A 57,671-nucleotide genomic window follows, 5' to 3' on the forward strand; every position below is an offset into this window, starting at 1 on the left:
TCAACCACAGGCCCGGTGAAATTGCAGTACGAGTAAAGATGCTCGTTACGCGCGGCAGGACGAAAAGACCCCGGGACCTTCACTATAGCTTGGTATTGGTGTTTGGTTCGGTTTGTGTAGGATAGGTGGGAGACGTTGATGCATCATCGCTAGGTGGTGTGGAGTCGCAAGTTGAAATACCACTCTGATCGGATTGAGCACCTCAACCTTGGCCCATGATCTGGGTTGGGGACAGTGCCTGGTGGGTAGTTTAACTGGGGCGGTTGCCTCCTAAAATGTAACGGAGGCGCCCAAAGGTTCCCTCAGCCTGGTTGGCAATCAGGTGTTGAGTGTAAGTGCACAAGGGAGCTTGACTGTGAGAGTGACAACTCAAGCAGGTACGAAAGTAGGGACTAGTGATCCGGCACCTACGTGTGGAAGTGGTGTCGCTCAACGGATAAAAGGTACCCCGGGGATAACAGGCTGATCTTCCCCAAGAGTCCATATCGACGGGATGGTTTGGCACCTCGATGTCGGCTCGTCGCATCCTGGGGCTGGAGTAGGTCCCAAGGGTTGGGCTGTTCGCCCATTAAAGCGGCACGCGAGCTGGGTTTAGAACGTCGTGAGACAGTTCGGTCTCTATCCGCCGCGCGCGTTGAAACTTGAAGAAGGCTGTCCCTAGTACGAGAGGACCGGGACGGACGTACCTCTAGTGTGCCAGTTGTTACGCCAGTAGCAGCGCTGGTTGGCTACGTACGGAAGGGATAACCGCTGAAAGCATCTAAGCGGGAAGCCTGTTTTAAGATGAGGTTTCACTCGAGGTACCCCACAGACTATGGGGTTGATAGGCCAGAGTTGGAAGCATCGCAAGATGTGCAGACGACTGGTACTAATTTACCAACAAACAACAAACATCCTGCTAAAAACAAAACAACAACAATATCATCGCGTCCACTATGCAGTATCTAACACAACACCAACACCAACAAACAACCTATTGTTCCAATAACACGTGTCGGTGGTCATAGCATTGGGGACACGCCCGGTCCCATTCCGAACCCGGAAGCTAAGCCCAATCACGCTGATGGTACTGCACCCGGGAGGGTGTGGGAGAGTAAGTCACCGCCGACCAAAAACTTCAAAGTGAACGACAAGAGCGTGCGTAGTGAGGTAAGGTATATCCCTTGTCTTCACTACACACGCTCTTTTCGCATGTCTACAATCACGTGCACCCTATTGATTGAGGAAAACCTTATGGCAGACAATCGCCCATACCGTAAAGACAGTAACTCCCATCGCACCTCCGAGTCCCGTGTTGGCCGCGGCCACGGCGGGCATGGTGGTCAGGGTAATCGCGGGGGCGATCGTTATCGTAGTAATGACGGCGAACGCCGCTACGGTCGCCGCAATGACGATGGAGAGCAGCGGCGCTATGGACACTCTGAGGGACGCGATGGGCAGCGTCGTTTCGAACGACGAGATGACCGCCGTAGCGATTCGCGGCGCGGTGAATCACGCGACGGCGAACGCCGCTATGAGCGCCGTGATGGTGAGCGCCGCTATGAACGTCGCAATGAGGAGTCGGGCTCTCGTCGTTACGCTGGCGGCGAACGCGATAGCCGAGGCGCTAAGGGCAACACCGGTGGTAAGCGCCACGCGCAGCGAGGCGGCAAGGGCCGTGACTTCAATCAGAACGGGCCGCAGCGCGCGGGGTATCGCGAGGAGCGCATCCAACGCCGCCAAAACGAACCAGATCTTCCTAGCGATCTTGACATCAAGGATCTTGATCCGCTGGTACTGCAGGATCTGAAAGTCTTGTCCAACGATAATGCAGAAGCGGTAGCTAGGCATTTGTTGATGGCCGCGATGTGGATGGCCGATGACCCGCAACTGGCTTTGCGCCACGCCCGCGCCGCCAAGGACCGCGCCGGACGCGTTGCTGTGGTTCGCGAAACCGCCGGCATTGCCGCCTATCACGCTGGCGAGTGGAAGGAAGCACTGTCGGAGCTGCGCGCTGCCCGCCGCATGTCGGGTGGTCCTGGCTTGCTTGCTGTGATGGCCGACTGCGAACGCGGCCTGGGACGTCCGGAGAAGGCCATTGAGATTTCTAAGGAGTTCGAACCTTCTCAGCTGGATGCGGAAACGAGGGTTGAGCTTGCCATTGTCGTCGCGGGTGCTCGTTCGGATCTCGGCCAGCTAGACACCGCTGTGACCACCTTGCTGCAAGCACATCCCAACCCGAAGAAGAAGACCCCGACCATGGCTCGATTGAGTTATGCTTACGCGGATGCGTTAGCGTCAGCCGGGCGTCTCGAGGAGGCACGCGAGTGGTTTGGGCACGCCAAGGAACAAGATGTTGAGGGATGGCTTGACGCTGAAGACCGATTGGCCGAACTCGGCTAGCTTCAACTAGCCCCCGCATCTGAGAAGAACCTGCCGTCACTTTGTATAAAAGGTGACCGCAGGTTCTTGATTTTTGGTTCGAATGGTTGGCGTCTTTGACAGTGGAATGGGGGAATAGAGGGGCGTTCCACTAAGGTGGTTGTCATGACTATCAGCAGTGAATATGACGCTTTTCTCTTTGACCTCGACGGTACCGTCTGGGAGGGCGGACGAGCTATCGAAGGCGCAGTTGATAGTGTCAATGCTTTAGATAAGTCGGTGGTTTACATCACCAATAATGCTTCCCGACACCCTTCGGTGGTAGCGGACATGCTGACCCAGATGGGGATTCCGACTAAGACTGGGCAGGTGCTTACGGCAGCGCAGGCAGCCGTGTGGCTTGCGTCGGAGGAATTGAAGCAAGGCGATGGTGTCTACGTGCTAGGCGCTGAGTCCTTCAAAGACCTTGTCGCCGACGCAGGGTTTACGGTGGTCGATTCGGCCGACGCCAATCCGAAGGCTGTCCTGCACGGACATAATCCTGAGACCGGCTGGGCGCAACTGTCTGAGGCCGCGTTAGCTATTCATCGCGGCGCCCGTTACATTGCCTCTAACCTAGATACGACCTTGCCCGCCGAGCGCGGATTGATGGTGGGAAACGGCTCCATGGTTGCGGCTGTGACCTCGGCGACCGGCGTCGTGCCGGTTTCCGCCGGCAAGCCGGAGCCAGCAATGTTCTATCAGGCGGCACAAATGGTAGGTGCTTCGCGTCCCTTGGCTGTCGGCGATCGCTTGAATACAGATATCGCCGGAGGAGTGGCTGCGGACATGGACGTATTCCACGTCCTCACCGGTGTTTCGAAGCATTGGGCGCTGGTTCATGCCATTCCTGCTGAACGCCCGACGTTTATTGCGCGGAACCTGACGGATCTTTTCCAGCCACGGGAGCAATTGCTCCCCACGGAATGTGGCGGTTTTGTGTGCGATTTAGATGGTGCCGACCTCATATTGCGCGGAGGCACTGTCGACTCAACCTCTGTGCAGGCACTGCGCACGGTATTGGAGAAGGCCTGGGCTGGGGATACCTTCACGGGAAAGGTGCACACCGTAGGTGAATTCGCGGACAAGGCCGTGGCGTCATGGCTATAGGAGCATCGCGGCCGAACCCTGGTTCTTTGCCACACACACAGCCGCGACCAGGCGCCGGTGCCCCGATTCCGCATGATCCGAGGCAGCAGACCATCACCCCACAGGAGGTGGAAGCCAAGGTCAATGAGGCGTTGGCACAAGACGTGGACACCTTGGCTGAAGAGGCGGAGGTGTTGTCCCGGGCGCATCAGATTTTGCACGAGGCGTTGCAGTAACGCGAAGATGCCACCGTGTCCTGATTGAGCCATCACAGTGATGGAAGAAGAGGTCAGTAGGACCCAGTATCAGGCCCGTGGTGTAGGTTTGCAGGGTTGACATAGTAATCGTTTTTTCGCTGGGGAGTGCTGGAAGTGGCTGGTCGTTACCGTTTGGATGCGGAGCTCGTTCGTCGCAAGATTGCCCGTTCGCGCGAACAGGCGCAAGACCTCATCAAAGGTGGTCGCGTCTATGTGGGCGGTATCTTGGCAACGAAGCCGGCTACCCAGGTAACTCCCGAGGTCTCCATTCGCGTAGAAGAAGATGCTATCGATGATTGGGCCTCGCGAGGAGCGCACAAGTTGCTCGGCGCTTTGGAGGCCTTCGAGCCGAAGGGCCTGTCCCTCGAGGGAAAGAAGGTGCTTGACGCGGGCGCTTCAACGGGAGGCTTTACGGACGTTGCCCTGCGTCGGCAAGCAAGGCGCGTCGTTGCCGTCGATGTGGGCTACGGGCAACTGATCTGGCGACTGCAAAACGATCCGCGCGTGTTGGTTCTCGATCGCACCAACATTCGCCATCTCACCCCCGAGATGACCGAAGGGCCGTGCGACCTCATGGTCGGAGACTTATCGTTTATCTCCTTGCGCCTTACGCTGCCGGCGATCGTAGAGTGTCTTGCCGAAGGGGCGGATTTGCTGCCGATGGTCAAGCCCCAGTTTGAGGTCGGGAAGGATCGTCTCGGATCGGGAGGGGTGGTTCGTAGCCCACAATTGAGGGCGGAGGTCACCGCTGATGTGGCGGAATTTGCGCAAACGTTGGGGCTTAGCCTGGTCGATGTGGTGGCCAGCCCGCTGCCTGGACCGAGCGGGAATGTGGAATATTTCCTATGGCTAAAGAAAGGCTCCGCCGATGGCGCGCACCCCGTAAAGTCTAGGGAGGAGATCGAAGCGTTGGTCTCCCTCGCGGTTGAAAAAGGACCTCAGTAGAACATGCATGCACATCCTCGCACAGTGTTACTTGTCCCTCATACGGGACGTCGCAGCAATGTCGCCTCGGCAGCTTTGGCGGCTGAGCTTTTGCATGATTCAGGCATTGACGTGCGCGTTCTCGTTCACCCCAACGATACGACGATTGAAAATCACCCCGTGCTCAGCCAGTTCAAGCGGGTCACCCATGGGCCAAAGGCGACTGTTGGGGTGGAGCTGGTTCTGGTTCTTGGCGGTGACGGCACGTTCCTGCGCGCCGCTGACCTCTCACACCAGGCTGATATCCCAGTTCTTGGCATCAACTTAGGACATGTTGGTTTCTTGGCGGAATGGGAAAAAGACTCGCTCGACGAGGCAATTGCGCGTGTGGTCGCAGGTGACTATCGAGTCGAAGAACGCATGACCATTGACGTTGAGGTACGAGATGCGGACGGCGAGGAAATTGGTCATGGATGGGCGCTGAACGAGGTCAGCATCGAAAACAACAATCGACGCGGTGTTCTCGACGCCGTGTTGGGCGTCGACGGCCGCCCGGTGAGCTCCTTTGGGTGCGATGGCGTGTTGATCTCCACTCCGACCGGCTCCACTGCCTACGCGTTTTCTGCAGGCGGGCCAGTATTATGGCCGGAGCTGGATGCAATACTCGTTGTGCCGAACAATGCCCACGCGCTGTTTACCAAGCCTTTGGTGGTCAGCCCGCACTCAGTAGTAGAGGTAGAAAGTAAGCCCAATACCTCGAGTGCGACGGCGGTAATGGATGGTTTCCGCAATATCGACATGCCGGCGGGTTCCAGCGTGAGCGTGCGCAAGGGCTTCCGCTCGGTCAAGTGGATTCGCCTCGACGACCTTCCCTTCACCGACCGTCTCGTGACCAAGTTGCGCCTGCCTGTCGAAGGTTGGCGTGGTATGAGCCATAAACGATCGAACGCTGAGTCTTCCCTAGTAGAGGGTTTTGATGCGCAAGAAGCTGCCGATTGTGAGGACGATTCCGGCAAGTATTAGCTTCGAACACGAATGAATTTTCGAGTATCGAATTTCTGTGGTATTTGCTCATTTTGATGCAGTTATCTTTGCTGGTGCAAGCCTCGGACTAGGAATTGCTTGCCGACGTCCACAGGTTTTTCGCACAGTTGTTCCAAAGTTTGCGCGAAAGTGCGCTATGATGGCCTCATGCTTGCAGACATCACGATCGAGAACCTCGGCGTCATCCCTCGAGCAACGGCGGAACTCTCGCCCGGGTTGACGGTTCTCACAGGTGAGACCGGTGCCGGAAAGACCATGGTGGTCACCGGGCTGCGCCTGTTGACCGGCGGTCGGGCGGATGCTTCACGGGTGCGCATCGGCGCGTCGGAAGCAGTCGTCGAGGGACGCTTTGTCGTCGAGGGGCTGAGTGATTCCGTTCGCACTGCGGTGTGCGACATCGCGGATTCTGCCGGAGCTATCCCCGATGAGAACGGGGAGTTTATCGCCAGCCGCGTACTTAAGGCTTCGGGGCGCTCCAGGGCGCACCTGGGTGGGCGATCGGTTCCCGCGGCAAGCTTGGCCGAATTCAGCTCAGAGCTACTTACCATCCATGGGCAAAATGACCAACTGCGTCTTCTGGGGCCGGATAAGCAGCTCGAGGCTTTGGACCGACTCGATGAAAGCATCGTGGCTTTGCGCATGGAATACAAGGCCGCCTATGCCACATGGCGCAGCCTCAAGCGTGACTTTGATGAGCGCACGAAATCTCGCATGGATCTCGCGCAAGAAGCCGATCGTCTTTCCTTTGCGATCAAGGAAATAACCACGATCAATCCGGAGGTAGGAGAGGACGAGGAGCTCCAGCAACAGATTCGTCGCCTACAAGATGTCGATGAGCTGCGCGAGCAGGCAACCGGCGCGCTCGGTGCCCTCGATGGGCCATCCGCCTTGGAGGAGTTTGGGGGCTCTGCCGGCGAAGATGTCGCTTGTGCGACTGATCTTTTGGGAGAAGCCTTGGGCCAACTTCAGTCCAGCTCTGATCCAGCGCTCAAAGAGCTGGGCGCTCGATTGGCAGATGCCACGGCAATCGTCAATGAGGTCGCCTCAGAATTGGGTATGTATCTTTCGGGCTTGCCTGCGGATCCGGAGGAACTGGAGAAGCTCCTTGTTCGGCAACAAGAACTCAAAGGGCTCACGCGCAAATATGCCCCCGATGTTGCAGGTGTTCTCACATGGCTGGCCAAGGCAGAAAAGCGCCTGTCGTCTATTGACGTGTCGCCGGAGGTGCTCGAGGAGCTGGGCCGAAAAGTAGCTGCTGCCTTCAAGGAGGTGAAGCGAACTGGAAAGGCCCTGACCGCCGCTCGAGCAAAGGCTGCCAGCCGGCTCGAGAAGGAGGTGACTGAGGAACTGCACGGATTGGCAATGCCCAAGGCACGGTTTGTGGTCTCATTGAGCAAGCGCGACCCAGGTCCGACGGGATGCGATGAGGTAGAGTTCCTCCTTGCTGCCAACCAAGCAGCTCAGGCTCGCCCGTTGGCTACCTCGGCTTCCGGCGGTGAACTCTCGCGTGTGATGCTGGCATTGGAGGTTATCCTTTCAACTGGTACTCGGGGTGCCACGCTTGTCTTTGACGAGGTGGATGCCGGAGTTGGTGGTCGGGCTGCGGTGGAGATCGGTCGCAGGCTTGCTCGCCTCGCCGGCGACAACCAAGTCATTGTGGTCACCCACCTTCCCCAGGTTGCCGCCTTTGCGGATACCCACCTTCATGTCTCGAAGGACGTAGGGGAGGAGTCCATCACTTCTGGGGTGGAAACCCTCAGTGATGAGCGCAGGGTTGAAGAACTGGCAAGAATGCTCGCCGGACTCGACGACACCGACACGGGACGCGCCCATGCCCAAGAGCTTCTAGATAAGGCGCGCGCGGAAGTCGAGCGAATGCGCGTGTCCTAGCATTGTCGCCCGATTCGCCAAAGGCTGGGTCTTTCTCTGAGCATTGGATGAAAGCGCAATGAGGAAAAACGCCCGTGCTTGCGCGCGCCTAACTCAGAAGTGGCATCACTTTGGCAAAAATAGTGCGCATGAGTCTGTTCTCCCGTAACGATGAGTTGCCTGGGCTGCAAGCCACCGCGCGCGATTGTCGGCCTGACTCCAAGGGTCTCAAGAAGCTGAGCGAGGGTGACATCGCCGTCATCGACGCTCCGGATATCTCGCGTGCCTTCGCAACCCAGCTCTTGGATGTGAAGCCAGCGGCAGTGGTGAACGTTGCCGAGTTCACCACCGGTGCAATCCCCAATTTTGGGCCTCAGATCCTCATTGAGGGCGGCGTTACTCTGGTTGAGAAGGCAGGCCCTGAGATATGGGACACCTTCAAAGACGGCAAGAAGGCTCGGCTGACCGACGAAGGGGAGCTCTTCCTCGGGGATAAGATCATCGGTGCCGGCGAGGTGGTTACACTCCAGCATGCCGAGGCCTCCTTTGAGGAGGCCCAGCAGTCGTTGATCGATCACATGGAGGCCTATTTCGGCAACACCATCCAGTTCATCCAATCTGAGTCGCCCTTGCTGATCGACGGCCTCGGAATCCCCGAGGTCTCAGTGTCGCTGAAGGATCGCAAGGTCGTGGTGGTAAGCCCGGGCGAGGGACACCGCAGTGACTTAAAAGCGTTGCGCAACTTCATCCGAGAGTATTCCCCCGCCATCATCGGCGTTGATGGCGCGGCAGATACCTTGGTGGAGCTTGGCTACACGCCGGATCTGATCGTTGGTAACCCTTCGGGGATTGGTTCTGATGCCCTTCGTTCCGGGGCGAGCGTCGTTTTGCCCGCTGAGCCCAACGGGCATGCAGCGGGTCTGGAACGCATCCAGGATCTTGGCATCGGTGCGATGACCTTCCCGGCCGCCATTGATTCCGCAACGGATTTGGCATTGCTTCTGGCCGAGTTCCACGATGCGGAGCTCATCGTCAACGTCGGCGCTCCGACGAGTTTGGATTCCATTTTTGCCGGCGGCGAGAACTCACAGCCGTCCTCTTTGGTCTCGCGAATCAAACTCGGACCGAAGCTGGTAGACGCCACGGCAATTTCAAAGCTCTACACCGTGCGTTCCAACGTGAATTTGGGTTGGCTGTGGGCATTGCTCGGCATCGTCGTCGCCCTAGCGGTCGTGGCCTTGATCGCCGGCACCAGCGGTGACGGCAGCTTCGTCGATAACATGATCGACACCTGGAACAATATTGCCCTGACGGTTCAGGGCCTGTTCAAGTAGGAGAATTTCCAGTGGCTAAGAAGAAGGGGCGCGTAGGCGCCGTGATCTCGGCTTTGTCCTTCGGGCTCGCAGGAGGCATCGCCCTGGGAACCTACGTTTTGGCTCCCAACCTCGCAGGCGGAAGCAACGAGGTGCGGGACTCACTTGAGACGCAGCTCGCGGATGCGAACCAGCAGATAGAGATCCAGGATGTGCAAGCAAAAAGCGCCGATGGTTTCATCGAAACAATGGCCGATGGGGCGGTCAGGGATTCATTGAAAGAACGCCCCGTCTTGGTTTTGCGCAGCGCGGATGCCAGCGACGATGATGTCTCTAGTGTGAAACATCTGCTGGGATCGGCCGGTGCAGTTGACTCCGGTACCATCACGTTGACGGAGAAGTTCTTTTCCCGTGACGGCGCCGATGGGCTAAAGAACATTGTTTCCACAACGTTGCCCGCGGGCGCGCAGCTGTCGACAGAGCAGCTTGATTCGGGCACGCACGCCGGAGAGGCGCTGGGAAGCGCGTTGATGCTCAACAAGGACTCGGCACAGCCGCAGGCGACACCGGAAGAGCGGGCGATCGTCCTAGGCGCACTCAAGGAGTCCGAGTTCATCAGTTATGACGAAGGAACGATCCTTCCGGCACAAGTTATCGTGCTTGTCCTGGGCGACGATGACGGCACTGGCGATTCGGTGAGTGTCGAGAATCAAGTGGCCTTTTCCAGGGCGTTGGATTCCAGGGGCTCGGGCGTCGTTGTTGCTGCACGCATTAAGTCGGCGTCTGACACCGGAGTCGTGGGGAAGCTGCGCGATAACGCACTGTCCAGGCAGGAGGTGTCCACGGTTGATTCGGTGGATCAAGCCTGGGGTGCCGTCGCAACGGTACTGGCAGCGCGCGAACAGCTTGATGCTAAGGCCGGCGCCTATGGTGCCGCGGCCAGTGCGGATGCCGCCTCGCCAAGCCCAGTGGGCTCCTAGAGTCGGCGTGACCAGTCCGCGGTATTTTTCTCGTCTGCGTCCCCTCAGACCCTGCTTCTCGTGGGTGTGGGGGGATTTTTTGGTGTTAAGTGGTGAAGCGATAAATCTGCCGAAGGCGGAGCTACTTAATCGACGTGACGAGCTTAGTCGCAGGCCAAGCGTAATTTCTATAGCTGTATTGTTTCCCGTCTTTTGTCATGTTATGCTGAAAGCCCGTAGGTCACCACAGATCGTGTGCCTGCGGATTTTGTGTTTCCGCACCCCTTTTCCCTATTCGCCAACGTCACGCTAGGTTTTGCCAGCATCGTGTGTGCGGTCTGGGAAGCGTCGGAAAGCAAATTGCGTCGGTGCCAGATAACCTGTCGGGTGACACCCTGGGCGCCAACTGGTGTCTAGGCAGATACTGCACACCCCTGTAAGGATGCCAATGTCGCAGCGCACTACTGGACATGAGACCAAGTTTATTTTCGTCACCGGAGGCGTCGTATCTTCCCTCGGTAAGGGGTTGACAGCAGCCAGCCTCGGCCAATTGCTCATCGCTCGCGGGCTGAGCGTGACCATGCAAAAGTTGGACCCGTACCTCAACGTCGATCCTGGCACCATGAATCCGTTTGAGCACGGCGAGGTGTTCGTCACCGATGATGGTGCCGAGACCGACCTTGACCTTGGCCACTACGAGCGTTTCCTCGATCGCAACCTGACCAAGAATGCGAATGTGACCACCGGAAAGGTGTATTCAAGCGTCATCGCCAAGGAGCGCCGCGGCGAGTTCCTGGGTAAGACCGTGCAGGTCATTCCGCATATCACCGATGAGATCAAGTCCCGGATCCTTGCAATGGCCGAGCCTGATGCCCAGGGAAATCGCCCTGACGTCGTGATCTCTGAGATTGGTGGCACGGTAGGTGACATCGAGTCCCAGCCGTTCCTGGAAGCCGCTCGCCAGGTTCGCCACGAGGTCGGCCGCGACAACATCTTTTTCATTCATTGCTCGCTGGTGCCCTACCTGGCAACCAGTGGTGAGCTCAAGACAAAGCCCACCCAGCATTCCGTGGCGGAACTGCGCTCCATCGGTATTGTGCCCGATGCGGTCGTCCTTCGTGCTGACCGGGAGACCCCCGCCTCCCATAAGAAGAAGATCGCGCTCATGTGCGACATCGAAGAAGAAGGTGTTGTCTCCTGCCCGGATGCACCCAGCATCTACGACATTCCTGAGGTGCTATACAAGGAGCACCTAGACACCTTCGTCATCCGCAAGCTGGGGCTTCCTTTCCGCGACGTGGATTGGACCCAGTGGGGCGATCTGCTCGACCGGGTGCGCAACCCGCGCAGTGAAGTCAACGTGGGCATCGTCGGCAAGTACATCGACCTCCAAGATGCGTACCTGTCCGTGGCCGAGGCCATCCGCCACGCCGGTTTTGCGCACCACGTCAAGGCCAACGTGAAGTGGATTACCAGCGACGACATCGGCGACAACCCTGCCGAGCAACTAGGGGAGCTGGACGCGATCGTCGTGCCGGGCGGTTTCGGCGTGCGCGGCATTGAGGGCAAAATCAACGCCATTTCCTACGCCCGCGAAAACAAGGTTCCATTCCTGGGCCTGTGCCTGGGATTGCAGTGCACGGTGCTTGAGGCAGCCCGCCACGCCGGCATTGACGATGCCAGCTCCACCGAGTTCGACCCGGATACCAAGTCGCCCGTGATCGCGACGATGGCCGAGCAGCAGGCGGCTGTGTCCGGCGAGGCCGACTTGGGTGGCACGATGCGCCTAGGGGCGTACCCGGCCAGGCTCGCCGAAGGCTCCTTGGTTGCAGAGCTCTATGGAACCACCGAGGTCTCTGAGCGCCATCGCCACCGCTACGAGGTCAACAACGCCTACCGGGATCTCATCCACGAGGGCACTGGCCTCGAGTTTTCGGGTACTTCCCCGGACGGCCAGTTGGTCGAGTTCGTGGAATACCCGCGGGAGGCGCACCCGTTCATGGTCGCCACTCAGGCACACCCCGAGTACAAGTCGCGTCCGACGCGTTCGCATCCGTTGTTCAAGGGACTTGTTGCTGCCGCTATCGACTATCGCAACGCCCGCTAGATTAGTCTGCCACCGTCCCCGACGGAGCCTGTGAGCATGTCGCAGGCGCTGCGTGGTGGCGAACTCGTGCCCGCCTCATACCTGCACGGTGTGTGGGGCGGGCTTTGGCGTATGCGTAAGTGGTACGTCCTTTACTAGGCTAGAGGGCATGGCTTTTGACTTCCGTGCTGTATCCTCCGAGCTGTTAGTCGACGCACCCATCCTTGCGGTGCGTCGCGATATCGTAACCATGCCGGGTGGTGGCACGGCGCCGCGTGAAATTGTTGAGCATTTCGGGGCCGTCGCCGTTGTTGCCTTCGATGGGGAAAACATCGCGCTCGTCCATCAATATCGTCGTAGCGTCGGGCAACGGCTGTATGAGTTGCCCGCGGGTCTGTTGGATGTCGCCAATGAAGACCCGCTCGATTGCGCTCAGCGGGAGTTGAGGGAAGAAGCTGGTGTCAAGGCGCAGCAGTGGCAGCTGCTGGTGGATCTGGTGACCAGCCCAGGATTCTGCGATGAATCGGTGCGGGTGTACCTTGCCCAGCAGCTGAGTGAAACGCCACGGCCCGAGGCGGAAGAGGAGGAAGCAGACCTCACGCTGCATTGGGTTCCCCTCCCTCAGGCCGTTGACATGGTGATGACAGGCAAGGTCTACAACTCCATCGCAATTGCAGGCATCATGACTGCCGCGCAGGCCCTCGCCAGCGCACAAGTCAGAAGCGTAGAAGAACCCTTCGAGATCCGTCCGACCGCGCTGTCGAGCCGTAGGCAGGCGGAGGGCTTGAGCGGTGACATGAAAAAGAAGCCTGGAAGAAGTCCACGCTAGGCTGCGTCGGCAAGCAGGCGATGAGCGGTGGACATGTCGGTGACCGATCGATTAAGTGTGCGACGCGCGAGGTGGGAATGGGACGCCATTTTCTTGGTCGGTCCCATGAGCTAGGCGATGCCGATCGGTCGGCTGCTAGAAAGTTGGATCGTTGCCAACCGCATGAGGTGGGAGCGCGAAGGGGTGAGTACATGAGAAGGGATCGTCACAAGGGGGAAATCCCGCGGTGAGCGAAGGCAATATCAAGGAACTGGCACAGCGCTGGCTGGTTCACCTCAGCGTCGAACGGGGGGTAAGCGCAAACACCCTTTCCAACTACACACGCGATCTCGACCGGTATGCGAAATACCTCTCAGAGCTTGGGCGCAAGGAGTTATCCAGCGTTTCCGCCACGGATGTGGAAGGGTACGTTGCCTACCTGCGCCGCGGGGATCAGGCCACGCGACGGGCACCACTGGCAGCCAGTTCCGCCGGACGTGCGCTGGTGGTGGCACGAGGCTTGCACAGGTTTGCGTTGCTCGAAGGCGAGGTTCCGCGCGATGTTGCGGCGGACGTTTCTCCGCCTGGCGCCGGGCGACACCTGCCAGATACTTTGAGCGTGGCCCAGGTCGAAGCGCTCATCCAGGCAATCCCAGTACAAGAAAACGCCACGGAGGTTGACCTTCGAGACGCCGCGCTCATTGAAGTGCTGTATGGGACCGGAGCCCGAATTTCTGAGGTGCTGTCCTTGAACGTCGATGACTATCACCGGGCCACTGATTTCTTACTATTGACGGGAAAAGGCAATAAGCAAAGGATGGTGCCGCTGGGGTCGAAGGCCAGGGAAGCCGTCGACCGCTACCTTGTGCGCGCCCGCCCTGCACTAGCGAGGGGGCTGAGCCCCGCGCTTTTTCTCAACACGCGTGGCAGGGCGTTGTCTCGACAATCCGCATGGGCTGTGCTGAAATCACGGGCGCTGGCAGCCGGGATCACAGAGGACATTTCGCCACACACGCTCAGGCACAGCTACGCCACGCATTTACTAGAAGGTGGGGCAGACGTGCGTGTGGTTCAGGAATTGCTCGGGCATTCATCGGTGACCACCACCCAGATTTATACTCATGTCACTGCCGATAGCCTGCGCGCGGCGTGGGCGAGCAGCCACCCGCGCGCCTGACAACCGGAATACGCCGGCGCGTGCGTGAAGACATCACGAAGTACCACGGCATCGCCTAGGCCGCCACCCCATACCGCCATTGCCAGAGACCGCCTCCATTTCACATATTCATCTCAGGTGCGTACCATCGACAAGGCGCATGAACCATCGCAAGGGTAGGCCCTGCCCCACAAAGAGGGGGTCTTTTTCTATGATTGAGAAAACTCAGCAAGGCCCATAAAAACGAAAGACGAATACACGTGAACCGACGTCATCGCCGCCACCAATCCGCTGCCCAGAAAACACTCGGGCACAAACTCGTGGCTGCAGCAATCGCCGCAGGAGCGCTTACTACGGGGGCGGTGGTCAGCCCGGATCCGGATCTGCTCACCGAAGCCCACGCTCAGGGCCCAGTGGTGGTACCCGCCGGGCAGACAACAACGGTTGATCTCGGTGTTGCGTTGAATGTGAACGCGAACCAGGATGGCTTTACCATCGTCTCCTCAGGGACGTCCGTATCAGTTACCGCACCCGCCGGTGGCGGGCAGACCTCTGTGCCGGTCAGCTACGGTGGCTACAGCTCGGTGATCACTATTATCGCCGAGGCCAGCGCCACGGAGGCGAGCGTGGATGGGCAAAGCGTCGATGAGATTCTCAACGACCCTAACCTTGGTGGGGTCGGATCCGGCGCGGACGGCGCCGGTACCCCAGATTCCAGTGACGCGGGGCAACCTGCAACGCCTGGCGCTTCGGGCATCGTCGGGGAGGGACAATCCGGCGGTGGCGCAGGTAGCAGCAACGGTGATGGATATAGTGCGGACAATCCCGCCCCACGCCCGGTTCGAGGGCTCGCGCCAGCTCTCGATACCACGCAAGCACCGCAGGTCGAACTCGCCGGGGAGATTCAGGCAAACCAACTCATCGTCCAGCTCAGCATGACGCAGGCGCTCAATCTCTATAACCAATTCGGCGGCAACGATCCGAGCTCCGTCGACGTGCGCTACGTCGACGGCGAGGGCCAAGTCATCGAAGGCGTACGTCGTGATATCGACAAGGCGGCGCGTCGGTTGACGTTGACCTATCCAGAAGGTCAGACACCTGATAATCCCTTTATCATTCAGGTTTTGCATTCCTCTGACGGTTCGGCTGCAGCAGTGGTGACGATTACCTCGCCGGGCAAACTCACCACGAAGGATGGCGGCACGGCGGTTGTCAGCGACGCAGGCAGCTCCAGCGATCGCAATTTTGTCATTGCTGTTGTTGCCGTTGCCGTGGTGGTGCTGGCTGTCATCATCGCGCTGATCGCCTCCTTGCGTGCTGCAAGAAGGCACCGCCGCGCACGCAAATCCTAGCCAGGAACGTAGGGGCAGCCATCGTGCAAAACGGGTGTTTGATATCGAAAATCTAGTTGTGAAGCTTGATATCTGTGGATTTGTGGCAGCGCTGATCCGCTGCGCCCAGGGCCTATGCCCGCTGCTACGTTCTCGCTTGGCTTGCTGAGGTAGGTAGTCACGCCGCCTGCCCTGCGGAAGTGTGCGTCCATCGGCGTTGGGCGTAGCCTGCCTATGTCGCGCCGTTGTAGCTTGTGTTTTCATGCTTGACGACGCCCATGGCCTGCATTCCGGGGCGCGAAATGAGGGGTCGCGACGGTATTGCGGCTTTCATGCGTGTAACTTAGGTTCTAGATTTGTGCAACCCGGCACAGTTGGACAACCGTCTCCTGTGGTCAAGTGAAAGGACTAGACATGAGTGAATCGGGACTTTTTGATAAGCCCGAGATCAAGGTCGGCCTCACCGGGCGTCCCCTGCGGGAGTTCAAGGAACCTGAGCCACGCGAAAAGCACGGGCCCGCCACGATCTTAGCCATGTGTAACCAAAAGGGTGGGGTGGGCAAAACCACCTCCACCATCAACCTCGGAGCTTGCTTGGCCGAGGTAGGCCGTCGCGTGCTCTTAGTGGATCTGGATCCGCAAGGTGCACTGTCTGCAGGTCTCGGCGTGCCGCACGACGAGCTGGAAACCACCGTTTACAACTTGATGGTGGATAACCGCACCTCCATTCACAACGCGATTCATCACACCGCGGTGGCAGGCCTTGATCTGGTACCGGCCAACATTGACTTGTCCGCTGCCGAGATCCAGTTGGTCAATGAGGTCGGCCGCGAACAAACCCTAGCCCGCGCGCTGCGCCCAGTGATGAAGGACTATGACTACATCATCTTGGACTGCCAGCCTTCTCTGGGGTTGTTGACGGTCAACGCTCTTGCCTGTGCGCAGGGAGTCATCATTCCCATGGAGTGCGAATATTTCTCCCTCCGTGGTCTGGCATTGCTGACAGATACGGTGGAAAAGGTTCGCGACCGCCTCAACTTCAATCTGGAAATCGTCGGCATCCTTGTCACCATGTTTGATCGTCGCACCAGCCATGCCCGTGAGGTGATGTCGCGGGTGGTCGAAGTCTTCGATGACAAGGTCTTCGATACCGTTATCACCCGCACCGTTCGTTTCCCTGAGACGTCAGTGGCGGGTGAGCCCATCATCACGTGGGCGCCGAATTCCCAAGGAGCCGCGCAATACCGCCAGCTCGCTCGCGAGGTTATCGAGCGCACGGAGGGCTAGTGCGGGGCAAGGTGAAGGGGCACAGATGAGTCCGCGCGCGCCACAGGTGCCCGATAACCAGCCGGAGATCACGGGGTTCCGGCTGGTTTTGGACAATTTCGAGGGGCCGTTCGACCTCTTGCTGCAGCTGATTCACTCCAAGAAGTTGGAGGTGACGGCGGTGTCGCTCGCACAGGTCACGGACGAGTTCGTGGCTTATACGCGCCAGCTTGGACGCGATGCCGAACTCGATGAGATCACTGAGTTTCTCGTGATTGCCGCAACTTTGTTGGACTTAAAGGCAGCCCGGCTCATCCCGCGCGGTGAAGTCGAAAGCGTGGAAGATCTCGAACTCCTTGAAACCCGCGATCTGCTTTTTGCTCGGCTTTTGCAGTACAAGGCCTATAAGCAAGTGGCGGACATGTTTGCACAATGGCAGCGCAAGGCCCAGCGCCGCTACCCACGCCAAGTGGGCATGGAGGAGCAGTTTGCTGACCTTCTACCGCCAGTCGTCTTGGGGATGGATCCGGCTGATTTTGCCGAGATGGCCGCAGGCGTATTTCGGCCCAAGCCCCCGGAGACCGTAGCAACCGGGCACATCCACCAGGTGGCGGTGTCGGTGCCAGAACAGGCCGGTAAGATCCTCGACACCTTGCGCCTGGCCGGGAAGGACACCTGGCTTAGTTTCGATGCGCTTACCCGGGATTGTTCCGTATCCATGCAGGTGGTCGGTCGTTTCCTCGCGTTGTTGGAGCTCTACAAGGCGCGCGCGGTGGGAGTCGAACAGGAGGAATCATTAAGCGAATTGTTGGTGGCGTGGACCGGCCTTGACGTCGACCCCGCGGTCGTTGCCGCCTCGAATTGGAGCTAGACACTGTATTTTTCTGAAGAAGTGGATTCAGATCACTACTTGGTGGAGCAAGTAAACCCAATCAAGTTGCCAGGTGGACTGTGCTTGTCGACCTCGATGACCCTTAGCTGGGTCGGAACAAGTACTATCGATGTGACTGGAGAGTTCATCCGCTAGAAGCTATGAAGGGGCGAAAGGTGGGAATCGTCGTTGTGGCCGGCTTGTCCTCGGGCGTAGGCAAGACCACCGCGGCCGCCGCCTTGGTTCGCGTTCTGCAAGATCGTGGGCATCGCGAGGTGTTTCCGGTCAAGGTTGCCCGTCTGGCCAACCACCAGCGCGAGGGGGATATCGGCACGATCGAGAAGCTGACTGGGGTCAAGGGCGTTGATTTTTCAGACGAGGCAGACCCGATCGCGGCCGTCAAAAGGCTTTCCGACGCTGGCAAGATGGTCGTCGTGGAAGGCTCGGGAGGATTAAGTGTCGTCCTGCGCGACAACATGACCATTGCCGACATCGCGGCGAAGCTGGAGGCCCCCTTGGTGGTGGTTTCCGGGATGGCACCGGGCGCGGTGAGTCTTGCGGTGCAAGCGGTACGTTTTGCCCGTTCCTGCGGGGCCAATGTCATAGGGGTATTGGGCGGAAAGCTTCCCGCCGGGGCCGATCTCAAGACCCGCCTCATCCTCATGGAGGTCTCCAAGGCGACCGGCGTGCCCTTCATCGGTAGCCTCAACGATGGGGTTGGCTCTCTGGCCGGGGAGGCATTTGCCCAGGCCACCAAGACGATCTTCCTGCCTGAGGACTTGTAGGCCTGGTTTGTGCACTCCGGGACAGCGACCGTTTAGTGAGGTCGCTGTAACCTGTCGATGAACCTGGTCGATGCAAAGCAGAGGATGCCGATGATGATCGCCCCTAATCCGCACCACAGGAAGTAGGAGATTTCTGTGGCCTTGTCTTCTGGATTATAGAAGGAGGACAGGGAACCTGCCAGGGAGTTTCCGATGGCAAAGGTGAGAAAATAGAGGGCTGAGAAGCGCGTGAGGAAGGCACGCGGCGCGTGGGTGGTCGTGGCGGACATGCCAATGGGTCCGATGAACATCTCGCCGAGGGTGATGATGAAGACGGCTGCTGCCAAGACCGCATACGGCGTCGAGTGAGCACCGCCCCCGGCATAGGGGATGAGGACGAAAAGTCCACATCCAGCGATAATTACTCCGAAAGACATTTTGGTGGCCGCGCGCGGTGCACGATCCCCGAGTCTGCGCCACAGGTAGATGATCGGCAGGCTCATGAGAGCAAAAAAGGCCGGATTCAGGGCTTGGGTCCATGCCGCCGGAACCTCAAAGCCGAGGACGTTCCTGTCGAGCCGGAGGTCGGAGTACACCGCGAGAACGCCATAGATTTGATTGGTCACCGATTGGAAAGCGCAGGCCGCGAAGAAAATGGGAAGGAAGCCAACCATGGTGCGCTTTTCGGAGGCAGTCACAGACGTTGAAAAGAACATGCCCACAAACAGCGCAAGGGCGGCACACAGGGTACCGATGAGCAAAAAGCGCGCCAGCGACGACGGCGCAAGCTGGCCTGCGGCAACACAGTAAACCACCAGGACAAGTGCCCCCAGGCCCGCACCGCCAATTCCTAGGACCTTTGTGGTAGTCCAGGGGCGTGCGGGCATCGAGATGCGGCGTAGAGTCGTTGCACTCAGCTCGGCAAGCATTCGGCGGCGCAGCCCCAGGTAGATGCCGACGCCGATGATCATCAAAATTGCCGCGGCGGCGAATCCAACATGGAAGCTGTAGCGGGTCGACAAATAGCCGGTGAGCAGGGGACCTGCGACGGCAACGATGTTAATGCCCAGGTAGAAGAACTGGAATCCGGTATCACGATCGGTGTCAATGCGGTCGCCGGTTGTGGGGTGGAGGCCGCCTTGCACCTGGGCTCGTTGTTCGTAGACTGCGCCGAGGATCGTGATTGCCGCGGTTTTCAGACTGCCCGATCCTATGGCGATGAGGCACAATCCCACGGCGAGGGTGGGGATATAAGTGGCAAAGCTCATGGCGCCGTGCCCGGCCACTAATAAACCGGCACCTGTCAGCAGCGTGCGTTCGGGGCCAAGGACGTTGTCGCCGAGCCAGCCACCGATGAAGGTAGACAAGTAAAGGAAGGCGCCATACGCACCCATGAGCGCGGTGGCCTGGGCCTTGTCGAGGCCGATGCCGCCTTCGGTGGTCGAGTAGTAGAGGAAGAAGACGAGGATCGCCTGCATGCCGTAGAAGCTGAAGCGTTCCCAGGCCTCGATGCTGATGAGTGAGGCGGTTGCCAAAGGGTGGCGGTGGCGATGGGCGGTTGAGGCGGTCGGCTCACCCTTAAAGGAGGGCTGCCTTGAACGGTGTTCAAGCTGAGTCATAGAATGCATTATTGCCTATGTGGTTACAGAACGAGGCATATAGGGCAATGTTTTGAACGATGTTCAGTAATGTGGGGGTACACGAGACACTCTCAGTTATTGTCACGCAGCGCCCCATGGGGGGCATCACAGTGGCATGAAAAACAAGCTCAACACCGAATGCAGGCTCTGTGCCGCCATCCGCAATTCCTCGCTATACCTCAGAAAGTAAAAAGACAATGGCTTCCACCACGCCCTCCGCAGGCACGGCCTTTAAAGACCTCGATTCCCCGACTGTCACGGCTATCCCAGAAGCATCGCCGCAGGACGATGTGCCCGGGGATGGCCGTCAGTCCCACGAACGCTCACACACAACCGCCCTTGAAAGGGGGAAGGGTGCGCCAAGAAACTGGCGAGGCGAGGACATCATCACCTTCGACCAGCGCCACGTGTGGCATCCCTATTCGCCTACTCCGGCGGCGGTCGACCCGATTCCCATCGCGGAAACCGAAGGCGTGTACATCACACTTCCTGACGGCACCCGCCTCATCGATGGAATGAGCTCGTGGTGGGCGGCCGCCCATGGGCATGGGCACCCAAAGCTCAAGGAAGCAGCCCATCGGCAAATCGAGACGATGTCGCATGTCATGTTCGGCGGATTGACACATGAACCCGCCGTTGCCTTGGCGCAGAAGCTCATCGACGCTGTATGTGCAGTGCCGGCATCCCAGGCTTCAGAGACCGCGGTGGCAGCCGATGGTGCTTCCCCCGGAGTCACGCCCTTGACCAAGGTCTTTTTCGTCGATTCCGGTTCCGTTGCCGTTGAGGTTGCCATGAAGATGTGTTTCCAATATCAGCGCGGCATCGGCCACCCTGAGCGAACCCGCCTGCTTACCTGGCGGGGTGGGTATCACGGCGACACCTTTGCCACGATGAGCGTGTGTGATCCGGTTGGCGGGATGCACTCGCTATGGGGTGGGCTGGTGATGGATCACGTCTTCGCGCCACTCCCACCCGCCCGCGGTGCAAGTCAAGAATCCATCCGTGAATACCTCGCGACGATGGAAAGCCTCGTTGATGATACCGTCGCGGGCATTATCTTTGAGCCGATCGTGCAAGGCGCGGGCGGGATGCGTTTTCACGATCCGGATTTGTTGCGGGGTATCCGCGGCATTTGTGATCGTCATGGTCTGCTCATGATCGCCGATGAGATTGCTACCGGTTTTGGGCGCACGGGTGAGCTTTTCGCCATGCATCATGCCGGGGTGTTGCCGGACATTATGTGCGTCGGCAAGGCGTTGACTGGCGGATTCATGACGCTCGCCGCAACTCTAGCTACCAACGAGGTTGCCGCAGCGATCGATACTCCCGCAGGCGGTGGCGCGCTCATGCACGGACCGACGTTCATGGGCAATCCTTTAGCGTGCGCCGTCGGCTGCGCTGCTGTTTCCCTGCTTAACGACGGCCAGTGGCGCGACAACGTCACGAGGATTGAAGCTCGGTTGTGGGAGGGACTACGCCCGCTGGCGGATGACGCGTGCGTGGCCGACGTGCGCTGCCTGGGCGCCATCGGGGTGGTCGAGCTCAAGGAACCGGTGGACATGGGGCAGGCCACCAAGGCGTGTGTGGACGCTGGGGTGTGGCTGCGTCCCTTTGGCAAGCTCGTCTACACGATGCCGCCGTTTGTGTGTACGGACGAACACATCGACGCTATCTGCAAGGCAGTGGAAGCGGTGGTGGACTCGCAGCACCGCCGTGTGAAATCTCTGGCATAAGGACGCTTGACGTGTCCGTTCCTGACCAGTTGTCTGGCATTCGAAAGTCTCATGCGGGCTCGGTGTTGGCGAGGAGCCCCTTTTTTCGATGGGCTCGCAGGGGCACGGATCGTTCATGAGCCCGTTTATGAGCCCACTCGTTGGCCAGGCGCGAGGCGGCAATCAGTCACAAGAAGCGAAAGAAAACTCACCACGTTAAAGGATGGATCATCATGATTATTTTTGTCACCGGAACTAATACAGATGTGGGAAAAACGATTGCCACCGCCGCATTGGCACTCAACCTGGCCGACGCCGAATTCACCGTTGCGGTGCTGAAGCCTTTGCAAACCGGGGAGCCGGAGGGAAGCGGTGATGCGACTACCGTCGAAAAGCTCACGGGAATCCCCACCGCGGAACTGGTGCGCTACCCAGAACCGTTGGCACCCAATCTCGCCGCGCGGAGGGCGGAAATGCGCCAGCTGTCGCTCCAAGAATGCGTAGCGGCGATCGTGGATGCCCACGCCAAACTAGAAAAGGAAAGTGGTGGCGATTCGGGCTCGATCTTGCTGGTGGAAGGGGCAGGCGGATTGCTCGTACGCCTCGCCGACGACTGGACGCTGGCCAACGTGGCTGTTGAGGTGGCAAAGCAACGTCGTAATGCAGGGATGATCGTCGTGACCTCGCTGGGGCTGGGTTCGCTCAATAGCGCGGAACTGACGGTCGAGGCAGCGCGCAACAGGGGAATCAACGTCCTTGGGCTTATCGGTGGCAGCCTCGACGCCACACCAGACTTGGCGACAACACTCAACCTCGAGGAGCTGCCGGTGGTTACTGGAGTCCCGCTGCTTGGGTGCGTGCCGGCTGGATGCGGATCGAGCACCCAGGAAACATTTAGACAAACCGTTGCAGGCATTTTCGAGCTTTCGGCAATCGTTGGCGCCATGCCAGAATCCTAGGCATTCTCCTCAATCAGCCTTCAGCCGTATCAACGGTGTCGAAGGTGACTAGGGTGAGGCGAAACGGCGAGCGGGCGCGTCGTTAAGCAAACTGCAACCGATTGCGTGAGATGGGTGTGACGGGCCTGCGGACGTGGCCTTGGTCTTAGCCTGCACAATGATAGAAACCAATTTGTAAAATGAAACGTTGGAAAGCTTAAGGGCGAAGGCCGAAAGAAGACGTCTCCTCTTCGACCCGTGTGACTGCCCGACACGGCGGTTAAAGAGCTTGTATGCCACTGCCCATCAAGGCTCGCAGGCCGCAGTTTACGGGCTCAACGGTTGGCCAGTGTGCCGAAGTATAGGGCTCATCGGTGGACACGTGCATCGACTAAATAACAGGCCACAACCTGCTGTTATTGCTAGTGTCCTGCTCGCGTCGACGCCTGAGAACTAAAGACCTTTCAAAAACTCGCAATCAACACCTATCAAGAAAACCCCGCACCCTGTATGGAAATCCTCTTCGCACTCATCCTCCTCCTGTTCGCCACGGTGGCGATGGTGGCCATCGGTGAACGCACCGGACTGCCGTGGCCAGCGCTGTTGTCGGTCCTTACCGCTGGCGCCATTTTTGTGCCGTGGATCCCCTCGGTGGAGATTCCCGCCGAGCTGATTTTGCCCATTTTCATCCCGCCATTGCTGTGGGCGTTGGCGCGGCGCACGAGCTGGGCGTCAATAAAACGCAATTGGCGCACGGTTGTTTTCTTGTCCATCCTTTTGACCATCGTGTCCGCCATTACCATCGGTGCGGTGGCCTATTGGTTGGTTGCACCACTGAGCTTGGCCGGTGCGCTCGTGCTGGGTGCCGCAATCAGCCCGCCAGACCCCGTGGCCGTCGATGCGGTGGCCGAGCCCGCTGGTGTGCCTAGACGCCTGACCAAGACGCTAGAGACCGAAGGGCTTTTCAACGACGCGGCCTCCATTGTGGTGTTCAACCTCGCACTCGGGGTGCTCACCGGTGGCGATGAAGTCGGTTGGGGCGAGGCCATATTGACGTTCTTCTATTCGGCGGGCGCGGCGCTCATCATCGGCGTGGCCATAGGCAGGCTGTCCGCCATCTTTGCCAATCGACTCGTTGACCCGGTTGCCCGCAACGCGCTGACCTGGGTGATCCCCTTTGCCACCTATCTTGCAGCGGAGGAGATTCACGCCTCTGGTGTTATCGCCATCGTGATCGCGGCCATCGAGTTCAACTCTCACATCCGCGTCGGCGCCGAGGATCGCCTCTCGGGCTCTGCGTTCTGGGAGGTCGTTGAGCTCCTCTTTACGGGTGTTGCCTTCGGCTTGATCGGCCTATCGGTACGTTCCGCGATCGACGAGGTTGGCGGTCAACTCTGGCATGCGGTGTGGATCGGTGCAGCATTGTCCTTGGTCGCCTTCATCGTCCGCGGAGTGTGGCTTTATGGAATCTACCTGTATAACCACCGCACGGGCGTGCGCACAGGAGCGCCGCTTCGGCTACAAGAGGTCTTGCTTCTCACCTGGGCGGGCATGCGTGGATTAGTCACCTTGGCGCTGGTGCTGTCTGTTCCGGCAACAGCCGGCTTCAGCTTGTACCACGAACTGCCTGTTATCGCCTTGGTCATTTTGTTTATGACAATGGTGATCCCTGGCCTTAGCTTGCCCTGGCTCATGCGACGACTGAACCTGGATAAGGGGCCGGACCCCTTCGGCGACCAGGCCCGCGAAGAGATCGAAACGCGCGCCCGCAAGGCGGCCGTGCGAGCCATGAATCGTCACGCAGAAGAAATTCCGCCGGAGGCACTCGACCGAATTCGTGCCCGCTTCCTCGAACAGCTGCGCATCGAAGACGAAGATGAAGAAGGAAGCAATCAAAAAGACAAGCTTCAGATGCTCACCGCCCGGCGGCGCCTGTTCCAAGAAATTCAGGTCGAAGCGTTGCAGGCCTGCCAAGCAGAGCTGCTGCGTGCTCGACGCGAAACCAGCACGGACCCAGCTATCGTGGACGATGTCCTCTACGAGATCGACACCCAATTGCTAGTTGCGGAAAAGAAACTCGACAAGCTCACCGAGGAAGCCGAACCAAAGCCCTCTCACTAGGGCCCAGTGGGGCAATTCGCGCGTGAGGACACCGCCGCGGGGACGTCGGAAAGCGCCGCCGTATATGCAGTGCCCCAAATGTCACGGCACGCAACCGAAGAAATCGTAAAAGGAGTGGAAGTGCCTGGTTTTATCTCCCCGCTGCGTTCGGCGATCGAATCGATCGTGCTTGTGGTGGATCAACCCGTGACCGTCGCGGCGCTGGCTCGTGCCGTCGATGCCGAGGAGGCCACAGTCTTGTCTACCCTGCGGCAGATTGCCACCGAGTTCGATGAGCGGGGAAGTGGCTTTCAGCTCCGCGAGACCGATGAGGGATGGCGGCTCTACACCGCGCCCAAGAACGCGGCGGCGGTGGAGAAGTTCCTCCTTGATGGCACCCAGTCCAAGCTGTCGCGGGCGGCCTTGGAAACGTTGGCGGTGGTAGCCTACCGGCAGCCGGCCACCCGTGCGCAGGTGGCCGCGGTGCGCGGCGTCAACGTCGATGGCGTGATGCGAACCCTGCAATTGCGCGGTCTCATCAGGGAAGTGGAGATGGACGATTCCCACGGCGCGCACTTTTATGAAACCACCGAGCTTTTCCTTGAACTTATGGGGATAGATTCTCTGGAGCGGCTGCCCAATCTTGCCCCGCTCTTGCCAGACATCGACTCCATCGACGAAACCTTCTAACGGAGTAGAAATTTAGAAGGACTGCCGGGGTTTGAGGATTATGGGCGCTCCGACACGGAGTGGTTCAGTAGGAATCCGGAAGCCGCAGCGGCGGTCGTAGTGGCGATTTTCACTCAATCAAGCTGTGGTGTATGCTGGCAATTTCGTATCCGCTGCACTAGCATTGCTGTGGATTTATAACCACATATCAACTAACGATGGGATTATCGTGAGTAAACCCGCTCGCCGTGATGGCAAACCGGAAAATCGACAAGGCGCTTCTCAATCGAATAAGCGTCCGCACAGGGGACAGGGCACCCCGGCTCAGGGGCAGGAGAAAAACCGCCTGGGCAAACCTAAGCAGGCAAAGCCCGTCAAGCAGCAGTCCAAGCGTGAATCGGACACCCTCATCATTTCCAATGCCCGCCCGGCGCGCAAGCAGCACGTTCGTAAGGGTGAGCTCAGCGCCGGCACACAGGACAACGGTCAGGGTGTGCGCCTGCAAAAGGTTCTGGCGCAAGCCGGTGTTGCTTCCCGCCGTCATGCGGAGATCCTCATCGACTCCGGTCGCGTTGAGGTCAATGGCAAGATCGTGATGGAGCAGGGCGTGCGCGTACACCCCAACACCGACGTCATCCGCGTGGATGGGGTACGCGTGAATGTCAATGAGGAGCATCAGTACTTCATCCTCAACAAGCCGCGTGGCCTGCACTCCACCATGAGCGATGACTTGGGTCGTCCATGCATCGGCGACATCGTCGGCGAGCGCATCGCCGCAGGCCAGCGCCTGTTCCATGTCGGCCGCCTCGATGCTGACACCGAGGGGCTGATCCTTTTGACCAACGATGGTGAGCTGGGCAATCGCCTGATGCACCCGCGCTATCACGTGTCGAAAACCTACCTGGCGACCGTTCTCGGCGAGGCCGACAAGAACCTGGTGCGCTCGCTGCAAAAGGGCATCGAGCTTGACGACGGGCCGGCGAAGGCAGACTTCGTTCAGATCATCGACGTCCATCAGGGAAAGTCTCTCATCCGCATTGAGCTGCACGAGGGCCGCAAACACATCGTGCGTCGCATGCTTAAGGCCGCGGGCTACCCGGTGCAACGCCTGGTGCGCACGAAGCTGCATACCGTGCAACTGGGTGAACTGACCCCAGGTGCGGTGCGTGCGCTGAATTCTTCCGAGCTGACCAGCTTGTATAAGGCGGTGGATATGTAATGAGCGATCTGAGTTCCATCAGCAATCAGCCAGGTGGCGGCCTTATCGTCGCCGTTGACGGACCTTCGGGCGCTGGCAAGTCGACCGTGTGCCGCGCAGTGGCCGCCCAGTTGGGTGCGAAGTACCTTGATACCGGTGCCATGTATCGCGTGGCCACCCTCCACGTGTTACGCGAGGGGATTGACCCCACCGACACCGCGGCCGTTATCGCGGCCACCGCCTCGATCCCGCTGAGCGTTAACGATGATCCTGCCTCCCGCGAGGTGCTCTTGGGCGGGGAGGATGTCTCCAAAGACATCCGATCCACCGAGGTCAATCGCGCTGTGTCTGCTGTTTCTGCTGTTCCGGAGGTCCGCGAGAACCTCGTGGCCAAGCAGCGCGAGCTGTCGGCGCAGGCTCATCGCTGCATCCTCGACGGGCGCGACATCGGAACCACTGTGCTTCCTGATGCCCCAGTGAAAGTGTTTCTCACCGCCTCCGCTGAGGTTCGCGCGCGTCGCCGCTTCGAGCAGGAGCAGGCCACGGGCATCGACTCTGATTATGAGACGGTGCTCGCCGACGTGATCCGACGTGACGAGCTGGATTCGAACCGCGCAGTGTCCCCGCTGCGCCCCGCCGAGGATGCGATCATCCTCGATACCTCCGAGCTGACCTTGGAGCAGGTCATCGATACGTTAATTACCCTGATTGAAAAGTCAGCAGAAGGGAAGAACTAATGAGCGAGAAAACTCCTTCCTCGCATCTGCCCGACGATGAGCAGGAGACCGTCTTCGTCTACACCACCACCGGTGGGGAGATTGACGCTGATGACGCCTACATCGAAGAGGAGGTGCTAGCCCCCGGCCAGGGATACGCGGCCAGGGACTTCGACGCCGCCGAGTTTGGCGAGGAAGATGACTTCGAAGACTCCGACTATGACGCCGAGTTCGATGACGATAATGGCGTTGAGTTCGAGTACACCGGCATGCCGGAGGACTTCGACGACTCCGAGTTCGCCTCCCCGGACTTCGGCGATGGCTACTCCGATGAGGAGTGGGAGGAGGTCGAGCGTGCCTTCGGCTTCGAGCGCGAGGAGCACCTGAAGGAAAACCTCTGCACCGTCGCCATCGTGGGCCGACCAAACGTGGGTAAGTCCACGCTGGTCAACCGCTTCATCGGACGCCGTGAGGCCGTCGTCGAAGACTTCCCCGGCGTGACCCGCGACCGCATCTCCTACATCGCCGACTGGGGCGGCCAGCGCTTCTGGGTGCAAGACACCGGCGGCTGGGACCCCAACGTCAAGGGCATCCACGCGGCGATCGCCCGCCAGGCGGAGACGGCAATGGAGACCGCCGACGTCATCGTCATGGTGGTGGACACCAAGGTAGGCATCACGGAGACGGACGCCATCATGGCCAAGAAGCTTCAGCGCTCTGAGGTGCCGGTTATCCTGGTGGCCAACAAGTTCGATTCCGATAATCAGTACGCGGACATGGCCGAGTTTTACGCCCTCGGCTTGGGCGATCCGTGGCCGGTGTCTGCGCAGCATGGTCGCGGTGGCGCCGACGTGCTTGATGAGATCCTCGCGGCCTTCCCTAAGGAGCCCCGTCAGGCCTCCATCGTGGAGGGACCGCGCCGCGTGGCCTTGGTGGGCAAGCCCAACGTAGGCAAGTCCTCCCTGCTCAATAAGCTCACGGGCGAGGATCGCTCCGTGGTGGACAACGTCGCGGGCACCACCGTCGACCCCGTCGACTCGCTGGTGCAACTGGACCAGAAGCTGTGGAAATTCGTGGACACTGCGGGCTTACGTAAGAAGGTCAAGAATGCCCAGGGACACGAGTATTACGCCTCGCTTCGTACCCGCGCGGCCATCGACGCCGCCGAGGTGTGCGTGTTCATGATCGACAGCTCTGAGCCGGTCTCTGAGCAAGACCAGCGTGTGCTCGGCATGATCTTAGACGCCGGCAAGGCCTTGGTATTGGTCTTTAACAAGTGGGACCTCATGGACGAGGATCGTCGCTGGGAGCTCGACCGCGAGATCGACCAGCAGTTGCGCCACATCCCGTGGGTCAAGCGCGTGAACCTGTCTGCGAAGACGGGGCGTGCGCTGCAGAAGCTCGAGCCTTTCATGATCGAGGCTCTCGACAACTGGGATAAGCGCATTACCACCGGCCAGCTCAATAACTGGCTGCGCGCCACTATCGCCCAGAATCCGCCGCCCATGAAGGGCGGTCGCGTCCCGCGCGTGCTGTTTGCCACCCAGGCGACCACCCGCCCGCCGACGATCGTGCTGTTTACCACCGGCTTCCTCGATGCCGGTTACCGTCGCTATCTGGAACGCAAGTTCCGCGAGTCCTTTGGGTTCGAGGGCACCCCGGTGCGCATCGCGGTGCGCGTGCGCGAACGCCGCGGCAAGAAGTAAAACCCAGCATTCACCTTCAGCATCGAATTCGACTTTGGATATCGCAGGCCGGATACAGAATGCGATCGTTGAAACAAGATGACGGCTCCCGTCCTCAGCTCGTGTCCAGGTTGGGTGGGAGCCGTTGTGCTTTCCCACCATGGCCCGCACCCCATTCCCAGGTGCCATGAATGTTTGGCGGGGTGTTCCTACGGGCAGGGAAATGAGCCTAAAGCAGCGGCGGCTTTCCTGAGTTTCGCTGCTTTCCAGTTATTGACCAGAGCTGAGTTTGGTTGCTTGGGTTTTTCCACCGCAGTGTACCTGCTCCTAGCTGGTGCCTAGGCTCTGTCGCTTTCCTACGCCCACGGTTGGGTAGCATCAGGGCATGAGCACTGAACAATTGTCACTAGGACCATTGCAGATGACCGCGATGACGGATGAAGCCCTGCTGGATGCCTTTTCCCTTTGGGATGCGCCCCATGTGGCGGCGGCACTGATTGGTGGGGACACGGTAGCGGTCATAGGTGAAACTCACCGCGTCTTTGAGCTCAAGAGTGTGACCAAATTGCTTAGCACCTACGCTTTCCTCGTTGCTGTAGAAGAGGGCGTTTTCGAATTAGACACCATCATCAGAGGGGACGCGACCGTCGAGCATCTCTTGTCCCACGCGGGTGGGGTGGGCTTTGCCAAAGGTGATCCGGAGCGTGCGCCGGAGGAGCGCCGCGTGTATTCCTCCTATGGTTTCGAATTGCTGGCCGGCTACCTAGAAAAGGAGACGGGCATGGCCTTTGGCGACTACGCCAAGGAGGCAGTTTTCGCGCCACTGGGCATGGCCGACACGTTCATCTACGGCTCGCCAGGCCATGAAGGCCGTTCCACAGTCAGCGATCTCACCAGATTCGCCACCGAGATCCTCAATCCGGTCCTTTTAGCCGAGGCCACCGTTGCCGACGCTTTCCGGGTGCGTTTTCCGGAACTGAAAGGCATCGTTCCCGGTTATGGTTCCTTTAACCCATGCCCGTGGGGCCTAGGTTTCGAGATCAAAGGAGAAAAAGAACAGCACTGGACTGGTAGGAACCTGCCTGCAGACGTGGGCGGGCATTTCGGTGTGGCGGGCACGTATCTGTGGGTGCATCGACCAACCCAACGCGCGATGGTGGCTTTAGGGGATAAGGACTTCGGGCCGTGGGCAAAACCGGTGTGGGAGAAGATCAACGATGCGGCGTGGGCTTATTTGGAATCTTGTTGAGATCGCTGCATCCAGCTTCGCCGTCTTTAGGCTTGGTTGGAAGGCACAATGTCCAAGAAGTGATTCCCAGACTTCTGATAGACAAATTCATATTCAACCACTCCTTTATCATTCCGGGCTTTATCAGCGTGATTACCTCCTGCGTGGTGGGTACGCTGCTGGCCCAGGTGCTGTTGTAATCTGAGTCCCCTTCACGGCACGACCCGGGAATAACCTGGGCCGTGCCTTGTTTTATTTAAGTTGGGGTAGCCTAAGAACCTTAGGGCTTGATCGAACCCGACCGGCGGCAACACAGTTGAAATGTTCGGCAAAAGGGCAGTCTCGGCAGGCAGCGGATAGGCATTCATCCAAAAGTAAGCTCAAGATACAGAAAGCAGGTCTCGGTGGCGGGCAATGATAGTCAAGCAGTTCCGCGGGATTCGGCAGGTTGGCGTGAACCCCTTGCCGGGCCGAAGGTGCGCCAGAGTCGTTTGCCCGATCCGAAGGATCATCACTGGCTGCTGAAGTCATTACTTGCGCAGCGCCCTTGGTCGCTGGTGGCCAGCGTGTCGATGGCGCTTGGCTTTGTTATGTGGGGTCTGATTCCGGTCGTCGTCGGTCACGCCATCGACGAGGCAGTAGCGAGCCATTCGGTGCCCCAGCTCGGGCTCTACCTCGGCTTACTGGCGGTGGTCTACGCGCTCAGTGCCCTTTTTCAATACTCTGCGCGCTACTTCCTCATGCGCTCTGAGCTTCTCGTGGGCCATGACCTGCGCATGGCGGTCACCGACAGGATCCAAGACCCCCGCGGGCTTGCCGGGCGCAGGCGTACCCCGGGCGAGCTTTTGTCCATAGCCAGTGCCGATACCCGCAAGGTGTCGGAGGCAGTGATGATGACGGTCTTCCCGGTGGCGGAGCTGACCTCCATTATTTATGTCTCGGCGATGATGGCGTTGACTGTGTGGTGGCTTGGCGTGGCAACCCTGCTGGCCGGGCCTGTCATCGCCTTCATCGCGGTGGTGGCAGCCCGACCGCTGCAATCGCGCTCGTTGGAGCGGCAACGTTGCGTTGCCGCCGCCGCGGCGATGGCAACGGATGTGGTTCAAGGCCTGCGGATACTCAAAGGGCTCGGCGCGGTGGAGGTGGTCACCGAACGCTATTTCGGACTTTCCCGGAAGGCGCTTGATGCCACGGTGTCAGCCAACGCTGCCCAAGCGCGTCTGAATGCCATCACTGAGCTGGTTGGCAGCATCTTCACCATCGCCGTGGGGCTCGTGGCTGGCTGGTTGGCGATGTCCGGGACAATCAGTATCGGGCAGTTGATTACCTTGATCGGCCTTATGCAATTCATCATCACACCCATGACGATGTTTGGTCGCAATCTCGCCTCGCGATGGGCGAGCGCTTCGGCCAGCTCTGTGCGCGTGCGTGACCTTCTGGGCGCAGAGGTGGCCCGCGGGCAAGAGGAATCAGCCGAGCAGACTCGGGCTCATTTCGCCGAATTCGGGCCCGGCTTGCACGTGGTATCCGGCCTGAGCAGCGGGGACAAGGAGCGGATCCATGAGTTTTTGGCTGGGAACGATCGTTCGGTGGTTCTGGCTGACCCGCATGCCTCGGAACTCTTTGACGGCACCATCGCCTATAACATCGGCGGCGATGCGCAAGCGGTGCGCATGGCGCTTGAGGTAGCTAGTGCCACGGACATCCCCGGTGGCGCTGATCGCGAGGTCGGGGAGGAAGGCAATCATCTTTCCGGTGGCCAGCGCCAGCGAGTGGCACTGGCGCGAGCGGTGGCTTCCGATGCTGAGATTCTCGTTCTCGACGATCCCACGACTGCGGTCGATTCTGTCACCGAATCCCGCATTGTCGACAATTTCATCAGGCAGCGCAGTGATCGCGTCAATGTGGTGATGAGTCAATCCCCGGCCTGGCGGGCCCGGGCCACGAGAAACTGGCGCGGCGAGCAGTTCTTGAAGGCTCTTGGCTTAGACAATCACGAGCAACCTGCCATGTGGGCAGATACTGACGATCACGATGCTAACCGCGGATAAGGAGGACGAAGAGATGACTGTACGCCCTGTTGCCCCCGCGGCAGAATCGAAACAAAACTCGGATACCTCCGCATTCCCGCTGGCAAGCGCCTCCGACATCCTTCGAGAGCTGCGCGAGGTTTTGGGGACTATCCCTCGCGCGCGCAGTCTTGGTCTCGTCTCCATTGCGATGCTGGCCATTGGTGCCTGGTGCTCGGTGAGCGTGCCCAAGCAATTAGGGCTCATCGTCGATGTCGTGACCGAAGCCGGGGCAGACAACCAGACCTCCTTCGGCGTGCTCGTTCCCATCCTGCTTCGGCTTCTGCTCTTGGCGGTGACCAGCGCGGTGCTCAGCGCGGCTGGCTTCTTCCTCGTCTCGCGCGTAGTGGAGCAATTCATCGCGGCCCTGCGCGAGAAGATGATCAACACCACGCTTCGGTTACCCACCCATAGGATCGAGGACGCCGGAACCGGTGATCTGATTAGCCGATCCACCGATGACGTGGCCGAACTTTCGGCCGCGGTGACCGAAACGGTGCCCATGCTTACCGGCGCCGCCTTTAGCGTCGTGGCTACCGCGGTCGCCCTCTTGTCGCTCGACGGCCATTTCCTGGTGATTCCGCTGATCGTGGCGCCTGTGTATTATGTCGCCGCCAAGCGCTACCTGGCTGCGGCGCCGCCTCGCTATGCCAACGAGCGTGCTGCGATGGGCCAGCGTGCCCGGCGCGTGCTGGAGGCTGTGCGCGGCTATGACACGGTGCGCGCGTTCCGAATGGAGGATCAGATGCACGAGCGCATCGATGAGTCCTCTTGGAAGGTCGTTGTCTGGGGCATGCGGGCGCGGATGACGATGCTTGTGCTCAACCTCCAGACCACACTCGCGGAATTCCTACTCATAGCCTTGACTCTTGTGATCGGCTTTTATTTGGTGGGTACCGGCGCGCTCAGTGTTGGCGAGGTGACCGGAGCGGCTCTGATGATGATTCGCGTGAGGGGTCCGATCAACATGCTTATGCGCGTACTCGATACCGTTCAGTCGGGCTATGCCTCCTTGGCGCGCATTGTCGGAGTCAGCCGTGCGCAGTTGACAAGTCAAGAGCCTGCCGAGGTGGGGCCGGTTCGTGGGGAGGTGGTCTTCGACCACGTCAGCTTCGGCTACACCGATCATCTGGCGGTAAAAGACTTCTCGCTGCATATATCCCCAGGGCAGACGGTGGCCGTCGTCGGAGCTTCCGGGGCGGGCAAGTCGACGGTCGCCGCCTTGTTGGCTGGTTTGCGCGTTCCTACCTCCGGCACTGTCACCATCGATGGCGTTGCCGTCGATAAGCTTAACGACGCCCAGCGGCGTCGCCGTATTGCCATGGTGAGCCAGGAGGTACATGTTTTCTCCGGTACCCTGCGCGAGGACCTCACCCTAGCAAAGCCCGAGGCGACCGATGCCGAGCTGCGGGAGGCGCTGGTCAAGGTCGGGGCCGGTTCTTGGCTGGAATCACTCGGCGATGGTCTAGGTACCGTGGTCGGGGCGCAAGGCTATGCATTAAGCCCCGTGCAAGCCCAGCAGTTGGCCCTAGCACGCATGTGGTTGCTCAACCCCGCGGTCATCATCATGGACGAGGCGACGGCGGAAGCCGGCTCTTTGGGTGCTACTGCTCTGGAACAGGCGGCGATGGATGTGGCGCGCGATCGAACCGCGCTCGTCGTAGCCCACCGCCTCGATCAGGCAGAACACGCTGACTGCATCGTGGTTATGGGTGATGGGAAGATCCTGGAAAAGGGTACCCACCAGCAGCTGCTGGAATCTGGTGGCTCTTATTGCACCTTGTGGCAGGCCTGGCGCAAAGGCCGCGACATTAATAACTAGCGTAGATACACCTCTCGAAACACGACTTCCAGTGTCGGACTTCGGGGTCGGACTTTCGGTGTTAAACCTTGAGAGGGTGGAGCCCTGAAGTGTGAGGTGATGGGCGAAGGTCACCTCTGTTTTTCGAGGAGGAAGGCATCGAGGCGATAAGGTAGCTCGACTGGGACTCGGGGGTCGAGCTGCAAATGATCAAATAGGTACCAATCGAGGTTGTTGGTCATTTTCGCTCGCGTCCTATCATTCGCCCGCAGCCAATAGCTGCGGGTGTGCATGAGATCATGGAGGCGCACGGGCTCGATTTCTTGGACCCACCGCTGACGCACAGTGGTAGTAATCGTCCACGGTGAAGCGATCTCAGGGACAAAGCCTTCCCGAAGGGTGTCGCCAGAATGGGTGATGCGTGAGAGGCGGTGTACCCACGGGACTAACACATCGAGTGTGTTCCACAGGAGCACAACCTTTCCCTCATCGGTGGTAATCCGCGCGAATTCGCGGCTTGCATCAGCCACATCGACCCAATGCCAGGTCTGCGCGCAGGTAAGGGCGTCAAAGCTTGCGTCTTTCAGCCCCGTTGCCTCTGCACGGGCACGCACCAAGGCAACCTCCGGCAGCAGTACCTGACATTGAGCGAGCATGTCAGCGCTGGTGTCAACCCCAACAACGAGTCCAGTCCCAGAATCGCAACGTGCAGCGATCTGTGCGGTGAGCTTGCCGGTGCCACATCCGATGTCGGCGATGCGCTGGGCACTCTTTCCTAGCAGATCGAGGGCCGCTGGAAGATAGCCGGGGCGCACATCAGAGTACGTCTTTGCGCCGGCCTCAAAGGCCCGCGCGGTAGAGGTGCGATGCTCCTCGGAGGAAAACCGGGGCACGTCTTTCCGAGAGACCGGGGGAATGGGGGAGGTAGACACAAGGAATCTTTTTCACATCAATAAGGCAGGAACGTGGAAGGCAACCGGTTGCCAGTGGCACGGTCGACGTCGGAAAGCATAGCCGAAAGCCCGCGACTTGGGGCAGAAGCAACCGCACTATTATTCGCAGTCTGGGCTGCGCACATGCCTCCACCCAAATCTCTAACGGGGGGAGAACGCAGAGATTCAATCCCCCCCCCGATCAAGGGACTTTACGGTTGGCGTTGTGGTGGTGCATCTGCATGAACTGCCTTTTTCGTTCGTCTAATACCTATGACGCTGCAGGTAATTGGGGGAAGGTGGGCTATGCTAAGCCCTGTAAATACTTGCCCATCACAGTAAATATTTACCTCCGCTGGCGCTCACACCACGATGCGTTGGCACAAGACTAAAAAGTAGACGTCACGTCTTCGTCGCTGGATCATCCTTTTCACTTGCATAGTTGGTTGAGCCGAAGGTCAAAAGGCAAATCAAGGTGCGGAAAGGCTGTACTGGCGGCAAAGCGCGTGGGGTCTTTCATCCCGTTTCGTTGAGCATCCCTCGCGCTAGCGTCAAAGGAGCCTTACGTGGTTGCCCTCGGCGTTAGTTGTTGCTCGCAAACCCGTGATCGTGAATCTCCGGTCACTTTCGTCGACGAGATAAGAGGTAACCAATTATGTTCGGTTCCCGCACTAAGATTGTGGCCGCCGTCGCCGCCACGTGTGCCCTTGCTTTGTCCGCCTGCTCCTCGAGCGACTCTTCTAGCTCGAGCTCGTCGAGCTCGGATGCTACGACCTACAAGATCGGTATTAACCAGCTTGTGCAGCACCCGGCGCTTGACTCTGCGACCGCTGGCTTTAAGAAGGCCTTTGAGGACGCTGGTGTTGAGGTTGAGTGGGAGGAGCAAAACGCCAACGGCGAACAGGCCACCGCGCTGACCATTTCTCAGCAGTTTGCGGGCGAAGGCCTCGACCTCGTCCTGGCTGTGGCCACCCCGGCCGCTCAGGCGACCGCACAAAACATCACCGACATCCCGGTCCTGTTCACGGCTGTCACCGATCCGGAGTCTGCCGAGCTCGTCGACTCCAACGATAAGCCAGGTGCAAACGTGACGGGTACCTCCGACGTCGCGCCTATCGCCGACCAGCTCGACTTGCTCAAGCAGCTGGTGCCTGATGCCAAGAAGATTGGTATCGTCTACGCCTCCGGTGAGGTCAACTCTCAGGTCCAGGTGGATCAGGTCAAGGAAGAAGCCGCCAAGATTGACGTCGAGGTCGCGACCCAGACCGTGTCTTCTGTCAACGAGATTCAGCAGGCCGTCGAGGCTCTCGGCGACGTCGATGCCATCTATGTTCCGACCGACAACATGGTTGTTTCCGGTATTGCCTCGCTGGTTCAGGTAGCCGATCAAAAGCAGATCCCGGTCATCGGTGCGGAATCCGGCACCGTAGAGGGTGGCGCCGCTGCCACCCTGGGCATTGATTACGAGAAGCTCGGTGAGCAGACCGGCAAGATGGCGCTGGAGATTCTTCAGGACGGTAAGGATCCGGCGACGATGCCGGTCCAGACCGCAACCGAGTTCACCTACGTCATTAACGAAGAGGCCGCGAAGGCTCAGGGCATCACCATTCCTGCGGAGATTTTGGATAAGGCTGAGCGAGTATGATCGGAGCGCTTGAAGTAGGACTCCTGTATGGCGTCATGGCCATCGGCGTCTACCTCACCTTCCGCGTTCTTAACTTCGCCGACCTTACGGTCGACGGCAGCTTTACAACGGGTGCTGCAACGGCAGCGGTGGGGTTGACCCACGGGTGGAACCCCATCCTGGCCACCCTGGCAGGATTTGGCGCGGGCTTTATCGCCGGCGGCGTGACTGGCTTGCTTCATACCAAGGGCAAGATTGACGGTCTGCTATCGGGTATTTTGACCATGATCGCCCTGTGGTCGATCAACCTGCGTATCATGGGTGGCGCAAACGTGCCCCTGCTGCGTACGGACACGCTGTTTACCCCGCTTAAGGATGCGGGTTTGCTCGGCGGCTGGGGTTCCGTGGCGATCCTGCTGGTTGCGGTCGTCCTCCTAGGATTGATCGTGGTGTGGTTCCTCAACACTGATCTCGGACTGTCGCTTCGCGCAACCGGCGACAACGGCCCGATGATCACTTCCTTTGGCGTGTCTACGGACTTTACGAAGAACCTCACGCTGGCCCTGTCCAATGGTTTCGTGGGCATGTGTGGTGCGCTCATTGCGCAGTATCAGGGCTTCGCCGATGTCTCGATGGGTATCGGTCTCATCCTGATCGGCCTGGCTTCGGTGATCATGGGCCAGGCAATCCTTGGCCAAAAGTACTTGGTTACCGCAGTGTTGGCGGTCATCCTGGGTGCGGTGCTTTACCGAATCATCATCTTCGTTGCCCTCAAGGTAGGCCTCGATCCTAACGACATGCGCGCCGTGACCGCGGTATTGGTGATAATCGCCTTGCTGCTTCCTCGCTGGAAGTCGTTGATGTCAAAGACACCGAAGCCAAGCGGAAAGGCGGCATAGAGGCATGCTCAAGATCGAAAATATCCGCAAGACATTTTTCCCCGGCACGATCAATGAGCGCGTGGCCCTCGACGGGTTGAGCCTTCATCTGGCCGAGGGTGACTTCGTTACCGTCATCGGCTCGAATGGTGCTGGTAAGTCGACCCTGCTCAACGCGGTGGCGGGAAAGCTCATCGTCGACGAGGGGCTCGTTGAGATCGACGGCACGAAGGTCAACAAGCTTCCGGAATACAAGCGCGCCCGTTATGTCGGCCGCGTATTCCAGGATCCCTTGGCCGGTACCGCCCCCAATCTCACCATCGAGGAGAATCTGTCGCTGGCGTTGCTTCGCGGCAAGCATCGCGGCCTAGGGCGTGGCCTTAACGCCAAGCGTCGCGAGCTTTTCAAGCAGGAGCTAGCCACCTTGGAGCTTGGCCTGGAGGATCGTCTTACCGCGAAGGTGGGTTTGCTTTCCGGCGGTCAGCGTCAGGCTCTGAGCCTGCTCATGGCTGGTTTTACCCAGCCTAAGATCATGTTGTTGGACGAGCACACGGCGGCGCTTGACCCTTCCCGCGCGGAATTGGTGACGCAGCTGACCCAGCGCATCGTGGCCGAAGGCGGGCTGACCACATTGATGGTGACCCACAATATGGAGCAGGCGATCCGTCTGGGCAACCGCCTCATTATGATGCATGAGGGCACGATCGTCTACGAGGCTGACGAGGCCACCAAGCGCAAGCTCACCGTGCGTGATCTGCTCCAGGAGTTCGTCAACATCAAGGGCGCGACCTTGTCCGACAAGGCTTTCTTGGGCTAGTCGCCTCAGAAAAAGATCAAACCGCACTGTGGTTGTGGCAATTGCTTGCCGACGACCACAGTGCGGTTTTTGCCTGCGGTGAGCCTATTATGGTTGCCGCAGGATCTTTTCCATCGCCTTACCCTTGGCTAATTCGTCGACCAGCTTGTCGAGGTAGCGAATGTTTTGCTGCAGCGGATCTGTGAGCTCTTGAACCTTGACTCCGCAGACGACCCCGGTAATAAGATGGCGATTGTCGTTGGGGTGCGGTGCGGTTTCAAAGAATTCCCGCATGGTGATATCGGAGTTCAGCGCCTCTTCGAGTCCCCGGTCATCGAGCCCAGTCAGCCAACAGATAACCTCGTTGACTTCCTCGACGGTGCGGCCTTTGCGCTCGGCCTTGGAAACATAGTTGGGGTAGAAGGAGGCGAAGGTGTTGTTATACACCCGCTCCCAGTTGGCCTTTTGGCGGTCAGTTTGCATGTCAACGATTCTATCCAATCACGGACGCCAAGCGTACGAGCCCCGTATCACGAACAGATGAAGCTACGCGCCAATGATTGAAAAACAGGAGCCGTGCACCGAAAATTCGCCCCTCTACCTTGTGATTGGTAAAAAGTAGTTGCATTGATGTAATCTGTAACGGCTGAGCAGGGCAGCCAAAGCACTGTTGAGTGGCGGACTATGGCGCAGTTTGGTAGCGCACTTGACTGGGGGTCAAGGGGTCGCAGGTTCAAATCCTGTTAGTCCGACAAATATCCCCGTTAAAGAGGCAAAAATACCCTCCTAGCGGGGATTTTCTTTGTCTCGATAATAGACAGGGACCCCGAAAGATGGGTCTTCGTGACCACAAATTGGTCACGAATCTGGTCACGCCAACGAGACCCACGTGAGAACTGCGCGCCTGAGAAAATAATGAAAGGCTGCCCCGTCGAAAAGGGACAGCCTTAGTGCGCAACTCGTGGGGAATGTCAGCGCTAATTCTTGGCTGAATTGACGATGTCCACGAAGTTCTTAAGGATGAGGCGTCCGTTGGCCTTGATCGCATCATCGTGTCGGCGCATGTGTGCGGCCATGGCGTTTCCGTCGCCGCCGTCGCTCTGGGTCCATGCGCCCATCGTGGCAGGGGAGACCTCGGGGTGAAACTGCACACCGGTCAGTGAGCCGAGGGCGAATGCTTGGACTGGGCACGCCTGCGACGAGGCCAACAAAGTAGCCCCCTCGGGGATCGCGGTGACAACGTCGTGGTGGGACTCGGCTGCTAGAAAATTGGTGTCCAGATCGGTGAACAGAGGATGCTGCTGTCCCTGCTCGTTGAGGGTGATGCTAAAAGCGCCTTCTTCGCCTTGTTCGGGGTGCCCCAAGGTGACCTGGCCATCGAAGACGTGACCCATGATTTGATGCCCGAGGCAGATTCCCAGCACGGGAAGTTGGGCACCGTAGGCGTCGTGAAGCAGGCTACACACAGCAGGCAGAAACGGGGATTCCTCCACATTGACCGAGTCCTTGCGGCCGCCGAGGATGATGAGTCCGTCCCCGACCTCCTCGATGGAAGGAACCGGCTGGTGTTGCAAGGGGACGACGCGAAAGTCCTGGCCTTCCTCGGCCAGCCAATTAGTAAAGCGATCAAGTGGGACAAAGGTATCAGGCTGCAAAACGGTAATCATGAACCCTGATGGTACCGGAGAAAAAACGCAAAAACCTATTGAATAATAGAAACCGGGTGGTGTGGCAGAAAGCATGCCGCCGAAAAAGGGGTGCGTGCCCATAGTAGGCGTGTGCGGCCTGCCTCATCATTCTTTAGAGCACCCCATCCACGTAGAGCCATCGTCCTTCCACCTTTTCAAAAGTGGAGCGCTCATGCTGGCGGCCGCGTTGATAGGAGCCTGGTTTATCGGGGGAAGGCTCACGGTACATGGCCACGAACTCCACCTCACCGTAGGTATCGAAGGGGCCGCCACGGACGGTGTCGGAGATGATGAGCCGTAGCCATTCCACCGCCGGATCCAGTCCGAGATCGTGAGGGCGGGTGTCGGGATGCCAGGTACTGCGCAGGTACTCGACATCACCGGTCGCAAACGCGGTGAAGCGCGAGCGCATGAGCTGTGGCGCAGTGGGCGCGAAGGCGTGCCCGGAGAGAAATGGGCCGCAGCACTGCCCATAGATCCGCCCACTCGAGCAGGGGCACTGATCACGGCTGTTGGGTTGTGACATCGCGGGCTCCTTCGCTTGGCACACGGTACTGGCTACGGCGTGTTGGGATCGGTTCTAAATCTTGGTCACGCACTCAATGACGGTGTGCCCGCCGAGCATGGCCTCAACCTCGCCATTGCGGGCGGCCGCCAGTAGCTCCTGGCGCTGCTGGGTCGTCAGATCACCGATGAGCGAAACCTCACGGCGGAAACGCACGTCAGTGCCCGTGCCCACGGTGCGAGAGACCGTGACCTCAACATCTTCGAGCTCGGTGATGTGCGACTCCTTTGCGGCCTGCCTAATAGCCTGGCTTGTCGACGCCGCCAACGCCGATGCCACCAAGGACGTAGGGCTGAATCCGAGGTTCTTTCCGCCGGCGTTCTTTTCCCGGTCGGTGACAAGCTGTCGGGTGCCGGTGGTGACAACGTCGCTGAACTTGCCGGCCTTCGTAGACTTGGCAATGGCAACACCCTCGGGGATGACATCGGCATCGGGGTTGATGTTCTCCGGCACGATGTGTTGGGTAGCCCAGGAGTAGATGAGCTTTGCTGCCTCCTGGGCAGCGCCTTGGGTGGTGACCAAGTGATCGACCTTGTGCAGGGAGACCAAAGACTTAGGGTAGCGGGTGAGCTGGTAAATCTTGATGGCGTTGTCGATGCCGACGGTCTGATCGGTCGGCGAGTGCAAAATCAGCAGCGGCTTGCGCAGCTTAGGCAGGTAACCTTGCACATCGGTCTCGGCGAGATCCTCGAGGTACTCGCGGGACATGACGATATCGCGTCCGCCGAGCGTCAAGGTCACAGCGCCTTCCTCATCCACCTCGCTGATGCGGTCGGCGAAGTGCAAGACGGCATGGGCGGGGTCGAAGGGTGCGCCGATCGTGGCGACTGCTTTGAGGTTTTTGATCTCGGTTGCAGCCTTCAGGGCCGCGGCACCGCCAAGAGAGTGACCAATAAGCAGCTGCGGTGCCGAGTAGTTCTGTTTGAGCCACTCGTTGGCAGCGATGATGTCACGGACATTTTCGCTAAAGCAGGTATCCTCGAACTTTCCCTCCGATTGGCCAAGGCCTGGGAAATCGAAGCGGAGGCAGGCGATACCCATTTCGGCCAACTGCTTTGAGGTTCGGGCGGCGGCTGGCGTGAATCGCGAGCCCGTAAAGCAGTGGGCAAACATGGCGAAAGCAGTGGGCTCAGTGTCCGGCATGTCAATGGTTCCGGCCATGAGATAACCCTTGGAGGAAGGTACGGAAACGCTGATGGAATGCACGAAACGGGTACTCACTTTCTGGGCGCGGTAGCCAGCAAGCTGAGACAAGGCCACCAAGGGGTGCGGCGGCCAGCGCTTGCGGTTACGAAGATATGGGTATGGTTTCCTCAACAATCGGTGCGCATTCGCACAAGGCGCTGTGCCCAGTCGCGATTGCTTTACCGAAGAGGGGCAATGCGCCCAAGCATAGGTCAAAAGTGCGCGCTGGTGGGCATTCGAGCCCTGTCATTTTCCTTAAGTTGGCAACCCCGGTGAAACCTAGCTCACCCTCCGCAGGATGCGCCGCCGTGATGCATTGGCACTGTCGGCTCTCCACCGATATTCGTCCCCCGTGCTCGCGGCATGACATGACAGGGGATTGGGCGAGCGGTGCATGTAGCAGCGGGGGATTGTGCAGTGCCACCTGTGGACGTCGGAAAGCAGGGAAACAAACGCCAACCGGCCAACCCGCACGGCAGCGAGTACATAGAGGGGCACTACAGCATTGCTTTCCGACGTTTTCCGCGCGCCGAGGCGACACCATACCCTTTTTGTTCCTGTTTCACGTTCGCCTTCGCAAGCTCCACTTACCTACTCGATGCCCCACGCACCGGACTGGTGTGGTCGAAACCTGACGTGATCGCGAGACAAACTCGCACCAGGACAGAAATTGGCACAACACCGCAAGCTGGCGGCCGCGCCTCCTTTGGCTGACGTTGACACAAAGGGATAGTTTCTGTCTGCTTTCAGCAGGCCGGGATGGAAGTGTGGATAATGGAAGGATAAGTTGTCGAATCACGCGGTGCCATCGTGGCACCAACACCACCCCTCACCCTTTTGCAGGGAGAACGAGCCAATCAAGCCTCCGCGGGCGTACATTGCGCACGGTGCCGAAGCACGCTGCGAATGGGTAGCTCTCGAGGGCGGTTAAGTGTAGAGGCGTGATTGTTTCACGAAAGGGAAGTGCGCTGTGGCCGGTATGAATTGGTTCTGGAATGCGATGGGCGGCAAGTCCGGTCGCAATCAGAAAAAGAGTCGGGCCATCGTGGAAAAATCCACCGAACTCAGCCAGAAACTCAGCGCACTCGATGACGCACAGCTTGCAGCCAGAGCCCGGGAACTCACCGCTTCGGGGACCATCGCTGACAACTCCGAGTTCTTGGCCATTCTGGGAATCGCCTCCGAACGTACCTTGGGGCTGCAACCATTTCCCGTGCAATCCCAAGCGGTGTTGCGCCTTCTGGAAGGGGACGTCATTCAAATGTCCACCGGCGAAGGAAAGACCCTCGTTGGTGCCATGGCTGCAACCGGATTCGCGCTCATGGGCAAAAAAGTCCATAGCATTACCGTCAATGACTATCTTGCCGCCCGTGACGCCACGTGGATGGGGCCGCTCGTTCGATTCTTTGGACTGAGCGCAGCAAGCATTTCCGAATCAATGGACCGCGAGCAACGACGGGAAGCCTATCAGGCCGACGTCGTCTACGGTTCCGTCAACGAAATCGGTTTCGATGTCCTGCGCGATCAACTCATCACTTCTTGGGAACAGGCCGTCCAGCACGGAGCGGACGTGGCCTTGGTCGACGAAGCCGACTCCGTACTCGTGGACGAAGCGCTCGTCCCGCTCGTGCTTGCCGGAAATGAACCTGGCACCGCGCCCAGCGGACATATCACAGAAATCGTGCGACGACTGAAAGAAGATCGCGATTACACCGTAGACGACGATCGGCGCAACGTTTTCCTCAACGAGCGCGGCGCGCGCATCGTCGAGCGCGCCCTCGGCATCCCGAGTCTCTACGACGATGAGCACGTGGGAACGACCCTGGTGCAGGTCAACCTCGCCCTGCACGCCCAAGCTCTGCTGATTCGCGACATCCACTACGTCGTCCGAGACGGCAAGGTAGCCCTTATCGATGCCTCGAAGGGACGTGTCGCCGACTTGCAACGCTGGCCAGATGGCGTCCAGGCGGCGGTGGAAGCAAAGGAGGGCTTGGCCGTCACTGAGGGCGGTAGGATCCTCGACACCATCACTCTTCAGGCGCTGATGGGACGCTACCCGCTGGTATGTGGGATGACCGGCACCGCAGTGGAGGCCACAGACCAGTTGCGGCAATTCTATGACCTGCGCGTGAGCGTCATCGATCGTAACAAACCGCTGCAACGATTCGATGAGGCCGACCGCGTGTACGCGACGATGGAGGAGAAGTTCACCGCCATCGTCGACGAAATTCGTACCCTTCACGCAACCGGGCAGCCGGTTTTGGTGGGTACCCAGGACGTGGCTGAATCCGAGCGGTTGGCCGATCACCTCCGTAGCCTGGGGATTGAGGTCAGCGTCCTCAATGCGAAAAATGACGAGCAGGAGGCTCAGATCATCGCCGAGGCGGGCGATGTGGGACGAGTCACCGTCTCCACGCAAATGGCCGGCCGCGGTACCGATATCAAGCTCGGTGGCGCTAACGAACGTGACCACGATGAAGTAGTCAAGCTCGGGGGACTTGCCGTTATCGGTACCGCGCGGCATCGCACCGCCCGCTTGGATAATCAATTGCGTGGTCGCGCTGGGCGTCAAGGCGATCCCGGTCTGAGTCTATTTTTCGTCAGTCTCGAAGATGACGTTGTGGCTGTCGGCGGGGCAGGCGAGGAGGTAACGGCTCGCCCCGAGCCGGATGGCCGTATCGACTCCAAGCGCATCAATGACTGGATCGAGCATTGCCAAAGAGTCACCGAAGGCCAGCTGCTGGAGATTCACGCTCAGACGTGGAAGTACAACAAGCTCCTCGCGGACCAGCGAGAGATCATCGATGAGCGCCGGAAGAACCTCCTCGATACGAATCAGGCATGGGAGGAACTGAAGACACGCAGTCCGAAGCGTGCGGCCGAATTAGAGGCGGCGGTCGAGAGTGGGGAAATGAGCCGAAAGACACTTGACCAAGCTGCGCGCGAAATCATGCTGTTCCACCTTGATAATGGGTGGAGTGAACACCTAGCGCTCATGGACGACGTCCGCGAGTCCATTCATCTTCGCGCCATCGCACGAGAGACTCCCATCGATGAGTTTCACCGAATTGCCGTCCGAGAGTTCAAGGACCTGGCGCAACGCGCAGTCGACGAGGCGGTGGAGACCTTCAACGACGTGGTCATCGATGTCGAAGGTGCGCACCTTGAGGACAAGGGTTATATGCGACCGTCTGCCACCTGGACCTATATGGTCAGCGACAACCCGCTGGCCGGATCCGGAAACTCCGTTATCAAGGGCATTGGGGCCATCTTCAAGTAGAAAATAGTTCCGTCCCCGAGCCACTACGCAGCAGGTTCTCACAGCGCACAGCAACTGGGCGTAACCGGACTCAAAGCCACCCAATTCCGGGTGGAACCTGGTAGGTGTATTACCGCATCCCCATGAGGGGTGGGTTGTGTCCAAGGGGGAAAGGCGCACCCGCGCCACCCGCTGGAGAGGATTTTTCCTTCCGCTCGATGGTGTGGTTCTCTCGGTGAGAGATACCTGTAGGTGCAGGCAGCGAATGGGATTTGCGACATCTGCCAGCTGTGCAGCGATTGAATTATTGGGTAGGTGTTTTGTCAGCGTGAGTCGTCTTGGCAGTAGCGTCTATGCTTCCGAGCGTGTTGGAGGGGGTAATTGCCGCAAATGGCGTAGCGTAAAACACGCGGTTGTAACGAACACGCTAAGATGAAAGCATTAACGCGGGTTTTATGGGAAATGGTGCGGACCACACGCACCATTTGCTTTAACTTGGTTTAGACGTAATGGTCGTGGGGCTCGCGCCGAGAGCAGATCGCGGCGCAGGATCCACCATTCGACTGGGAGGTTGAATATGAGTGACAACACCGGAGCACCGGACGTACAGGTCGAGACAACGTCGGTTTTTCGTGCTGACTTGCTCAAAGAAATGGAAAACGGTGCTGCTGCTTCGCCAGCATCCGGAAGCGATGTCACCCCACCAGCGGGAGCTGGGATGCTCATCGTGAAGCGTGGCCCCAATGCCGGTGCCCGCTTCTTGCTCGATCGTCCAACGACTACGGCCGGTCGTCACCCCGAGAGTGATATCTTCTTGGATGACGTTACCGTTTCTCGTCGCCATGCAGAGTTCCGCCTCGAAGACGGCACCTTTAGTGTTGTTGACGTCGGAAGCCTCAACGGCACGTACGTCAACCGTGAGCCGCGTAACTCCGAGGTTTTGTCCACCGGTGATGAGATCCAAATCGGTAAGTTCCGTTTGGTGTTCCTCGCAGGACCTGCCGCCTAGTTCCTTTAGTTAGCACAACTTAATCAAGTCATTTCGGCTACGCTTACAACGGTCGGAAGGCTTGCAGGCTTAGGATCAGCCCACCCAAGGAGTTGGAGATTTCTCCTCCACCCGAAGGGTGGGCTTTGGTGTTTATCCCAGGCCGCATGGTGGGGCAGGCTGCACATGATTGCGCAATGGCATCTAGCAGAAATCCAAAAGGAAAATAACGTTAAGGTATCTATTCCCGCGTCCTGGGCTCAGTACTAACAAGGGTGGAATTTCCTAGTCAAGAAATAAAACTAGACTTTTGGGTTTTTGGCCGTTACTTCGGCGTTACTGATGTGGCTAGTGTAACCTTGAGTGTTAGTTTAAAAGTTCCAACGATGATTTCGGGAAATGTCAATCATGAGCGCTTTACCACAACAGGGCCCGCGCGAAAACGTCGCGCGTTCGTCGAACTCGCCCGGGCCAGCCAAGCAGGTTAAGACGATGTCCATCGGTGTTGTGCTGGAGCGGTTGCGGCAGGAATTCCCGGAAGTCACCGTTTCCAAGATTCGTTTCCTGGAATCGGAAGGGCTTATTACTCCGCAGCGCACGTCCTCCGGCTATCGTCGGTTTACCCAGGCCGACGTTGACCGATTGCACTTTATCCTGAGAACCCAGCGAGATGACTACCTTCCGCTGAAGGTCATCCGAGAACAACTGGCCGCGATGGATTCCGGTGCGCTCACGCCCCTGCCTCGTGGTGATTCCTCGACATTGGTGTCTCCAGATGCGTTTAGGGCACCGGCCTCGACGCGCCTTACTGATTCGGATGTGCGCACCCAGGTGGAGGAGGCTGGATTCGACCCCGCGTTGGTGGCGGATCTCCTCAACGCGGGCGTGATCGTTGCGGATTCCTCCGGCTTTTTCACCAACGACGACGTTGCTATTGCCATCACCGCCGGCAAGCTCGCCGACTTCGGGTTTGATGCGCGCCACTTGAGGTCCTTGCGAAACACAGCAGTGCGCCAGGCGGATCTTATCGAACGTGCCGCCGCGCCTACGTCTTATGCTAGAGAGAATGGTCGCGAGCGGGCGGATCAAATGGCGCAGGAGATGATGGCGCTGGTGATCTCCATGCACGCAAATATGGTGAAGTCTGTGATGCGCTCGCATCGCTCCTAGGTGCCGGCCTAGCTGCTGAAGACTCAGCCAAGCCCGGCCCCGGAGATCCGGGCATTTTCTTTCAATTTGGAAGGGGAGGCGGTGTCAGGCATACCTTGGCCGTAGTGATAGATTTGTCTGTGCATATGAGGTAGCCTTGGCTGGTTTTGGCTACCGGGGACCGTTAGATCTTAAGAGGGGTTAATAAGCCTTGACCTTTGTCGAGCTCGAGTACTTGGGCATCCACCTGATGGAGCCGGAAAATGACGCCTATGCGCTTTTTCGGTGGACGGAGTATAACCGCTACCTTCCAGTGTGGATGGACTTGGATGAAGCTCTCGCCATTGATTCTCGGCAGACGGGGCTTGAACCGCGTCGCCCCATGACCCATGACGTGCTCGTGGACATGCTGGCTAGGTTGAGCGATGGAGTAGAAGAATTTCGGATCACGAGCTTCTACGAGGGCGTGTTCATCGCATCGATCGTCATGCGCGGTGGGGAAGAATTCGATGTTCGCCCCTCGGATGCCTTGACTTTGGCTCAGCTCATGGATCAGCCAATCACCTGCGATGCGGATGTGTTAGCCCAGGCCAGTGTCTTTATCGCGGATGCGGACGTCGAGGCTTACCTAGGGATAAAACCCATCCAAGGGCTGCTTGAGGAAGAGCCGTCCGACGAAGCCGACGACGAGTTCACCACACTCATGGCCAATATGGGTGTCAAGGAAGAAGACCTGTTGGATTCCGAGGATTTCTCCGAAGACGATTGGAGCAAGCTCAACCTTGACGAGCTGGCCGGCGATGACGATTCCGATGAGGGGCACACTCCTGAGGAGAAATAGCCTTTCGCCTCACGCCCCGAACCCGGAATTGGGATGGGTTCTCCAGCATCGGGGAGGCCACCTACACATCGAGTCCACATTGTTATAAAGCGACACTAGTGGGAATCGGCCTGGTTGTCACTCGCACCTTTTTTCGAGTGTGTTCGCTTCCTGAGGACGTCGTTGCTTGGCGACGGAAAGCAAGCAAAAGCCCAGCCCACCCAACCCGACTGTGCTCTATAGCCTCGCCGTGCCTAGAAGAGTACCGTTGGGAAGCTTGTTAAAGCTCTGTTCTAATGGGGGACGAGTTTCAGGAGGGGGTCCTGAGTCTAAACTTGAACTTGAGGTTGAAGTTTTCGGCGTGTCGCAAGTTATCCGCTTGACCATGTTCTACCCTTGACGAAGAATGAAAGAACGGCAACGTTCTTTTACATGCGTGTGAAACCAGAGATCGCAGGAGAAACTTATGTCAGAGCGCCCCGTGCAGGAATCCCTTTTTGATATCGGACCCGACGAAGAGGTCGGCTACCGCGTGCCGATCGCTTGCCAGGTCGCCGGGATTACCTACCGTCAGCTCGACTACTGGGCGCGCACCAAGCTGGTCGAGCCCAGCATCCGCACCGCCCGCGGCTCCGGCACGCAGCGCCTTTATTCCTTCAAGGACATTCTCGTCCTCAAGATCGTCAAGCGCCTGCTTGATACCGGCATCTCACTGCAGAATATTCGCCTTGCCGTGGACAAGTTGCGTGACCGCGGCGTCGATGACCTCGCCCAGATCACCCTCGTCTCCGACGGCACCACCGTTTACGAATGCCGCTCCGCAGAAGAGGTCATCGACCTGCTCGGCGGTGGGCAGGGCGTATTTGGAATCGCAGTACCGGGAATCGTCCGCGAGCTAAGCGGTACCATTTCTTCCTTCCCCTCCGAGCGCATTCACTCCCTGGATGAGGATGCCGACCCATCTGTCATCGCCGTGGACGAACTTGCGGCCCGACGCAAGCGAAAGACTTCCTAGGCCCCGGATGAAACCTGCGAGCCCGCCACCTTTTCTCTGGTTAAAGGTGGCGGGCTCGCAGGCGTTTGCGGCCGATGGTGACAGGGCTAACTAACTCCCTTATGAGTACTGCAAGTTTGGTATACCGACTAGTTCGCTACCTCAACAATCACCTCGAACTAATATCACTTCGCGCCCCTGCCCATCGTTTGCCTCAGTGCCTAGGCGCCTTAGTGTCTCTGGTTCTCGGTGGAGTTCGGTGAGGGTGGCGGCTTACACAAAACCCGTACACGGTGTTCTCTCAAAGAGCACCACTTACGTGCACGGGCGCGTGGGAGCCGAGGATGTGGGAGCTTGTCTTTTTCGTCCTCGTGGGTTTAATTCAAGCCGACAGCCTTGTTGATCATTCCGGCAAGTTGCTCTGCCGCGGTAGCCTGCTGCGAGGTTCCCCCCAACTCAGCCGCCGCGGTGGCAAGTCCTGGATCGGGAGCCGTTTCGCCAACGTTGATGACATCGAGGGTAACCCCGCCCGCCTTCGCCGCATCGATTGCGGACTGGAGATCGAAGGTGTCGGCCGTGCCGGAAACAATAAGCACCACGCGAACCTCTTCTGAGACCTCGGCCGCCGACTTCAGGGCCGCCGAGAGAGCCGAGCGCGTCTGCGGCTGGCCACCGGTGCCGAATCGGACCACGGCGGCCGCGGCGGACTGCCCGCCGGTTGTGTCATCGAGACCAACGTTGACTCGCCACCCCTGGGTTACTCCTTCGCTCATCGGCGAAGAGTAGTTCCACAAAGCGACCTGCTTACCTGCAGCACCGATGCGCAACGAGGCATCGGTGATGGCGTTAGCCGCAGTGTTATACCAGGTGGTCTGGCCGAGGGCTGCACCCATGGCATCGGAGGTATCGAGCAGGAACAACGTGTTTTGCACCTGATGCGCTGAGGCAACAGCAGAGCTGGTAGCCGCAGCAGATTCAGTGGTAGGCGAGGCGGCGCCGGCAAACGTGGACAATGCTTCCATTGCAGCGATCCCCGTGACCGTGGACAAAGGGTTGTCCGAGGCAGTGGATTGGGTGGAAACGAAGTCCGTCGCTGCCGCGATGGCATCCTCGGTGACCGCGTTGGTGGTATTCAGGATCACCGCACGCTGCGGAATGCTCACAGCAGAGCCCGATTCGGTAGCGGGGACAAAGGAATAGCCACTGGGCAGTGCGGACTCGGGCAAGGCAATATTATCGGCGCCTTCTGCGGCGGCTTGTCGGACAGTCGTGTCTGTTCCCGAGTTCAACGCGGCCGTGATGGTGGCGGTTGCATCATCGGTGGCAGCAGCCGCGTTGGTGGCAACAGCTGCGACGAATGCACTGGCCAAGGCGTTGTCCTTAGTGGCATAGGTGATAGGCGTATCCCCGCCAAAGGTGAAATCGGTCTTTGTGGCAACGCCGACTGGAACGGTGGCAATGACCGGCCAATCAAGGGAAGCATTTGTTCTATCTGAGGACTTGATTGTAGCGATGGTCTCCTCGTCAGACGCGCTGGTGAGATACACCGCTGCGTTCTGCAGGGAATCCGTGGCGGTAGCAGTGACGCAGTAGCTGTTGATCACTGGGGATGTACCGTTGTACTTGTTAACCACGTCTTTGAGCAATGTCGGGTCGTCGCCAGCCACGGCCAAGGTGAGCTCGCCGGCGCTGCACGCGGCGTCCTCGCTGGCGGTAGTGGCGCTGTCATCGCCTTTGCCAGCGATAAGCCACCATGCGCCTAATGCGATGGCGGTGATTACCGCGACGATGAGGACGACAAACGACCCCGCGACCTTATTGTTCTGGGTACCCGTTGAGTGACGTGCCACAGTGGAAGCCTCAAGTCTTTCGTATTCATCAAAATCCATGCCGAAGACAGGAGCAAGACAGAACCCAACTAGGTGAGCTGGCACCCTAAGCTGTTCCCGCAAGGGTGCTAAATCGCCCTAGTCCGAGATGCCCCATTGTGTGCCTTCGGCCAGAAATCCAAGTGCTCCCTAGTCTAGCGTGAGCAAGGCCTCATCTATGGTCGCGACAAGCCGTGTTCGCAAATGCTCTCCGCGGCGGGCGATCTCGCGCTGGCGTAAGACGTACTCGGCCTTGCCCTCGGACGTTTCGATGGGTACTACCCCTAGGCCATACTCACGGCAATCATAAGGGGAGGCCTCCATGTCCAGAATTCGGGCATCCCAGGCTAGATCAAAGCAATCAAGCCACAGCTCGCCGGGAACTAGTGGCCCCAGCTTCGCCGCCCACTTGTATAAGTCCATGCTGGCGTGCAAACACCCCCGCTGCTCATGAGCGGTCTGGCCCTGTCTGGTCAGCACCGTCAGGTTCAGTGGTCGAGCCGGTGGGGTGAAGAACCGGAAAGCATCAAAATGGGTGCACCGGATGTTGTTCTCCTCGACTACTTTGTTGGTTCCAGCAGTGCCAAGCCGTAGGGGAAGATCGTGGCGAGGCTTGTCCGTTTGGTAGACCATCGCCCATTCGTGCAGACCAAAACAGTCGAAATGCGCCGGGTTCCTTGACGTGGATTCCAAAAGTGTACGGATGAAATCCACCGTGTTCGCACGTCGAGCCAGAAAAGCCCTCGTATCTAGGGTTATGCCTTGCTGGGTGCGCTGGTAGCCCTTCCATTGTCCGTGCGGTGCGTCACCTTCAAGGATCACGCCCACTCCGGGATGCCAACGGTGCATGTGTGACATGCGGATGGGGTAGTACTCGAAAAGGAAGTCAAAGACCGGGTGCTTCGTCCCTGCGCGGCGACGCGCCATATGCGCGCGGGTGAGCTCGTCAGCGCGCAGCTCGTGGTCCCGCATGCGCTGTTCCCATTGCTCGAGAGTCAAGACAACGGGGTTGGTGCCACATCCTTGAGCCGATTCTGTGGCTGTGGAGGTCATGGTTGCGCGGTTTCCTCGTGGGTCCAGTCGGAGAAGGTACCCAAGTATTCCTCGATGAGGTCCTCGAGGGTGATCACACCAATGAGCTGACCGCGGTCGCGGACCTGGGCCATGTGCGCTGACTTGCGGTGCATCGCATGCAGGGCCTCCTCGAGGCTGCCGGAAGCATCCACGATGGACAGCGGGCGAATTTCGGAACGATGGATTCGTTGATCCGGGATGACCTCTTCGAAGCGGTCGAGGACATCCTTGACGTGGACATAGCCAACGTAGGAACCGTCCTTACCCGTGACCGGGAAGCGAGAGAAACCGGTTTCGGCGACCGCCTTTTCGACGTCGGAAAGCTTGGGCCCGCGTTCGCCGAAGTCGAGGGTGCGAACCTTGTCCGTCGGGATGAGGACCTCGGTAAGCGAGCGCGACTCCGAACGAAGAGCCTTGCGAAGACGGATCGTCTCCTCAGCATCGAGGAGTCCTTCTGAACGTGATTCGGAGATCATGGAATCCAGCTCAGACTGGGTGACAGTGGTGTCCAGCTCGTCTTTTTGCTCGATGCCGAACAGACGCAAGGTCACGCGAGCGATGCCGTTGAGACCGACTACGACCGGGCGCGAAATCCGCATCACGAAAATGAGGACAGGGCTGAGCCATATCGCTAAGGTTTCCGGCCCCGTCAGCGCAATGTTCTTCGGAACCATCTCGCCAAACAGGATGTGCAAGAAGGTGATCAATCCCAAGGCGATGACAAAGGAGACCGGGTGAAGCAGGTGCTCAGAAAGGCCAAGCGCCTGGAAGGGCTCCTCGATGAAGTGGGCAATAGCGGGCTCGGCCACCTTGCCCAAAATAAGCGAGGCGATGGTGATACCCAACTGGCACGTCGCGAGCAGGATCGACAGATGCTCGGTGGCATACAACACTCGCTTCGCACCCCGGCGGCCCTGCGCGATGAGGTTTTCGATGCGGTCGCGGCGTGAGGAAATGAGCGCGAACTCCGCCGCAACGAAGAAGGCGTTGGCGGCAAGCAACGCGACAATGAGAAGAATGGTGGAAAGGATCGACATCGTTTAAGCCTTCTTCTCTCGTGCTTCGGCTTCCAGCTTGGCCGCCTCGGCACCGGTGATCGGGGAGAGCACAACCGTGTCAACGCGACGATCCTCCATCACGGTGACCTTTGCCATCCAGCGCCCCGTGAAGCCGGACTCGAACTCCGCCCGGAATGGGTTGTCGGATTCGGGCAGCACAAGCTCGTCGCCGGCGGAAGGTATCTTGCCGAGCTGCGCCATCACAAGCCCGCCGAGAGTTTCATAGGGTCCATCCGGGGCGATGTAGCCGACCTTTTCACCAAGGTCATCCAGTCGCACGAGTCCAGATACGGACCAACTGTTACCGAAGCGCTGGAAGTCGCGCTCAGCTTCGGCATTATCGTGCTCGTCGTAGACCTCGCCGAGGATTTCCTCGACAACGTCCTCGATGGTAATCAGCCCTGCGGTTCCACCATACTCGTCAGCGACCAGGATCACCTGGGAACCTGCCTGGCGAACCGCAGCGAGGACGGCGTCGCCGTCAAGGGACCCCGGGACCACCGGGATGGGGCGCGCAAGATCCTTGAGCTGCTTGGTGGCGCGCTCGGAGGCCTCTACTGCGAAAGCGTCCTTGTAATGGACGACGCCGATGGTGTCATCGAGGTCTCCACGGATGATGGGGAATCGGGAATGTCCGGTCTCAATGGCTAAGGCGATGAGATCGGCGACTGTATCGTCGGCGTGCAACGCCTCCACCGTCGAGCGAGGGGTCATTAACTCCTCTGCGGTCGACTCACCAAACTTGAGGCTGCGGTCGAGAACGAGGGCCGTCGTCTTTTCCAGATCGCCCTGTTCCGCGGAGTTGCGTACCAGTGCGGTCAACTCCTGCGTGGAGCGGGCGGAGGCCAGCTCGTCGGCAGGTTCGATGCCGAGGCGACGCACCGTCCAGTTGGCGGAGTGATTGAGCAGTTTGATGAAACCCTTGAAGACGGTGTTGAAAGCATTGACCGGGCCAACCACGTAACGGGCGGTCCCGAGCGGATTGGTGATGGCAATGTTTTTTGGCACCAGCTCACCAAACACCATGGACAGCAAGGTGGCGATGATCAGCGCCAACACCAAGGCGATGCTGGGTGTGAGGTCCTCGGAGACACCCATCCACTCCAGCATCGGGGTGAAGAACGTGGCCAAGATCGGCTCGGCGAGGTAACCGGTGGCCAGCGTGGTGATGGTAATACCCAGCTGGGCGCCGGAAAGGACAAACGATAGGTTTTGGTAGTCTCGCTTCACCGCCTGGGCTCGCTTGTCCCCGCGGTTGGCAACATCGTTTTCGATGGTGGAGCGCTCAAGGCCCGTCAGGGCAAACTCAATGGCCACAAATAGGCCAGTTGATGCTGTGAGCAGGATAAATCCGAGTAGCGAGAGAATACTTATGATTATGTCCATGTCAGGTTCGCAGCGACCTTGCTGCGGGTTGACCGTCCTTCTTTTTCTTGTCGTCCCAGCCCCGGAGGTGAAGCGGTGCGAGGAGCTGAAACGGCGACAGTTTTCACTTGTGTGTGCACCAGGGAGGCCGTTTGCGACTTGCCCTTGCCCAGGGGCGTGCGCGGGCGAGCGGGCTTGGTCTCAGTTTTCTAACGCAAGTGCGTGGATACTGGTTCCCATTGGATTCACAAACTCGAGAATAGATTCTATCCTTTGCGCCGGTTGTTTCGCTCAACGCGCGGGTTGCCGCCCCAACTATCTCGCTTTTTGGCACCACCGCGGCGCCTGCGTGGGCCGCCGAACTCAGTTGAGTTAGCCCGAGATGTGGAGCCTCCGCGCGCATCGCGCCCTGTCGTGCGGGCGTTGTCCTGGCCGCGGTTGGACGCTGTGCCTTTGGTGCCTTTGGTGCCTGTGGCGTCTCTGGTGTCTTGGGTGTCCCTTGCACTATTGTTTCGTCCACCTCCCACATCGCGATGCTTCTGGCCGGTACGGTGGGGCGCAGTGGCGCCTTGTGGTCGGTGTCGCCTTTCGTTTGCTGCGTGCCCTGCTGCCTGCGAGTGGTGCTTGCCGACGTCCCCAGCGCGGGCAGTGTGATCTGTCCCCTTGTCCGCACCCCTGCGTGCACGGTGATTGTGTGCGGACTGCACGTGTTCGCTGAAGGAACCCAACGGGGCCGCGAAGGATTGCTTGGCACCGGTGATCCTTTGAAGCTCCGGCGATTGCTCATGAACTTTCAAGGTATTTGCCTTGACTCCCGCCTTTTTGAGGAGTTGCTCCACCTCTTTGATCTGCTCGTCCATGACCAGAGTCACCACTTTTCCCTGTGCCCCGGCGCGGGCAGTGCGTCCCGCGCGGTGCAGGTAGGCCTTGTGCTCTGCCGGCGGATCGACGTGGACGACGAGGTCGACATCGTCAATGTCGATGCCTCGGGCGGCGATATCTGTTGCCACCAGCACCGGTACGCTGCCGTCCGCGAAGCCTTCCAACGCGAGCGTGCGGGATGTCTGGCCTTTATCGCCGTGCAGCCCCGCGGCGTGGATGCCGATTCGACGCAGCTTTTTGACCTGCCGGTCGACTCCGTGCTTAGTGCGCATGAACATGATGGTCTTGCCCTCACGGGCGGCGATCCGCAGCACGATCTCGTTGCGGGTGTCGCGCCCGCCGACATAGAACACGAAATGCTCCATCGTCGCCACCTCGGCCTTGACCGGCGCCGTGGAGTGGGTCACCGGCTCGTGCATGAATTCCTTGACGAGCTTGTCCACCTCATTGTCTAAGGTGGCAGAAAAAAGCAGGCGCTGGCCCCTGGAAGGGGTAAGCCGCAGGAGCTTTCGAACCTGTGGCAAGAAGCCCATATCGGCCATCTGGTCAGCCTCATCGAGCGCGGTAACCTCCACGGCGTCGAGGAAGAGCTGCTGTTGGTTGACCAAGTCCTGGGCGCGGCCTGGAGTGGCAACGAGTACGTCGACAGGGGCCGCTAGTTGCCTTATCTGACGATTGATGTTCACACCACCGACGACCTCGAGGACTCGTTGACCCAGTGCGGCGGCGGCTGGGTCGAGGCGCTGGGCGATCTGAGTGGCCAATTCTCGGGTGGGGGCCAACACAAGCCCGCGTGGGTGCGCAGGACGCGAGGCACCGGAGCCAGCAAGACGGGCGAGCATGGGCAACCCAAAGGTAAAGGTTTTGCCAGAACCCGTGGGCCCGCGCCCTAACACATCCTTGCCGGCCAGTGCGTCGGGAATGGCGGCCTGTTGGATGGGGAAGGCATCGGTGATGCCTTCGGTGGCCAAGATGCGGGTGATCTCGAGGGGAAGGCCAAGCTCGGCGAAGGTAGTCATTGATTCAACCTTAGACAAACGCGCAGCCGAGTACAAAGGAGCACAAAAGTCGAAAAACGCAAGCCCCCACCCAGGCGACGGACGTTTGTCGCCAAGGTGAGGGCCGAAAGGCGTCGGAAAGCAACTGCGCACGAAGCATTCAAGCAATGCGGGCTCGGTTCCGACAATATGAGACGCAGTCGTGGAGGAGTTTAGGCCTCAATCTCGCTGCGATCGCCAGACCACAAGGTGTGGAAGGTTCCTTCTTTGTCCACACGCTTGTAGGTGTGGGCGCCGAAGTAGTCGCGCTGGCCTTGGATTAGTGCGGCGGGAAGACGCTGCGCACGCAGACTGTCGTAGTAGGAAAGGGAAGAGGCAAACACCGGAATCGGCTGCCCAACCTGGGTGGCGGCCACGACGACGCGACGCCAGGAATCGATAAGGCCTTCGAGCTCGCCCTTGAAGTACGGGTCAAGCAGCAAGGACTCAACCTCAGGGTTGGTGTCATATGCCTCGCGGATGCGGTTGAGGAACTTTGCACGGATGATGCAGCCGCCGCGCCAAATGGTGGCCAGGTCGCGCGGGTCAACGTTCCAACTGTGCTCGGCGGAACCGGCCTTGATCTCGTCGAAGCCCTGGGCATAAGCAACCAGCTTGGAGGCATAGAGCGCGCGGCGCACGTCCTCGACGAAGGTCTGCTTGTCCACGCCCAGCGACTCCAAGGTCGACAGCTCGCCAGAAGGCAAAACGCCCTGAGCTGCCACGCGCTGCGAGGTAGCGCCCGACAAAGCGCGGGCGAAGACGGCCTCACCGATGCCGGTGACCGGGATTCCCAGATCCAATGCGGCCTTGACAGTCCAACGGCCGGTACCCTTTTGGCCTGCGGCATCGACGATGAGATCGACCAGTGGTGTGCCGGTTTCGGCGTCCACCTGGGCGAGTACCTCGGCGGTGATCTCAATGAGATAGGAATCCAAATCGCCGGCATTCCAGGTCTTGAAAACCTCGGCGATCTCGGCCGGAGCCATGCCTGCACCGTAACGCAGCAACTGATAAGCTTCGCCGATGACCTGCATGTCGGCGTACTCGATGCCGTTGTGGACCATCTTGACGAAGTGACCGGCCCCGTCAGGGCCGATGTGGGTCACGCAGGGGGTGCCGTCAACGTTAGCGGCAATCGACTCCAGCAAGGGGCCGAGTGCCTCCCAGGACTCCTGTGGACCGCCCGGCATGATGGCCGGGCCGTTGAGGGCGCCTTCCTCGCCGCCGGAAATGCCAGCGCCGACGAAGTTGAGGCCGCGGGCCGCAATTTCCTTCTCGCGGCGAATGGTATCGGTGTAAAGGGCATTGCCACCATCGATGATGATGTCGCCTTCTTCCATGGCGTCAGCAAGCTGGTTGATCACGGCATCGGTGGCAGCGCCGGCCTGCACCATGATGATGGCGCGACGAGGCTTCTCCAGGGATGCCACGAACTCTTCGATGGTCTCGGAAGGGATAAAGTTGCCCTCGGAACCGTGGTTGTCCATGAGATCTTGGGTCTTGGCATAGCTGCGGTTGTACACCGCGACGGTGTGGCCCTTGTGTGCGAAGTTACGTGCGAGATTCGAGCCCATCACTGCAAGGCCCACGACACCGATCTGTGCCAGGTTGCT

The 57,671-nt window shown here is 59.1% G+C and carries 44 protein-coding genes, 1 tRNA gene, 2 rRNA genes and 1 pseudogene (2 of these 48 only partly in view); 36 read left to right on the forward strand and 12 right to left on the reverse strand.

What is annotated here, in order from left to right:
* The 17 genes from PAB09_RS06570 to bioD (PAB09_RS06650) form a co-directional block, all read left to right on the forward strand.
* Positions 1-891: ribosomal RNA gene (locus PAB09_RS06570) — 23S ribosomal RNA — on the forward strand; it begins 2,197 nt to the left of the window's first position.
* A 102-nt stretch (positions 892-993) separates the two neighbouring features.
* A 5S ribosomal RNA gene (rrf, locus tag PAB09_RS06575) occupies positions 994-1,110 on the forward strand.
* A 123-nt stretch (positions 1,111-1,233) separates the two neighbouring features.
* Positions 1,234-2,382 carry a hypothetical protein gene (locus tag PAB09_RS06580; RefSeq protein WP_271035202.1) on the forward strand — a complete coding sequence of 383 codons (1,149 nt, stop codon included), beginning with the start codon at positions 1,234-1,236 and terminating at the stop codon, positions 2,380-2,382.
* 144 nt (positions 2,383-2,526) lie between these two features.
* Positions 2,527-3,510 carry an HAD-IIA family hydrolase gene (locus tag PAB09_RS06585; protein ID WP_271035203.1) on the forward strand — a complete coding sequence of 328 codons (984 nt, stop codon included), beginning with the start codon at positions 2,527-2,529 and terminating at the stop codon, positions 3,508-3,510.
* Positions 3,501-3,725 carry a hypothetical protein gene (locus PAB09_RS06590; RefSeq protein WP_271035204.1) on the forward strand — a complete coding sequence of 75 codons (225 nt, stop codon included), beginning with the start codon at positions 3,501-3,503 and terminating at the stop codon, positions 3,723-3,725. The genes PAB09_RS06585 and PAB09_RS06590 overlap by 10 nt, the downstream gene beginning before the upstream one ends.
* A 135-nt stretch (positions 3,726-3,860) precedes the next feature.
* On the forward strand, positions 3,861-4,691 hold the full coding sequence (locus tag PAB09_RS06595) for a TlyA family RNA methyltransferase (protein ID WP_271035205.1): 831 nt from the start codon (positions 3,861-3,863) through the stop codon (positions 4,689-4,691).
* A gap of 3 nt (positions 4,692-4,694) precedes the next feature.
* Complete coding sequence (locus PAB09_RS06600) at positions 4,695-5,693, forward strand: NAD kinase (protein WP_271035206.1); 999 nt, start codon at positions 4,695-4,697, stop codon at positions 5,691-5,693.
* Between the two features lie 168 nt (positions 5,694-5,861).
* The gene (gene recN / locus PAB09_RS06605; RefSeq protein ID WP_271035207.1) at positions 5,862-7,604 is read left to right on the forward strand and encodes a DNA repair protein RecN; all 1,743 of its coding nucleotides are present in this window, start codon (positions 5,862-5,864) and stop codon (positions 7,602-7,604) included.
* Positions 7,605-7,732: 128 nt separating this feature from the next.
* Positions 7,733-8,917, forward strand: coding sequence for a putative cytokinetic ring protein SteA (gene steA, locus PAB09_RS06610; RefSeq protein ID WP_442873723.1), 1,185 nt, complete (start codon positions 7,733-7,735; stop codon positions 8,915-8,917).
* An 11-nt stretch (positions 8,918-8,928) separates the two neighbouring features.
* Positions 8,929-9,876, forward strand: coding sequence for a copper transporter (locus PAB09_RS06615; protein WP_271035208.1), 948 nt, complete (start codon positions 8,929-8,931; stop codon positions 9,874-9,876).
* 427 nt (positions 9,877-10,303) lie between these two features.
* On the forward strand, positions 10,304-11,962 hold the full coding sequence (locus tag PAB09_RS06620) for a CTP synthase (RefSeq protein ID WP_271035209.1): 1,659 nt from the start codon (positions 10,304-10,306) through the stop codon (positions 11,960-11,962).
* A 148-nt stretch (positions 11,963-12,110) separates the two neighbouring features.
* On the forward strand, positions 12,111-12,770 hold the full coding sequence (locus tag PAB09_RS06625; RefSeq protein WP_271035210.1) for an NUDIX domain-containing protein: 660 nt from the start codon (positions 12,111-12,113) through the stop codon (positions 12,768-12,770).
* Positions 12,771-12,996: 226 nt separating this feature from the next.
* The gene (gene xerD / locus PAB09_RS06630) at positions 12,997-13,926 is read left to right on the forward strand and encodes a site-specific tyrosine recombinase XerD (RefSeq protein WP_271035211.1); all 930 of its coding nucleotides are present in this window, start codon (positions 12,997-12,999) and stop codon (positions 13,924-13,926) included.
* Positions 13,927-14,165: 239 nt separating this feature from the next.
* Positions 14,166-15,257, forward strand: a complete 1,092-nt coding sequence (locus tag PAB09_RS06635; protein ID WP_271035212.1) for a hypothetical protein — start codon at positions 14,166-14,168, stop codon at positions 15,255-15,257.
* A 393-nt stretch (positions 15,258-15,650) separates the two neighbouring features.
* Positions 15,651-16,523, forward strand: a complete 873-nt coding sequence (locus PAB09_RS06640; protein WP_271035213.1) for a ParA family protein — start codon at positions 15,651-15,653, stop codon at positions 16,521-16,523.
* Positions 16,524-16,548: 25 nt separating this feature from the next.
* Positions 16,549-17,373, forward strand: a complete 825-nt coding sequence (locus tag PAB09_RS06645; protein WP_271035214.1) for a segregation and condensation protein A — start codon at positions 16,549-16,551, stop codon at positions 17,371-17,373.
* A 176-nt stretch (positions 17,374-17,549) separates the two neighbouring features.
* Positions 17,550-18,158 carry an ATP-dependent dethiobiotin synthetase BioD gene (bioD, locus tag PAB09_RS06650; RefSeq protein ID WP_271035215.1) on the forward strand — a complete coding sequence of 203 codons (609 nt, stop codon included), beginning with the start codon at positions 17,550-17,552 and terminating at the stop codon, positions 18,156-18,158.
* A gap of 32 nt (positions 18,159-18,190) precedes the next feature.
* Here the strand turns inward: bioD (PAB09_RS06650) and PAB09_RS06655 are convergent, their stop codons facing one another.
* Entirely contained in the window at positions 18,191-19,765 is a 1,575-nt protein-coding gene (locus tag PAB09_RS06655) for a peptide MFS transporter (protein ID WP_442873724.1), read from the reverse strand.
* Between the two features lie 209 nt (positions 19,766-19,974).
* Here PAB09_RS06655 and PAB09_RS06660 point away from each other — a divergent pair, with 209 nt between their 5' ends.
* The 10 genes from PAB09_RS06660 (at position 19,975) to PAB09_RS06705 (ending at position 33,914) form a co-directional block, all read left to right on the forward strand.
* The gene (locus PAB09_RS06660; protein ID WP_271035217.1) at positions 19,975-21,510 is read left to right on the forward strand and encodes an adenosylmethionine--8-amino-7-oxononanoate transaminase; all 1,536 of its coding nucleotides are present in this window, start codon (positions 19,975-19,977) and stop codon (positions 21,508-21,510) included.
* A gap of 209 nt (positions 21,511-21,719) precedes the next feature.
* Positions 21,720-22,448 carry a dethiobiotin synthase gene (gene bioD / locus PAB09_RS06665; RefSeq protein WP_271035305.1) on the forward strand — a complete coding sequence of 243 codons (729 nt, stop codon included), beginning with the start codon at positions 21,720-21,722 and terminating at the stop codon, positions 22,446-22,448.
* A 489-nt stretch (positions 22,449-22,937) separates the two neighbouring features.
* On the forward strand, positions 22,938-24,548 hold the full coding sequence (locus tag PAB09_RS06670; protein WP_271035218.1) for a cation:proton antiporter: 1,611 nt from the start codon (positions 22,938-22,940) through the stop codon (positions 24,546-24,548).
* Between the two features lie 78 nt (positions 24,549-24,626).
* Positions 24,627-25,217, forward strand: coding sequence for an SMC-Scp complex subunit ScpB (scpB, locus tag PAB09_RS06675; protein WP_271035219.1), 591 nt, complete (start codon positions 24,627-24,629; stop codon positions 25,215-25,217).
* A gap of 325 nt (positions 25,218-25,542) precedes the next feature.
* Positions 25,543-26,415, forward strand: a complete 873-nt coding sequence (locus PAB09_RS06680) for a pseudouridine synthase (protein WP_271035306.1) — start codon at positions 25,543-25,545, stop codon at positions 26,413-26,415.
* Positions 26,415-27,131 (forward strand): (d)CMP kinase, encoded by a 717-nt coding sequence (cmk, locus tag PAB09_RS06685; RefSeq protein ID WP_271032948.1) that lies wholly within the window; start codon positions 26,415-26,417, stop codon positions 27,129-27,131. The genes PAB09_RS06680 and cmk overlap by 1 nt, the downstream gene beginning before the upstream one ends.
* Complete coding sequence (gene der, locus PAB09_RS06690; protein WP_271032949.1) at positions 27,131-28,816, forward strand: ribosome biogenesis GTPase Der; 1,686 nt, start codon at positions 27,131-27,133, stop codon at positions 28,814-28,816. The genes cmk and der overlap by 1 nt, the downstream gene beginning before the upstream one ends.
* Before the next feature lie 400 nt (positions 28,817-29,216).
* Positions 29,217-30,044, forward strand: coding sequence for a serine hydrolase domain-containing protein (locus PAB09_RS06695; RefSeq protein WP_442873744.1), 828 nt, complete (start codon positions 29,217-29,219; stop codon positions 30,042-30,044).
* Between the two features lie 470 nt (positions 30,045-30,514).
* A complete protein-coding gene (locus tag PAB09_RS06700; RefSeq protein ID WP_333780167.1) occupies positions 30,515-32,074 on the forward strand; it encodes an ABC transporter ATP-binding protein in 1,560 nt (519 codons plus the stop codon).
* Between the two features lie 13 nt (positions 32,075-32,087).
* On the forward strand, positions 32,088-33,914 hold the full coding sequence (locus tag PAB09_RS06705) for an ABC transporter ATP-binding protein (RefSeq protein ID WP_271032950.1): 1,827 nt from the start codon (positions 32,088-32,090) through the stop codon (positions 33,912-33,914).
* A 110-nt stretch (positions 33,915-34,024) separates the two neighbouring features.
* Here the strand turns inward: PAB09_RS06705 and PAB09_RS06710 are convergent, their stop codons facing one another.
* Positions 34,025-34,825 carry a class I SAM-dependent methyltransferase gene (locus PAB09_RS06710; protein ID WP_271032951.1) on the reverse strand — a complete coding sequence of 267 codons (801 nt, stop codon included), beginning with the start codon at positions 34,823-34,825 and terminating at the stop codon, positions 34,025-34,027.
* 655 nt (positions 34,826-35,480) lie between these two features.
* On the opposite strand from PAB09_RS06710, the gene PAB09_RS06715 reads away from it, so the two are divergent.
* The 3 genes from PAB09_RS06715 to PAB09_RS06725 are packed head-to-tail and all read left to right on the forward strand — an operon-like array spanning position 35,481 to position 38,144.
* Entirely contained in the window at positions 35,481-36,470 is a 990-nt protein-coding gene (locus PAB09_RS06715; protein ID WP_271032952.1) for an ABC transporter substrate-binding protein, read from the forward strand.
* Positions 36,467-37,348, forward strand: coding sequence for an ABC transporter permease (locus PAB09_RS06720; protein WP_271032953.1), 882 nt, complete (start codon positions 36,467-36,469; stop codon positions 37,346-37,348). The genes PAB09_RS06715 and PAB09_RS06720 overlap by 4 nt, the downstream gene beginning before the upstream one ends.
* 4 nt (positions 37,349-37,352) lie before the next feature.
* Positions 37,353-38,144, forward strand: a complete 792-nt coding sequence (locus tag PAB09_RS06725) for an ABC transporter ATP-binding protein (protein WP_271032954.1) — start codon at positions 37,353-37,355, stop codon at positions 38,142-38,144.
* A gap of 87 nt (positions 38,145-38,231) precedes the next feature.
* Here the strand turns inward: PAB09_RS06725 and PAB09_RS06730 are convergent, their stop codons facing one another.
* Positions 38,232-38,606: a DUF2200 domain-containing protein gene (locus tag PAB09_RS06730; protein ID WP_271032955.1), complete on the reverse strand. Its 375-nt coding sequence runs from the start codon at positions 38,604-38,606 to the stop codon at positions 38,232-38,234.
* 195 nt (positions 38,607-38,801) lie between these two features.
* Here PAB09_RS06730 and PAB09_RS06735 point away from each other — a divergent pair.
* Positions 38,802-38,875, forward strand: a tRNA-Pro gene (locus PAB09_RS06735).
* A 225-nt stretch (positions 38,876-39,100) separates the two neighbouring features.
* Here the strand turns inward: PAB09_RS06735 and PAB09_RS06740 are convergent.
* The 3 genes from PAB09_RS06740 to PAB09_RS06750 form a co-directional block, all read right to left on the reverse strand.
* The gene (locus PAB09_RS06740; RefSeq protein ID WP_271032956.1) at positions 39,101-39,790 is read right to left on the reverse strand and encodes a type 1 glutamine amidotransferase; all 690 of its coding nucleotides are present in this window, start codon (positions 39,788-39,790) and stop codon (positions 39,101-39,103) included.
* A gap of 133 nt (positions 39,791-39,923) precedes the next feature.
* Entirely contained in the window at positions 39,924-40,337 is a 414-nt protein-coding gene (locus PAB09_RS06745) for a YchJ family protein (protein WP_271032957.1), read from the reverse strand.
* A gap of 54 nt (positions 40,338-40,391) precedes the next feature.
* Complete coding sequence (locus PAB09_RS06750) at positions 40,392-41,582, reverse strand: bifunctional alpha/beta hydrolase/OsmC family protein (protein ID WP_271032958.1); 1,191 nt, start codon at positions 41,580-41,582, stop codon at positions 40,392-40,394.
* 949 nt (positions 41,583-42,531) lie between these two features.
* Between PAB09_RS06750 and secA2 the strand changes: the two genes are divergently transcribed.
* The 5 genes from secA2 to PAB09_RS06775 all read left to right on the forward strand — a co-directional run bounded on the left by secA2 (position 42,532) and on the right by PAB09_RS06775 (position 48,792).
* Positions 42,532-44,841 carry an accessory Sec system translocase SecA2 gene (gene secA2 / locus PAB09_RS06755; RefSeq protein ID WP_271032959.1) on the forward strand — a complete coding sequence of 770 codons (2,310 nt, stop codon included), beginning with the start codon at positions 42,532-42,534 and terminating at the stop codon, positions 44,839-44,841.
* Positions 44,842-45,397: 556 nt separating this feature from the next.
* Positions 45,398-45,829 carry an oxoglutarate dehydrogenase inhibitor Odhl gene (odhI, locus tag PAB09_RS06760; protein ID WP_271032960.1) on the forward strand — a complete coding sequence of 144 codons (432 nt, stop codon included), beginning with the start codon at positions 45,398-45,400 and terminating at the stop codon, positions 45,827-45,829.
* A 387-nt stretch (positions 45,830-46,216) separates the two neighbouring features.
* Complete coding sequence (gene ftsR, locus PAB09_RS06765; protein WP_271032961.1) at positions 46,217-46,978, forward strand: transcriptional regulator FtsR; 762 nt, start codon at positions 46,217-46,219, stop codon at positions 46,976-46,978.
* Positions 46,979-47,168: 190 nt separating this feature from the next.
* Positions 47,169-47,798 carry a bifunctional nuclease family protein gene (locus PAB09_RS06770; protein ID WP_271032962.1) on the forward strand — a complete coding sequence of 210 codons (630 nt, stop codon included), beginning with the start codon at positions 47,169-47,171 and terminating at the stop codon, positions 47,796-47,798.
* A gap of 445 nt (positions 47,799-48,243) precedes the next feature.
* Positions 48,244-48,792 (forward strand): MerR family transcriptional regulator, encoded by a 549-nt coding sequence (locus PAB09_RS06775; protein ID WP_271032963.1) that lies wholly within the window; start codon positions 48,244-48,246, stop codon positions 48,790-48,792.
* Between the two features lie 356 nt (positions 48,793-49,148).
* On the opposite strand, the gene PAB09_RS06780 is transcribed toward PAB09_RS06775, so the two are convergent.
* The 6 genes and pseudogenes from PAB09_RS06780 to gndA form a co-directional block, all read right to left on the reverse strand.
* A complete protein-coding gene (locus PAB09_RS06780; protein ID WP_271032964.1) occupies positions 49,149-50,621 on the reverse strand; it encodes a vWA domain-containing protein in 1,473 nt (490 codons plus the stop codon).
* Positions 50,622-50,789: 168 nt separating this feature from the next.
* Positions 50,790-51,692 carry a 3-methyladenine DNA glycosylase gene (locus tag PAB09_RS06785; protein ID WP_442873646.1) on the reverse strand — a complete coding sequence of 301 codons (903 nt, stop codon included), beginning with the start codon at positions 51,690-51,692 and terminating at the stop codon, positions 50,790-50,792.
* Positions 51,689-52,750 carry a hemolysin family protein gene (locus tag PAB09_RS06790; protein ID WP_271032965.1) on the reverse strand — a complete coding sequence of 354 codons (1,062 nt, stop codon included), beginning with the start codon at positions 52,748-52,750 and terminating at the stop codon, positions 51,689-51,691. The genes PAB09_RS06785 and PAB09_RS06790 overlap by 4 nt, the downstream gene beginning before the upstream one ends.
* A 3-nt stretch (positions 52,751-52,753) precedes the next feature.
* Positions 52,754-54,157, reverse strand: a complete 1,404-nt coding sequence (locus tag PAB09_RS06795; protein WP_271032966.1) for a hemolysin family protein — start codon at positions 54,155-54,157, stop codon at positions 52,754-52,756.
* A 722-nt stretch (positions 54,158-54,879) separates the two neighbouring features.
* Positions 54,880-56,037, reverse strand: a pseudogene (locus tag PAB09_RS06800) (DEAD/DEAH box helicase); the annotation flags it as partial.
* Positions 56,038-56,228: 191 nt separating this feature from the next.
* Positions 56,229-57,671, reverse strand: the 3' portion of a protein-coding gene (gndA, locus tag PAB09_RS06805; protein WP_271032968.1) for an NADP-dependent phosphogluconate dehydrogenase. Its footprint extends 12 nt past the window's final position; 1,443 of the gene's 1,455 nt are visible here — the last part of the coding sequence; its start codon lies beyond the right edge, outside the window — the gene reads right to left on this strand; its stop codon occupies positions 56,229-56,231.

Origin of the sequence: Corynebacterium sp. SCR221107 (assembly GCF_027886475.1) — a bacterium.
Taxonomy (GTDB): Bacteria; Actinomycetota; Actinomycetes; order Mycobacteriales; family Mycobacteriaceae; genus Corynebacterium.

Excerpts from the sequence above, each read along its gene's own strand:
- PAB09_RS06580 (WP_271035202.1), top strand. The coding sequence starts at position 1,234 with ATGGCAGACAATCGCCCATACCGTAAAGACAGTAACTCCCATCGCACC.
- PAB09_RS06585 (WP_271035203.1), top strand. The coding sequence starts at position 2,527 with ATGACTATCAGCAGTGAATATGACGCTTTTCTCTTTGACCTCGACGGT.
- PAB09_RS06590 (WP_271035204.1), top strand. The coding sequence starts at position 3,501 with ATGGCTATAGGAGCATCGCGGCCGAACCCTGGTTCTTTGCCACACACA.
- PAB09_RS06600 (WP_271035206.1), top strand. The coding sequence starts at position 4,695 with ATGCATGCACATCCTCGCACAGTGTTACTTGTCCCTCATACGGGACGT.
- recN (WP_271035207.1), top strand. The coding sequence starts at position 5,862 with ATGCTTGCAGACATCACGATCGAGAACCTCGGCGTCATCCCTCGAGCA.
- steA (WP_442873723.1), top strand. The coding sequence starts at position 7,733 with ATGAGTCTGTTCTCCCGTAACGATGAGTTGCCTGGGCTGCAAGCCACC.
- PAB09_RS06620 (WP_271035209.1), top strand. The coding sequence starts at position 10,304 with ATGTCGCAGCGCACTACTGGACATGAGACCAAGTTTATTTTCGTCACC.
- PAB09_RS06625 (WP_271035210.1), top strand. The coding sequence starts at position 12,111 with ATGGCTTTTGACTTCCGTGCTGTATCCTCCGAGCTGTTAGTCGACGCA.
- PAB09_RS06640 (WP_271035213.1), top strand. The coding sequence starts at position 15,651 with ATGAGTGAATCGGGACTTTTTGATAAGCCCGAGATCAAGGTCGGCCTC.
- PAB09_RS06645 (WP_271035214.1), top strand. The coding sequence starts at position 16,549 with ATGAGTCCGCGCGCGCCACAGGTGCCCGATAACCAGCCGGAGATCACG.
- PAB09_RS06655 (WP_442873724.1), bottom strand. The coding sequence starts at position 19,765 with ATGCATTCTATGACTCAGCTTGAACACCGTTCAAGGCAGCCCTCCTTT.
- PAB09_RS06660 (WP_271035217.1), top strand. The coding sequence starts at position 19,975 with ATGGCTTCCACCACGCCCTCCGCAGGCACGGCCTTTAAAGACCTCGAT.
- PAB09_RS06670 (WP_271035218.1), top strand. The coding sequence starts at position 22,938 with ATGGAAATCCTCTTCGCACTCATCCTCCTCCTGTTCGCCACGGTGGCG.
- scpB (WP_271035219.1), top strand. The coding sequence starts at position 24,627 with ATGTCACGGCACGCAACCGAAGAAATCGTAAAAGGAGTGGAAGTGCCT.
- cmk (WP_271032948.1), top strand. The coding sequence starts at position 26,415 with ATGAGCGATCTGAGTTCCATCAGCAATCAGCCAGGTGGCGGCCTTATC.
- der (WP_271032949.1), top strand. The coding sequence starts at position 27,131 with ATGAGCGAGAAAACTCCTTCCTCGCATCTGCCCGACGATGAGCAGGAG.
- PAB09_RS06695 (WP_442873744.1), top strand. The coding sequence starts at position 29,217 with ATGACCGCGATGACGGATGAAGCCCTGCTGGATGCCTTTTCCCTTTGG.
- PAB09_RS06705 (WP_271032950.1), top strand. The coding sequence starts at position 32,088 with ATGACTGTACGCCCTGTTGCCCCCGCGGCAGAATCGAAACAAAACTCG.
- PAB09_RS06715 (WP_271032952.1), top strand. The coding sequence starts at position 35,481 with ATGTTCGGTTCCCGCACTAAGATTGTGGCCGCCGTCGCCGCCACGTGT.
- PAB09_RS06720 (WP_271032953.1), top strand. The coding sequence starts at position 36,467 with ATGATCGGAGCGCTTGAAGTAGGACTCCTGTATGGCGTCATGGCCATC.
- PAB09_RS06725 (WP_271032954.1), top strand. The coding sequence starts at position 37,353 with ATGCTCAAGATCGAAAATATCCGCAAGACATTTTTCCCCGGCACGATC.
- PAB09_RS06730 (WP_271032955.1), bottom strand. The coding sequence starts at position 38,606 with ATGCAAACTGACCGCCAAAAGGCCAACTGGGAGCGGGTGTATAACAAC.
- PAB09_RS06740 (WP_271032956.1), bottom strand. The coding sequence starts at position 39,790 with ATGATTACCGTTTTGCAGCCTGATACCTTTGTCCCACTTGATCGCTTT.
- PAB09_RS06745 (WP_271032957.1), bottom strand. The coding sequence starts at position 40,337 with ATGTCACAACCCAACAGCCGTGATCAGTGCCCCTGCTCGAGTGGGCGG.
- odhI (WP_271032960.1), top strand. The coding sequence starts at position 45,398 with ATGAGTGACAACACCGGAGCACCGGACGTACAGGTCGAGACAACGTCG.
- ftsR (WP_271032961.1), top strand. The coding sequence starts at position 46,217 with ATGAGCGCTTTACCACAACAGGGCCCGCGCGAAAACGTCGCGCGTTCG.
- PAB09_RS06775 (WP_271032963.1), top strand. The coding sequence starts at position 48,244 with ATGTCAGAGCGCCCCGTGCAGGAATCCCTTTTTGATATCGGACCCGAC.
- PAB09_RS06785 (WP_442873646.1), bottom strand. The coding sequence starts at position 51,692 with ATGACCTCCACAGCCACAGAATCGGCTCAAGGATGTGGCACCAACCCC.
- PAB09_RS06790 (WP_271032965.1), bottom strand. The coding sequence starts at position 52,750 with ATGTCGATCCTTTCCACCATTCTTCTCATTGTCGCGTTGCTTGCCGCC.
- PAB09_RS06795 (WP_271032966.1), bottom strand. The coding sequence starts at position 54,157 with ATGGACATAATCATAAGTATTCTCTCGCTACTCGGATTTATCCTGCTC.